The organism is Streptomyces roseofulvus (genome assembly GCF_039534915.1).
Lineage (GTDB): Bacteria > Actinomycetota > Actinomycetes > Streptomycetales > Streptomycetaceae > Streptomyces > Streptomyces roseofulvus.
This window is the reverse complement of record NZ_BAAAWE010000001.1, coordinates 6,205,074-6,259,993: the sequence shown is the minus strand read 5'-3', so window position 1 is coordinate 6,259,993 and position 54,920 is coordinate 6,205,074. Positions and strand designations below refer to the sequence as shown.

General features: G+C 74.6%; 53 protein-coding genes (1 of these 53 only partly in view). 32 read left to right on the top strand and 21 right to left on the bottom strand.

Going from position 1 to position 54,920, the window contains the following annotated elements; translation table 11 throughout:
• From cysD to ABFY03_RS28770, 6 genes are all read left to right on the top strand, one after another.
• Positions 1–282: the final stretch of a sulfate adenylyltransferase subunit CysD gene (gene cysD / locus ABFY03_RS28795; RefSeq protein WP_319010751.1), read on the top strand. Its footprint begins 654 nt before the window's first position; 282 of the gene's 936 nt are visible here — the last part of the coding sequence; its start codon lies beyond the left edge, outside the window; the stop codon is at positions 280–282.
• Positions 283–284: 2 nt separating this feature from the next.
• A complete protein-coding gene (locus tag ABFY03_RS28790; protein ID WP_319010752.1) occupies positions 285–1,643 on the top strand; it encodes a sulfate adenylyltransferase subunit 1 in 1,359 nt (452 codons plus the stop codon).
• Between the two features lie 193 nt (positions 1,644–1,836).
• Positions 1,837–2,946 (top strand): aliphatic sulfonate ABC transporter substrate-binding protein, encoded by a 1,110-nt coding sequence (locus ABFY03_RS28785; RefSeq protein WP_319010753.1) that lies wholly within the window; start codon positions 1,837–1,839, stop codon positions 2,944–2,946.
• A 34-nt stretch (positions 2,947–2,980) separates the two neighbouring features.
• A complete protein-coding gene (locus tag ABFY03_RS28780; RefSeq protein WP_319010754.1) occupies positions 2,981–3,778 on the top strand; it encodes an ABC transporter ATP-binding protein in 798 nt (265 codons plus the stop codon).
• Positions 3,765–4,649 carry an ABC transporter permease gene (locus ABFY03_RS28775; protein WP_319010755.1) on the top strand — a complete coding sequence of 295 codons (885 nt, stop codon included), beginning with the start codon at positions 3,765–3,767 and terminating at the stop codon, positions 4,647–4,649. The genes ABFY03_RS28780 and ABFY03_RS28775 overlap by 14 nt, the downstream gene beginning before the upstream one ends.
• 10 nt (positions 4,650–4,659) lie before the next feature.
• The gene (locus ABFY03_RS28770; protein ID WP_319010756.1) at positions 4,660–5,406 is read left to right on the top strand and encodes a sirohydrochlorin chelatase; all 747 of its coding nucleotides are present in this window, start codon (positions 4,660–4,662) and stop codon (positions 5,404–5,406) included.
• On the opposite strand, the gene ABFY03_RS28765 is transcribed toward ABFY03_RS28770, so the two are convergent.
• The gene (locus ABFY03_RS28765; protein ID WP_319010757.1) at positions 5,403–5,951 is read right to left on the bottom strand and encodes a DUF1697 domain-containing protein; all 549 of its coding nucleotides are present in this window, start codon (positions 5,949–5,951) and stop codon (positions 5,403–5,405) included. The two genes, ABFY03_RS28770 and ABFY03_RS28765, sit on opposite strands and share 4 nt — an antisense overlap.
• Positions 5,952–6,147: 196 nt before the next feature.
• On the opposite strand from ABFY03_RS28765, the gene ABFY03_RS28760 reads away from it, so the two are divergent.
• Both ABFY03_RS28760 and ABFY03_RS28755 read left to right on the top strand, forming a co-directional pair.
• Positions 6,148–7,005: an aminoglycoside phosphotransferase family protein gene (locus ABFY03_RS28760; RefSeq protein WP_319010758.1), complete on the top strand. Its 858-nt coding sequence runs from the start codon at positions 6,148–6,150 to the stop codon at positions 7,003–7,005.
• A gap of 53 nt (positions 7,006–7,058) precedes the next feature.
• Positions 7,059–7,889 (top strand): alpha/beta fold hydrolase, encoded by an 831-nt coding sequence (locus tag ABFY03_RS28755; protein ID WP_319010759.1) that lies wholly within the window; start codon positions 7,059–7,061, stop codon positions 7,887–7,889.
• A 28-nt stretch (positions 7,890–7,917) separates the two neighbouring features.
• Here ABFY03_RS28755 and ABFY03_RS28750 read toward each other — a convergent pair whose 3' ends face one another.
• On the bottom strand, positions 7,918–8,643 hold the full coding sequence (locus ABFY03_RS28750; protein ID WP_319010760.1) for a 3'-5' exonuclease: 726 nt from the start codon (positions 8,641–8,643) through the stop codon (positions 7,918–7,920).
• 87 nt (positions 8,644–8,730) lie between these two features.
• Positions 8,731–10,011 carry an SAV2148 family HEPN domain-containing protein gene (locus ABFY03_RS28745; protein WP_319010761.1) on the bottom strand — a complete coding sequence of 427 codons (1,281 nt, stop codon included), beginning with the start codon at positions 10,009–10,011 and terminating at the stop codon, positions 8,731–8,733.
• 461 nt (positions 10,012–10,472) lie between these two features.
• Between ABFY03_RS28745 and glgX the strand changes: the two genes are divergently transcribed.
• Positions 10,473–12,593, top strand: a complete 2,121-nt coding sequence (gene glgX / locus ABFY03_RS28740) for a glycogen debranching protein GlgX (protein WP_319010762.1) — start codon at positions 10,473–10,475, stop codon at positions 12,591–12,593.
• On the opposite strand, the gene ABFY03_RS28735 is transcribed toward glgX, so the two are convergent.
• Positions 12,547–13,791, bottom strand: a complete 1,245-nt coding sequence (locus tag ABFY03_RS28735; RefSeq protein WP_346171164.1) for an MFS transporter — start codon at positions 13,789–13,791, stop codon at positions 12,547–12,549. The two genes, glgX and ABFY03_RS28735, sit on opposite strands and share 47 nt — an antisense overlap.
• A gap of 117 nt (positions 13,792–13,908) precedes the next feature.
• Between ABFY03_RS28735 and treY the strand changes: the two genes are divergently transcribed.
• Both treY and ABFY03_RS28725 read left to right on the top strand, forming a co-directional pair.
• Positions 13,909–16,260: a malto-oligosyltrehalose synthase gene (treY, locus tag ABFY03_RS28730; RefSeq protein ID WP_346171163.1), complete on the top strand. Its 2,352-nt coding sequence runs from the start codon at positions 13,909–13,911 to the stop codon at positions 16,258–16,260.
• Between the two features lie 84 nt (positions 16,261–16,344).
• A complete protein-coding gene (locus tag ABFY03_RS28725) occupies positions 16,345–16,521 on the top strand; it encodes a hypothetical protein (protein ID WP_346171162.1) in 177 nt (58 codons plus the stop codon).
• Positions 16,522–16,583: 62 nt separating this feature from the next.
• On the opposite strand, the gene ABFY03_RS28720 is transcribed toward ABFY03_RS28725, so the two are convergent.
• The 3 genes from ABFY03_RS28720 to ABFY03_RS28710 all read right to left on the bottom strand — a co-directional run bounded on the left by ABFY03_RS28720 (position 16,584) and on the right by ABFY03_RS28710 (position 19,031).
• On the bottom strand, positions 16,584–17,063 hold the full coding sequence (locus tag ABFY03_RS28720) for a hypothetical protein (RefSeq protein ID WP_346171161.1): 480 nt from the start codon (positions 17,061–17,063) through the stop codon (positions 16,584–16,586).
• A gap of 91 nt (positions 17,064–17,154) precedes the next feature.
• Positions 17,155–18,210: a cytochrome P450 gene (locus ABFY03_RS28715; RefSeq protein WP_386723619.1), complete on the bottom strand. Its 1,056-nt coding sequence runs from the start codon at positions 18,208–18,210 to the stop codon at positions 17,155–17,157.
• Positions 18,211–18,482: 272 nt separating this feature from the next.
• Complete coding sequence (locus ABFY03_RS28710; protein ID WP_319010767.1) at positions 18,483–19,031, bottom strand: FHA domain-containing protein; 549 nt, start codon at positions 19,029–19,031, stop codon at positions 18,483–18,485.
• A 150-nt stretch (positions 19,032–19,181) separates the two neighbouring features.
• On the opposite strand from ABFY03_RS28710, the gene ABFY03_RS28705 reads away from it, so the two are divergent.
• Positions 19,182–20,150 carry a GNAT family N-acetyltransferase gene (locus tag ABFY03_RS28705; protein ID WP_346171160.1) on the top strand — a complete coding sequence of 323 codons (969 nt, stop codon included), beginning with the start codon at positions 19,182–19,184 and terminating at the stop codon, positions 20,148–20,150.
• A gap of 68 nt (positions 20,151–20,218) precedes the next feature.
• Positions 20,219–21,970 (top strand): malto-oligosyltrehalose trehalohydrolase, encoded by a 1,752-nt coding sequence (gene treZ / locus ABFY03_RS28700; protein ID WP_319010769.1) that lies wholly within the window; start codon positions 20,219–20,221, stop codon positions 21,968–21,970.
• 7 nt (positions 21,971–21,977) lie between these two features.
• Here the strand turns inward: treZ and ABFY03_RS28695 are convergent, their stop codons facing one another.
• The 5 genes from ABFY03_RS28695 to ABFY03_RS28675 form a co-directional block, all read right to left on the bottom strand.
• Complete coding sequence (locus ABFY03_RS28695) at positions 21,978–23,126, bottom strand: M24 family metallopeptidase (RefSeq protein ID WP_346171159.1); 1,149 nt, start codon at positions 23,124–23,126, stop codon at positions 21,978–21,980.
• Between the two features lie 83 nt (positions 23,127–23,209).
• Positions 23,210–24,169 carry a DUF1444 domain-containing protein gene (locus ABFY03_RS28690; protein ID WP_319010771.1) on the bottom strand — a complete coding sequence of 320 codons (960 nt, stop codon included), beginning with the start codon at positions 24,167–24,169 and terminating at the stop codon, positions 23,210–23,212.
• A gap of 79 nt (positions 24,170–24,248) precedes the next feature.
• Entirely contained in the window at positions 24,249–24,782 is a 534-nt protein-coding gene (locus tag ABFY03_RS28685) for a tetratricopeptide repeat protein (protein ID WP_319010772.1), read from the bottom strand.
• Positions 24,783–24,802: 20 nt separating this feature from the next.
• The gene (locus ABFY03_RS28680; protein WP_346171158.1) at positions 24,803–25,885 is read right to left on the bottom strand and encodes a hypothetical protein; all 1,083 of its coding nucleotides are present in this window, start codon (positions 25,883–25,885) and stop codon (positions 24,803–24,805) included.
• Between the two features lie 92 nt (positions 25,886–25,977).
• Positions 25,978–26,613 carry a nucleoside/nucleotide kinase family protein gene (locus ABFY03_RS28675; protein WP_386723618.1) on the bottom strand — a complete coding sequence of 212 codons (636 nt, stop codon included), beginning with the start codon at positions 26,611–26,613 and terminating at the stop codon, positions 25,978–25,980.
• Positions 26,614–26,791: 178 nt separating this feature from the next.
• On the opposite strand from ABFY03_RS28675, the gene ABFY03_RS28670 reads away from it, so the two are divergent.
• Positions 26,792–27,214: a VOC family protein gene (locus tag ABFY03_RS28670; RefSeq protein ID WP_319010775.1), complete on the top strand. Its 423-nt coding sequence runs from the start codon at positions 26,792–26,794 to the stop codon at positions 27,212–27,214.
• A 14-nt stretch (positions 27,215–27,228) separates the two neighbouring features.
• On the opposite strand, the gene ABFY03_RS28665 is transcribed toward ABFY03_RS28670, so the two are convergent.
• Positions 27,229–27,867, bottom strand: coding sequence for a DUF6232 family protein (locus ABFY03_RS28665; protein WP_346171156.1), 639 nt, complete (start codon positions 27,865–27,867; stop codon positions 27,229–27,231).
• A gap of 403 nt (positions 27,868–28,270) precedes the next feature.
• Here ABFY03_RS28665 and fusA point away from each other — a divergent pair, with 403 nt between their 5' ends.
• A complete protein-coding gene (gene fusA, locus ABFY03_RS28660) occupies positions 28,271–30,271 on the top strand; it encodes an elongation factor G (protein WP_346171155.1) in 2,001 nt (666 codons plus the stop codon).
• Between the two features lie 56 nt (positions 30,272–30,327).
• Positions 30,328–30,594, top strand: coding sequence for a hypothetical protein (locus tag ABFY03_RS28655; RefSeq protein ID WP_346171154.1), 267 nt, complete (start codon positions 30,328–30,330; stop codon positions 30,592–30,594).
• Here the strand turns inward: ABFY03_RS28655 and ABFY03_RS28650 are convergent.
• Complete coding sequence (locus ABFY03_RS28650) at positions 30,581–31,024, bottom strand: ATP-binding protein (RefSeq protein ID WP_346171153.1); 444 nt, start codon at positions 31,022–31,024, stop codon at positions 30,581–30,583. The genes ABFY03_RS28655 and ABFY03_RS28650 overlap by 14 nt on opposite strands.
• Positions 31,025–31,171: 147 nt before the next feature.
• On the opposite strand from ABFY03_RS28650, the gene ABFY03_RS28645 reads away from it, so the two are divergent.
• From ABFY03_RS28645 to ABFY03_RS28635, 3 genes are all read left to right on the top strand, one after another.
• Positions 31,172–32,005 carry a helix-turn-helix domain-containing protein gene (locus ABFY03_RS28645; RefSeq protein WP_346171152.1) on the top strand — a complete coding sequence of 278 codons (834 nt, stop codon included), beginning with the start codon at positions 31,172–31,174 and terminating at the stop codon, positions 32,003–32,005.
• Complete coding sequence (locus ABFY03_RS28640) at positions 32,002–32,241, top strand: DUF397 domain-containing protein (protein ID WP_346171151.1); 240 nt, start codon at positions 32,002–32,004, stop codon at positions 32,239–32,241. The genes ABFY03_RS28645 and ABFY03_RS28640 overlap by 4 nt, the downstream gene beginning before the upstream one ends.
• Before the next feature lie 84 nt (positions 32,242–32,325).
• Positions 32,326–33,102 (top strand): SDR family NAD(P)-dependent oxidoreductase, encoded by a 777-nt coding sequence (locus ABFY03_RS28635; protein ID WP_346171150.1) that lies wholly within the window; start codon positions 32,326–32,328, stop codon positions 33,100–33,102.
• Positions 33,103–33,164: 62 nt separating this feature from the next.
• On the opposite strand, the gene ABFY03_RS28630 is transcribed toward ABFY03_RS28635, so the two are convergent.
• On the bottom strand, positions 33,165–34,385 hold the full coding sequence (locus ABFY03_RS28630) for an endonuclease/exonuclease/phosphatase family protein (protein ID WP_346171149.1): 1,221 nt from the start codon (positions 34,383–34,385) through the stop codon (positions 33,165–33,167).
• Between the two features lie 253 nt (positions 34,386–34,638).
• Here ABFY03_RS28630 and ABFY03_RS28625 point away from each other — a divergent pair, with 253 nt between their 5' ends.
• Entirely contained in the window at positions 34,639–35,736 is a 1,098-nt protein-coding gene (locus ABFY03_RS28625; protein WP_346171148.1) for a serine hydrolase domain-containing protein, read from the top strand.
• A gap of 21 nt (positions 35,737–35,757) precedes the next feature.
• Here ABFY03_RS28625 and ABFY03_RS28620 read toward each other — a convergent pair whose 3' ends face one another.
• On the bottom strand, positions 35,758–36,393 hold the full coding sequence (locus ABFY03_RS28620) for a GNAT family N-acetyltransferase (protein WP_346171147.1): 636 nt from the start codon (positions 36,391–36,393) through the stop codon (positions 35,758–35,760).
• 179 nt (positions 36,394–36,572) lie between these two features.
• Here ABFY03_RS28620 and ABFY03_RS28615 point away from each other — a divergent pair, with 179 nt between their 5' ends.
• Entirely contained in the window at positions 36,573–37,613 is a 1,041-nt protein-coding gene (locus ABFY03_RS28615) for an SGNH/GDSL hydrolase family protein (RefSeq protein ID WP_319010786.1), read from the top strand.
• 62 nt (positions 37,614–37,675) lie between these two features.
• On the opposite strand, the gene ABFY03_RS28610 is transcribed toward ABFY03_RS28615, so the two are convergent.
• The gene (locus ABFY03_RS28610; RefSeq protein ID WP_319010787.1) at positions 37,676–38,329 is read right to left on the bottom strand and encodes a mycothiol-dependent nitroreductase Rv2466c family protein; all 654 of its coding nucleotides are present in this window, start codon (positions 38,327–38,329) and stop codon (positions 37,676–37,678) included.
• A gap of 130 nt (positions 38,330–38,459) precedes the next feature.
• On the opposite strand from ABFY03_RS28610, the gene ABFY03_RS28605 reads away from it, so the two are divergent.
• From ABFY03_RS28605 to ABFY03_RS28565, 9 genes are all read left to right on the top strand, one after another.
• Positions 38,460–39,017: a GNAT family N-acetyltransferase gene (locus ABFY03_RS28605; RefSeq protein WP_346171146.1), complete on the top strand. Its 558-nt coding sequence runs from the start codon at positions 38,460–38,462 to the stop codon at positions 39,015–39,017.
• A gap of 88 nt (positions 39,018–39,105) precedes the next feature.
• The gene (locus ABFY03_RS28600) at positions 39,106–41,304 is read left to right on the top strand and encodes a hypothetical protein (protein WP_346171145.1); all 2,199 of its coding nucleotides are present in this window, start codon (positions 39,106–39,108) and stop codon (positions 41,302–41,304) included.
• A gap of 1 nt (position 41,305) precedes the next feature.
• Positions 41,306–42,556 (top strand): TRAFAC clade GTPase domain-containing protein, encoded by a 1,251-nt coding sequence (locus tag ABFY03_RS28595; protein ID WP_319010790.1) that lies wholly within the window; start codon positions 41,306–41,308, stop codon positions 42,554–42,556.
• The gene (locus tag ABFY03_RS28590) at positions 42,553–45,039 is read left to right on the top strand and encodes a GTPase-associated protein 1-related protein (protein WP_346171144.1); all 2,487 of its coding nucleotides are present in this window, start codon (positions 42,553–42,555) and stop codon (positions 45,037–45,039) included. The genes ABFY03_RS28595 and ABFY03_RS28590 overlap by 4 nt, the downstream gene beginning before the upstream one ends.
• Before the next feature lie 7 nt (positions 45,040–45,046).
• On the top strand, positions 45,047–46,651 hold the full coding sequence (locus ABFY03_RS28585) for a TRAFAC clade GTPase domain-containing protein (protein WP_346171143.1): 1,605 nt from the start codon (positions 45,047–45,049) through the stop codon (positions 46,649–46,651).
• The gene (locus ABFY03_RS28580) at positions 46,648–46,842 is read left to right on the top strand and encodes a hypothetical protein (protein ID WP_319010793.1); all 195 of its coding nucleotides are present in this window, start codon (positions 46,648–46,650) and stop codon (positions 46,840–46,842) included. The genes ABFY03_RS28585 and ABFY03_RS28580 overlap by 4 nt, the downstream gene beginning before the upstream one ends.
• Before the next feature lie 123 nt (positions 46,843–46,965).
• Positions 46,966–47,640 carry a vWA domain-containing protein gene (locus ABFY03_RS28575; protein ID WP_031005315.1) on the top strand — a complete coding sequence of 225 codons (675 nt, stop codon included), beginning with the start codon at positions 46,966–46,968 and terminating at the stop codon, positions 47,638–47,640.
• Positions 47,634–48,608: a protein phosphatase 2C domain-containing protein gene (locus tag ABFY03_RS28570; protein ID WP_346171142.1), complete on the top strand. Its 975-nt coding sequence runs from the start codon at positions 47,634–47,636 to the stop codon at positions 48,606–48,608. Before ABFY03_RS28575 ends, ABFY03_RS28570 begins: the two co-directional genes overlap by 7 nt.
• On the top strand, positions 48,605–49,942 hold the full coding sequence (locus ABFY03_RS28565) for a protein kinase domain-containing protein (protein WP_319010795.1): 1,338 nt from the start codon (positions 48,605–48,607) through the stop codon (positions 49,940–49,942). Before ABFY03_RS28570 ends, ABFY03_RS28565 begins: the two co-directional genes overlap by 4 nt.
• A gap of 46 nt (positions 49,943–49,988) precedes the next feature.
• Here ABFY03_RS28565 and msrB read toward each other — a convergent pair whose 3' ends face one another.
• The 4 genes from msrB to ABFY03_RS28545 form a co-directional block, all read right to left on the bottom strand.
• On the bottom strand, positions 49,989–50,399 hold the full coding sequence (gene msrB, locus ABFY03_RS28560) for a peptide-methionine (R)-S-oxide reductase MsrB (protein ID WP_319010796.1): 411 nt from the start codon (positions 50,397–50,399) through the stop codon (positions 49,989–49,991).
• 15 nt (positions 50,400–50,414) lie between these two features.
• The gene (gene murC, locus ABFY03_RS28555) at positions 50,415–51,812 is read right to left on the bottom strand and encodes a UDP-N-acetylmuramate--L-alanine ligase (protein WP_346171141.1); all 1,398 of its coding nucleotides are present in this window, start codon (positions 51,810–51,812) and stop codon (positions 50,415–50,417) included.
• Positions 51,813–51,917: 105 nt separating this feature from the next.
• Positions 51,918–52,388 carry an indole-3-glycerol phosphate synthase gene (locus ABFY03_RS28550; RefSeq protein WP_319010798.1) on the bottom strand — a complete coding sequence of 157 codons (471 nt, stop codon included), beginning with the start codon at positions 52,386–52,388 and terminating at the stop codon, positions 51,918–51,920.
• Positions 52,389–52,494: 106 nt separating this feature from the next.
• Complete coding sequence (locus ABFY03_RS28545) at positions 52,495–53,280, bottom strand: pyrimidine reductase family protein (RefSeq protein ID WP_319010799.1); 786 nt, start codon at positions 53,278–53,280, stop codon at positions 52,495–52,497.
• 36 nt (positions 53,281–53,316) lie between these two features.
• On the opposite strand from ABFY03_RS28545, the gene zapE reads away from it, so the two are divergent.
• A complete protein-coding gene (zapE, locus tag ABFY03_RS28540) occupies positions 53,317–54,402 on the top strand; it encodes a cell division protein ZapE (protein WP_319010800.1) in 1,086 nt (361 codons plus the stop codon).
• Positions 54,403–54,435: 33 nt separating this feature from the next.
• Complete coding sequence (locus tag ABFY03_RS28535; protein WP_319010801.1) at positions 54,436–54,861, top strand: OsmC family protein; 426 nt, start codon at positions 54,436–54,438, stop codon at positions 54,859–54,861.
• Positions 54,862–54,920: the final 59 nt, after the last annotated feature.

Sequence of the window (54,920 nt, the reverse complement as noted above, 5' to 3'; positions counted from 1 at the left end):
TTCGCCCACGAGCGCGAGGTGTTCGCCCGCAACGGCATGTGGCTGACCGCCGGCGAGTGGGGCGGCCCGAAGGAGTCGGAGACGGTCGAGAAGCGCCTGATCCGCTACCGCACCGTCGGTGACATGTCCTGCACGGGCGCCGTCGACTCCGACGCCACCACGCTGGACGCCGTCATCGCCGAGATCGCCGCCTCCCGCCTCACCGAGCGGGGCGCGACCCGCGCCGACGACAAGATGTCCGAGGCCGCGATGGAAGACCGCAAGCGCGAAGGGTACTTCTAACCATGAGCACGTCCACCGAGCAGTTCGCCGACGTCTCGGCCACCACCCTGCTGCGCTTCGCCACCGCCGGCTCCGTCGACGACGGCAAGTCCACCCTGGTCGGCCGGCTGCTGCACGACTCCAAGTCGGTCCTCACCGACCAGCTGGAGGCCGTCGAGGCCGCGTCGATCCAGCGCGGCCAGGACGCCCCCGACCTGGCGCTGCTGACCGACGGTCTGCGGGCCGAGCGCGAGCAGGGCATCACCATCGACGTGGCGTACCGCTACTTCGCCACCGCCCGCCGCCGGTTCATCCTCGCCGACACCCCCGGGCACGTGCAGTACACCCGGAACATGGTCACCGGCGCCTCGACGGCCGAGCTGGCCGTGGTCCTGGTCGACGCCCGCAACGGCGTCGTCGAGCAGACCCGCCGGCACGCCGCCGTCGCCGCGCTGCTCCGCGTCCCGCACGTGGTGCTGGCCGTGAACAAGATGGACCTCGTCGACTACGCCGAGCCCGTCTTCGCGGCGATCGCCGAGGAGTTCACGACGTACGCCTCCGAGCTCGGCGTCCCGGAGATCACCGCGATCCCGATCTCGGCGCTCGCCGGCGACAACGTGGTGGAGCCGTCCGCGAACATGGACTGGTACGGCGGCCCGACCGTCCTGGAGCACCTGGAGACCGTCCCGGTCAGCCACGACCTGACGGCCTGCCACGCCCGCTTCCCCGTCCAGTACGTGATCCGCCCGCAGACCGCCGAGCACCCCGACTACCGCGGCTACGCGGGCCAGATCGCGGCCGGCGCGTTCCGGGTCGGCGAGGAGATCACCGTCCTGCCGTCGGGCAGGACGTCGACGATCACCGCGATCGACGCGCTGGGCACCGGTCTTGGATCAAACACGGCCGTGGACATCGCCTGGGCGCCGCAGTCGGTGACGATCCGGCTCGCCGACGACATCGACATCTCGCGCGGCGACCTGCTCGCCCCGAGCGGCGACGCCCCGGCCACCAGCCAGGACGTCGAGGCGACCGTCTGCCACGTCGCCGACCAGCCGCTCACCGTCGGCCAGCGGGTGCTGCTCAAGCACACCACCCGCACGGTCAAGGCGATCGTCAAGGAGATCCCGTCCCGGCTCACCCTGGACGACCTCTCCCAGCACCCGAACCCGGGGCAGCTCGTCGCCAACGACATCGGCCGGGTCCGGGTCCGCACCGCGGAGCCGCTGGCGCTCGACGCGTACGCGGACTCCCGCCGCACCGGCTCGTTCCTGCTGATCGACCCCGCCGACGGCACCACCCTCGCGGCCGGCATGGCGGGCGAGTCCTTCGCCACCGCCAAGGCCGTCGTGGCCGGCGACGACGAGGACGGGTGGGACTTCTGACATGACCCGGGACTTCTTCGGGACCTTCGCGAAGGAAGGCGGCCGGGTCGGCTCCGGCGCCCTCGGCGCGGGCAGCGGAGGTGTCGCGCGATGTGCGTGCTGACCGCCTCCGCGCACGGCCCGCGCCGTGCGACGCCGCTCCACCCGCACCGCCGCAAACGCAGACTTCACTGAATCGAGGGGAAGACCTCCCGTGCCTGCCACCACCCGTACCACCCCGCTCCGCGGCCTCGCCGCCGTCGCCACGCTGCCGCTGCTGATCGGCGCGCTCGCCTCGTGCGGCTACGGCTCGCAGGCCAAGACCGACGTGAAGAAGGTGGCGGCGACGGGCGAGAAGCTGTCCGCCGACTCGGTACGGCTCGGGTACTTCCCCAATCTGACGCACGCCACGGCCCTGGTCGGCGACCAGGAGGGCATCTTCCAGAAGGAACTCGGCGGCACCGAGCTGAAGGTCTCGACCTTCAACGCCGGCCCGTCCGAGATCGAGGCGCTCAACGCCGGCTCGATCGACATCGGCTTCATCGGCCCCTCGCCGGCCATCAACGGCTACACCAAGTCCAAGGGCCAGAACCTGCGCATCGTCGGCGGCTCCGCCTCCGGCGGCGTCAAGCTCGTGGTGAACCCGGCGAAGATCAAGACGCTGGACGACGTCAAGGGCAAGCGGATCGCGACCCCGCAGCACGGCAACACCCAGGACGTGGCCTTCCTCAACTGGATCTCCGAGAAGGGCTGGAAGGTCGACGCGGAGAGCGGCAAGGGCGACGTCTCGGTCCTGCGCACCGACAACAAGGTGACCCCCGACGCCTACAAGTCCGGTGCCATCGACGGCGCCTGGGTGCCGGAGCCGACCGCCTCGAAGCTCGTCAGCGAGGGCGCGAAGGTGCTCCTCGACGAGTCGACGCTCTGGCCCGGCGACAAGTTCGTCATCACCAACATCATCGTGTCCCAGAAGTTCCTGAAGGAGCACCCGGACGTGGTGGAGGCGGTCCTGCGCGGCTCGGTGAAGACCAACGCCTGGATCAACGCCCACCCGGACAAGGCCAAGGAGTCCGCCAACTCCCGGCTCAAGGAGCTGTCCGGCAAGCCGCTCGGCGCCCGGGTGATCGACGGCGCCTGGCCGTCCATCACCTTCACCGACGACCCGCTGGCCGCCACCCTGCAGGCGCAGGCCGACCACGCGGTGAAGGCCGGTCTCCTCGAGGAGCCCGACCTGAAGGGCATCTACGACCTGCGACCGCTCAACAAGGTCCTGAAGGCCGAGGGCCGGCCCGAGGTCCCCGACGCCGGTCTCGGCGTGAAGTAACCAGCCCGCAGCTCATACCCAGGAGGTGACGACCATGGCCACGACCACGACGCCCGCCAAGGCCGAGGACCGCGCGACCCGGACCGGGCACGCCGCGCGCCTCGAGCACGTCTCCAAGTCCTTCGGCGGTCCCGCCGGCGGCCAGCTCGTCCTCGACGACATCTCCCTCGATGTCGCGCCCGGCGAGTTCGTCACCCTGCTGGGCGCCTCGGGCTGCGGCAAGTCCACCCTGCTCAACCTGGTCGCCGGGCTCGACCGGCCGTCCGCGGGGTCCATCGAGACCCCCGGCGGCCGGCCGGCCCTGATGTTCCAGGAGCACGCCCTCTTCCCGTGGCTCACCGCCGGAAAGAACATCGAGCTGGCGCTGAAGCTGCGCGGGGTGCCGAAGGCCGAGCGCCGCCCCGAGGCGGAGCGCCTGCTCGAACTGGTCCGGCTCGGCGGCTCGTACGGCAAGCGGGTGCACGAGCTGTCCGGCGGCATGCGGCAGCGGGTGGCGCTGGCCCGCGCCCTCGCGCAGGCCGGCGACCTGCTCCTGATGGACGAGCCGTTCGCCGCGCTCGACGCCATCACCCGGGACGTGCTGCACGACGAGCTCACCCGGATCTGGCGGGAGACGAACCTCTCCGTCCTCTTCGTCACGCACAACGTGCGCGAGGCCGTGCGGCTGGCCGAGCGCGTCGTCCTGCTCTCCTCCCGGCCCGGCCGGATCGCCCGGGAGTGGACCATCGACATCCCGCAGCCGCGCCGCATCGAGGACGCCGCCGTGGCGGAACTGTCCGTCGAGATCACCGAAGAACTGCGTGGGGAGATCCGCCGACATGGCCAGCACTGAGACCACCGTCCGCAAGGGCGACGACCTCGCGGGCCTGGAGGCCGGACTCGACGCGCTGGACAGCGTGCAGGTCCGCCGCACCCCGCTGCGCGAGGTCCTGCTGAAGAAGGTGCTGCCGCCGGTCCTGGCGATCGTGCTGGTCCTCGGCGTCTGGCAGCTGCTCGTCACCCTGGAGGTCGCCGACGCCGGCAAGCTGCCGTCGCCCGGCGCGGTCTGGGCGAGCCTGGAGACGATGTGGCTGGAGGGCACCCTCCTGGAGGTGCTGTGGACCAGCGTCTCCCGGGCCCTCCTCGGCTTCCTCCTCGCCCTGGCGATCGGCACCCCGCTGGGGCTGCTCGTCGCCCGGGTGCAGGTGATCCGGACGGCGATCGGCCCGATCCTCTCCGGCCTCCAGTCGCTCCCGTCGGTCGCCTGGGTGGCGCCCGCGGTGCTCTGGCTGGGCCTCAACGACTCGATGATGTTCGCGGTGATCCTGCTCGGCGCCGTCCCGTCGATCGCCAACGGCCTGGTGGCGGGCGTGGACCAGGTGCCGCCGCTCTTCCTGCGGGCCGGGCGGACGCTCGGCGCGACGGGTCTGAAGGGCGCCTGGCACATCGTGATGCCGGCCGCGCTGCCGGGCTACCTCGCCGGCCTGAAGCAGGGCTGGGCGTTCTCCTGGCGGTCGCTGATGGCCGCCGAGATCATCGCCTCCTCCCCCGACCTGGGCCTCGGCCTCGGCCAGCTGCTGGAGAACGGCCGCAACAACTTCGACATGCCGGGGATCTTCCTCGCGATCTTCCTGATCCTGCTCGTCGGCATCGCGATCGACCTGCTCCTCTTCAGCCCGCTGGAGCGCGCGGTGCTCCGCCGCCGCGGCCTCCTGGTGAAGTGAGCGACCGCCCATGACCTCCCCCACCCTCCTCGTCGTCGCCCACGGCAGCCGCGATCCGCGGCACGCGGCGACCGTCCAGGCGCTGGTGCGCCGGGCCGGTGCGCTGCGGCCCGGGCTGCGGGTGGAGACCGCGTTCCTGGACTTCAACCTGCCGTCGCCGGCGGGCGTCCTGGACCGGCTCGCCGCCGAGGGGGTACGGGACGTGGTGGCGCTGCCGCTGCTGCTGACCCGGGCCTTCCACGCCAAGGCCGACGTCCCGGCCGTCCTGCGGCGGGCCCCGGCCGGGCTGCGGATCCGGCAGGCGGAGGTCCTCGGCCCGTCCCCGCTGCTCCTCGCGGCGGTGGAACGGCGCCTGTACGAGGCCGGGCTCACGCCCGGCGACCAGAGCACCACCGGGGTCGTCCTGGCCTCGGCGGGCTCCACCGACCCGGAGGCGATCGCGGCGATCGCAGAAACGGCGCGGGAGCTGCGGCGCACCGGTTGGTGCTCCGTGCGACCCGCGTTCGCCTCCGCATCCCTCCCGCGCACCGAGGAGGCCGTACGGGCGCTGCGCGCCGAACCGGGCGTCCGCCGGGTGGCGGTGGCCCCGTACGTGATCGCGCCGGGCCGGCTGCCGGACCGCATCGCGGCCGGTGCCGCCGGGGCCGACGTGCTGGCCGGGGTCCTCGGACCCGCCCCCGAACTGGCCCGGCTCCTCGTGGAGCGGTACGCGGAGGCGGTCGGCGCCCCGGAGCGGGTGGCGGCCGCGGTCGGCTAGGCGGTCATCTCGACCAGCTTGCGGACGGTGTTCCAGTTGCGGGCGGTCGCCACCAGTCCCTTGGTGAGGGACGGCCTCATCACGGCCTCGGCGAGCTTGGAGCGGCCGAGGCCGTCGGGCGTGTAGAGGTACATCACGCGGTCGCCGAGGGCGAACGCCTCGGGCGCGAAGGACTCCGCGTCGACCGCCGCGAAGCGGTCCGGGGCGACCGGCGCGGAGTAGTACACGGCGTGCAGCTGCTTCCCCTCCAGTTCGCCGGCGGGGAAGGGGCAGGCGTCGGCGACGGCCGCGAGGTAGGCGCCGTCGCGGACCAGACAGTCGCAGCGGAAGCCGAGGCGCCGCTCGATCTCCTTCTCGACGGCGGCCGCGAGCGCGTCCCCGGAGGCGTCCGCGTCGGTGGTGAAGGCGGCGTTCCCGCTCTGGAGGTAGGTCCGCACGCCGGTGTGCCCGAGCCCTTCCAGCAGGGCGCGCAGTTCGGCCATCGGGAGCTTGCGGTGGCCGCTCACGTTGATGCCGCGGAGGAGGAGCGCGTACGTCGTCGTCATGCGGTCAGCGTAGAAGGCCACCGCGCCTCGTGGGGGGTGGCGCGGTGGCTGGTCCGAACCCTCCCCGATGAACGGCTGCCGGGGGAAGGCCCGTCACTCATCTGTGACTTATTGAACAAGGTTTCGTAATGACGGGCCGTGCTGCCAGGGATGGGACACTGCTCGCGGACACGTACCACCGGGTAGGGAGAGAGTGATGGACGAGGCGAGGGCCCGGGAGATCCTGGCCGCGGCGGGGCTGCCGGCCGGCGGGGCGCGACTCCTCGCGCTGGGCGAGAACGCGGTCTTCGCCGTGGACGGTCTGGTCGTCAAGGTGGGCCGGTCCGCCGAACTGTTCGAGCGGGCGGAGCGGGAGGTCGCGCTGGCCGGCTGGCTCGCCGAGGCCGGGGTGCCGGCGGTGCGGGCGGCGGAGCGGAAGCCGCGGCTGGTGGAGGGCCATCCGCTGACCTTCTGGCACCCGCTGCCGGAGGCGGTGCGGCCGGCCGAGCCGCGGGACCTGGCCCCTCTCCTCACCGCCGTGCACGCGCTGCCCGAGCCGACGGGCTTCGCCCTGCCCCGGCGCGAGCTGCTGGGCGGCGTGGAGCGCTGGCTGCGGCTGGCCGGGGACGCGATCGACCCGGCGGACGCGGCCTTCCTGCGGGAGCGCCGGGACTCCTTCGCGCCCGAGGCCGCCGCGCTCACCCCGCACCTGACGCCCGGCCCGATCCACGGCGACGCGCTGCCCCGCAACGTCCAGGTGGGCCCGGACGGGCCGGTCCTGATGGACCTGGAGACCTTCTCCTCGGACCTGCGCGAGCACGATTTGGTGGTGCTGGCGCTCTCCCGGGACCGGTACGGCCTGGACCCGGCGGCCTACGACGCCTTCACCGAGGCGTACGGCTGGGACGTGCGGGAGTGGGAGGGGTGCGCGGTGCTGCGCGGGGCGCGGGAGACCGCGAGCTGCGCCTGGGTGGCCCAGCACGCGCCGCACAACCCGAAGGCGCTGGCCGAGTTCGAGCGGCGGGTGGCCTCGCTGCGGGACGGCGATCCCGAGGTCCGCTGGTATCCCTTCTGACCGGCCTGACATCATGATCCCTTCGAACGGACCGAGGGGAACGGGGTGTTGGGATGCGGGTCGAGCTGACCGAGGTGGCTCTGGAGGTCGAGACGGGCGGCGAGGGGCCGGTGGTCCTGCTGCTGCACGGCTTCCCCGACAGTCACGCGCTGTGGCGCCACCAGGTCCCGGCGCTCCACGCGGCCGGCTTCCGCACGGTCGCGCCGACCCTGCGCGGCTTCGGCGGGTCGGACCGTCCGGAGGGCGGCCACGAGGCGTACCACCCGGCGAAGCACGTCGGGGACGTGCTGGAGCTGATGGCCCGGCTGGACGTGGACCGCTTCCATCTGGTGGGCCACGACTGGGGGTCGGGGGTCGCCCAGGGGATCGCGTCGGTGGTGCCGCACCGGGTGGACAGCCTGAGCCTGCTCTCGGTGGGGCATCTCGGGGCGATCCGGGGCGCGGGCTGGGAGCAGCGGCAGCGCTCCTGGTACATGTTGCTGTTTCAGCTGGCCGGGCTCGCGGAGGACTGGCTCTCCCGGGACGACTACGCGCAGCTGCGGGAGATGCTGGCCGAGCACCCGGACGCGGAGTCGGTGATCGCGCCGCTGCGGGCCCCGGGCGCGCTGACGGCGGCGCTGAACATCTACCGGGCGGGCGTGCCCGCGGAGTCCCTGTTCGGTCCGGAGGGGCCGGTGGCGCCGCTGCCGCGGCAGGTGCCGGTGATGGGCCTCTGGTCGACCGGGGACCGGTTCCTCACCGAGCGCTCGATGGAGCGGACGGGCGAGTTCGCCGACGGCCCGTGGCGGTACGAGCGGGTCGAGGAGGCGGGCCACTGGCTCCAGCTGGACCAGCCGGAGAGGGTGAACGAGCTGCTGCTCTCCTTCCTCAAGGAGCATGCCTGAGCATGCCCGGCGGCAGACCGGGAGAACGTCAGGGAGTGACGGCCACCGGTTCGCCGCGCAGCGGCCACACCGGGTCGACGACCGCGTCCGGGTCGCCCTTGCGGCGAAGGAAGTCCTGGAAGTTCTCGGCCCAGGCGCGGTACCAGCCGATCTGCCGCTCGTGCAGCTCGGCCGGGTCGAGGGCGGCCACCTGCGGATGCCGGGCGGCTATCGCGAGGGCGACCCGGACGGCGGCGAGCGCGTCGGCGGACGCCTGGTGGGCGCTGGTGAGCTCGACGCCGTACTCGCCGCAGACCGCCTCCAGGGTCCGCTTGCCTCGCCGGTAGCGGTCGACGGCCCGGTCGATGGTGTACGGGTCGAGGACGGGCCCGATGCCGGTGCCGCCCATCCGCTCGGCGAGCGAGGGCAGCCCGTGCCGCCGCAGCTCGGCGGAGAGCAGGGTGAGGTCGAAGGAGGCGTTGTAGGCGACGACGGGGACGCCCTGGGCCCAGTAGCCGGTCAGGGTCTCGGCGACCTCGTCGGCGACCTCGCGGACCGGGCGGCCCTCGGCGGCGGCCCGCTCGCTGCTGATGCCGTGGATGGCGGACGCCTGTTCGGGGATGCGGACACCGGGATCGGCGAGCCAGTCCCGCTGCCGGACCACCGCTCCGCGGTGGACGCCGACGATCGACGCGGTGACGATGCGGGATTCGAGCGGGTCCGTCCCCGTCGTCTCCAGGTCGAAGCCGACCAGTGGTTCCCCATGCCAGGCCATCGGGTCCTCCTTACGTGATCTCCCCCGTGGTGCTCACACCCTCGCACGCGCCTCTGACAACGCGGCCGGAGGGGCGGGGCCGGGGTCTCAGGAAACGGGCCGGGAGTCGAGCCAGACGGACTCGAACTCCTCCCGGTAGGTCTCGAAGAGTCCGTGGTCCGCGTCACGTCCGGGGCCGTCGGGCCGGACGACGGTCCGGCCGCCGCCGCGCAGCACGAGGACGGGCGCCTCCATGCCGCGGGCCCTGCGGAGGTAGGACTGGACGACGCCGACCCCGTCGGGGCCGTCGCCGTCGACGAGGTAGGCGGTGAAGCGGGGGGTCTCGTCGAAGACGTGGATCTGGAAGGCGTCGGGGTCGCGGAGCTTGGAGCGGACCCGGCGCATGTGCAGGATGTTCATCTCGACGGACCGGCTCAGCTCGCCCTTCCTGATGCCGAGCTCCCGCTCGCGGCGCTTGACGGCGCTGCTGGCGGGGTTGAGGAAGAGGAGCCGTATCCGGCACCCGGACTCGGCGAGGCGGACCATGCGGCGGCCGGAGAAGTTCTGCACGAGCAGATTGAGGCCTATGCCGGTGGCGTCGAGGCGTCGGGCGCCGCCGAAGAGGTCCTCGGCGGGCAGCTGGCGCTGGAGCCGGACGCGGTCGGGGTGGACGGAGACGACGTCGGCGTACCGGTCGCCGACGAGGTCCTCGACGGCGTCGACGGGCAGCCGGTCGGCGGAGGGGGCGCCGGCGCCGCTGCCGAGGATCTCCAGGATGCGGGCGGAGGCCCGTTCGGCCTGGGCGAGGACGGTCGGCGAGAGGGCCCGGTTGCGGGAGACGACGTTCCGGGTCACCTCCAGTTCGTCGAGGGCGAGTTCGACCTCGCGCCGGTCGTCGAAGTAGGGCTCGAAGCAGGGCCAGTGCTGCACCATCAGCTCGCGGAGCTGGGGCAGGGTGAGGAAGGAGAGGACGTTGTCGTCGGCGGGGTCGAGGAGGTAGCCCTTGCGGCGGGAGACCTCGCGGACGGCGACGGCCCGGCGGACCCATTCCTGGCCGGCCGGGCCGGCGGCGGCGACGACCCACTCGTCGCCGTGGACGGGTTCGTAGACCGGCCGGAGGACGGCGGCGACGACGGCCCGCATCCGCTGTTCGACGAGATTGAGCCAGATGTAGGCACGGCCGGCGCGCTGGGCGCGGGTGCGGACCTCGCTCCACGCCTCGGCGCCCCAGTCGAGTTCGGCGCCGATCTCCACCGGGCGGGCCACGGGGACCGCGCCGGTGACGGTGCCCGAGGGGAGGACCACCGTGGGCGGCGCCTCCCCAGGGTCGGCCGGTCCCCCCTCGTGACCCGCGTCACCTGGGGGCAGCTCAAGACCTCCCGAGCTCACCCGCGCACCGCCTTCTGCTCTGGACGCCCGTCCCGATTCTTCCGACAAGATCAAGGAAGGGTACTCCGGGAGCGGGAGGCGGTGCAGCAGGATCGTCCGGCCGCTTGCCCAACTCGGCGTCGGCGGCCGCCCGTTCCCGGAGGCGAGATCGGGCGGAGTGAGGGGATTCATAGCGGTTCCGCCCCCGGGCGCGAGCCGGAACCCGTGCCGCCGGCCGGGACGGGGCCGGCGGCCCCGTCCGGGGCGACGCGGCGGAACCCGATGTTGACCCGCGCGGCCGCTCCGGCCGCCGCCACCCCGGCGGCGGAGCGTTATTTCGTACACATTTCCCCCTCTATCCCCCGCTTGGTCTGCGGTCACCCGGTAGGACCGGGCGAAATCCCGGGAGGTGGCGTCTCTTTCCGGCAGGATCGGGCCGAAGAGCATGCATGAACCCGGACAGAAGAGGAATATTCGTATCCATGCAGGTCTGGCCGGGACAGGCGTACCCCCTGGGCGCCACCTATGACGGAGCGGGCACCAACTTCGCGGTCTTCTCGGAGGCGGCGCACCGCGTCGAGCTGTGTCTCATCGACGACGACGGCACGGAGACGTCCGTCGAACTGCGCGAGACGGACGCCTTCGTCCGCCACGCGTACCTGCCGGGCGTGATGCCCGGCCAGCGGTACGGCTTCCGGGTGCACGGGCCGTACGCGCCGGAGCGCGGGCTGCGCTGCAACCCGGCGAAGCTCCTCCTCGACCCGTACGCGCGGGCGATGTCCGGCTCGGTCGACTGGGGCGAGGCGGTGTACGGGTACCCCTTCGGGCGGCCCGACGCGCGCAACGACCTGGACTCGGCCGGGCGGACGATGACCTCGGTGGTGGTGAACCCCTACTTCGACTGGGGCGACGACCGGCGGCCGCGCACCGAGTACCACCACACGGTGATCTACGAGGCCCATGTGAAGGGCCTGACCAAGCTCCACCCGGACCTCCCGGAGGAGCTGCGCGGCACCTACGCGGGGCTCGCGCACCCGTCGGTGATCGGGCACCTGAAGGAACTCGGCGTGACCGCGCTGGAACTGATGCCGGTGCACCAGTTCGTGCACGACCACCGGCTGGTGGACGCGGGGCTGTCGAACTACTGGGGCTACAACACGATCGGCTTCTTCGCGCCGCACAACGCCTACGCCTCCTGGGGCGACCGCGGGCAGCAGGTCCTGGAGTTCAAGTCGGCAGTGCGGGCGCTTCACCAGGCGGGCATCGAGGTCATCCTCGACGTCGTCTACAACCACACGGCCGAGGGCAACCACCTGGGCCCGACGCTCTCCTTCCGGGGCCTCGACAACCCTTCGTACTACCGGCTCGCCGACGACCCCCGGTACTACATGGACACCACCGGCACCGGGAACTCGCTGCTCATGCGGTCCCCGCACGTGCTCCAGCTGATCATGGACAGCCTGCGGTACTGGGTGACCGAGATGCACGTGGACGGCTTCCGCTTCGACCTGGCGGCCACCCTGGCCCGCCAGTTCCACGAGGTGGACCGGCTGTCGTCCTTCTTCGACCTGGTGCAGCAGGACCCGGTGGTGAGCCAGGTGAAGCTGATCGCCGAGCCGTGGGACGTCGGCGAGGGCGGCTACCAGGTGGGCAACTTCCCGCCGCTGTGGACCGAGTGGAACGGCAAGTACCGGGACTGCGTGCGGGACCTGTGGCGGGGCGAGCCGCGCACGCTGGCCGAGTTCGCCTCACGGCTCACCGGCTCCTCCGACCTGTACCAGGACGACGGGCGGCGCCCGCTGGCCTCGGTCAACTTCGTGACCTGCCACGACGGCTTCACCCTGCGGGACCTGGTCTCGTACAACGAGAAGCGCAACGAGGCCAACGGGGAGGGCAACCGGGACGGCGAGAGCCACAACCGGTCCTGGAACTGCGGGCAGGAGGGCGAGACCGACGACGTCGGGATCATCGAGCTGCGGGCCCGGCAGATGCGCAACTTCCTGGCGACGCTGATGCTGTCGCAGGGCGTGCCGATGCTCAGCCACGGCGACGAGTTCGGGCGCACCCAGGGCGGCAACAACAACGCCTACTGCCAGGACAGCGAGATCTCCTGGGTGCGGTGGCCGAAGGAGAACAGCGAGGCGGAGGCGACGCTGCTGCGGTTCACCCGGGCGATGGTGCGGCTCCGCCGCGAGCACCCGGTCTTCCGGCGGCGGCGCTTCTTCCACGGCCGTCCGGTGGAGGGCACCCACGACGAGCTGACCGACATCGCCTGGTTCACGCCGGAGGGCGAGGAGATGACGGCCCGCGACTGGCAGGCGGCGCACGCCCGGGCACTGACCGTCTTCCTCAACGGCAACGCGATCTCGGAGCCGGGGCCGCAGGGCGAGCGGATCGCCGACGACTCCTTCCTGCTGATGTTCAACGCCTCGTCGCAGGAGCTGGAGTTCGCGGTGCCGGACAGCCACGGGCGGTGCTGGCGGACCGTGGTGGACACCTCCGATCCGGAGGGGATGCCGCCGCTGGCGGGGCCGGAGATCGCGGCGGGCGAGCGGGTCACCCTCGCGCCGCTGAGTCTGACGGTGCTGAGCCGCCCGGCCTGAGCGCGCCGCTCGGCGCCCCCGTCCGGACGGTCCAGGAGAGCGCCGCGCAGGCGACGGCCGCCCCCACCGCCACCGCGAAGGCGGCGGGGGCGCCGTGCTGTTCGGCGAGCCGGCCGGAGAGCGCCAGGGCGAGCGCCTGCCCGCCGACGATCCCGCTGGTCAGGAAGGCCATGGACTCGGCGAGCCGGCCGGCCGGGACGGACCGCTCGGTCAGCGCGAAGACCGTGATGAGGTGCGGGGCGTAGGCGGCGCCGAGCACGGTCACCACGGCGTACAGGCCCGGCAGGGAGTCGACGGCGAGCAGCGGGAGGGAGAGCAGGACGAGCCCGGCGGTCGCGGTCCGCCAGCGGAGGGTGAGGCCGATCCGGGCGGGCAGCGCGGCGAGCGAGAGGCCGACGGCGGCGCTCATCACCCCCATCGCCGCGTAGACGAGCCCGGCCTGGGCGGGCGCGTCGAGCGCGGCGGTGAGCGCGGTGATCCCGGCCTGGGAGGCGCCGAACATGGCGCCCTGGAGGACCATCGTCACCCGGAGGGCGTACGTGGAGCCGGGCAGCCGCGTCCGTTCGGCGGCGCCCGTGCGGGTGGTGCTCGCGGCCGGTTCCGGGGCGGTGGCGCGGGCCGAGGGGTGGAGGGCGAAGCCGGTGCCGCAGAGGGCGAGCAGCAGGGCCGCGCCGAGCAGGGCGGTGCCCGGGTGGGCGAGGGCGGCGGCGAGGCCGACGAGCGCCGGGCCGAGGACGAACGACACCTCGTCGAGCGTGCCCTCGAAGGAGAGGACCGCGCCCACGGTCCGGTCGTCCGCGCCGGCCCGGCGGGCGAGGGCCACCGAGCGGGTCCGGGCCAGCGGCCCGATCTGGGGAACGGTCGCCCCGGCGAGCAGCGCCAGCGGCACGAGGAGGCCGGTGGGGGCCCGGGCGACGGCGGCGAGGACCAGGGCGGCGACCGCGACCGCGTTGGCGAGGGACGCGGCCAGGACGGGGCCGCGCTGGCCGCGCCGGTCCGCGAGCCGGCCGAGCAGCGGCCCCGCGACGGTCTGCCCGGCGGCCAGCGCGCCGCCGGCGAGGCCCGCCGTGGCGAGCGAGCCGCTGGTCTCCGCGACCAGCAGCACGCTGCCGAGCTGGCACATGGCGGTCGGCAGCCGGCCCAGGAAGGAGAGGACCGGGAGGCCGGGCCCGAGCAGGGAGAGGGTGTCGCGGTACATCCGGTGGGGGCACCTCCTGGCCGTCGGGGGGGGCATCGGCCGAAACTAGCGCGATGCACCCGAACGGGTGCATCGGGTGATGACACGGAAGCTTCCGTACGGGGTACGTACGTTCGCATGACGTCCCACCGCCACGCGCCCGCCGTCGTGCCCACCGCCACCTACCGGCTCCAGCTCCAGCCCGCGTTCCCGTTCGCCGCCGCCGAGCGGGCCGTGCCGCACCTGGCCGGTCTCGGCGTCTCGCATCTGCACCTCTCCCCCGTCCTGGAGGCGGTGCCCGGCTCCGCCCACGGCTACGACGTCACCGACCACCGCGCGGTCCGGGCGGAGCTGGGCGGCGAGGCGGGGCTGCGCTCGCTCGCCGCCACCGCCCGCGCCCACGGCCTGGGCCTGGTGGTGGACCTGGTGCCCAACCACATGGCCGCTTCCCCGCGCCACAACCACGCCCTGCGGGAGGTCCTGCGGGACGGCCCGGAGTCGCCGTACGCCCGCTGGTTCGACCTCGACCGGTCGGCCGGCGACGGCGACCGGCTGCTGCTCCCGGTGCTGCCCGCGCGCCTGTCGGAGGTACGGGACCGGCTGCGGGTCGAGGACGGCGTGCTCCGCCTGGACGGGCAGGAGTTCCCGCTCCGCGCGGGCACCGAGGAGCTCCCGCTGGACGAGCTGCTCGCCGCCCAGTGGTACCGGCTCGGCTGGTGGCGGCTGGCCCGCACCGAGCTGGGCTACCGGCGCTTCTTCACCGTCTCGGACCTGATCGGGGTGCGGGTGGAGGACCCGGAGGTGTTCACGGCGACCCACGCGAAGATCCTGGAGCTGGTCGCCGACGGGGTGATCGAGGGGCTGCGGATCGACCATCCGGACGGACTCGCCGATCCGCAGGGCTATCTGGAGCGGCTGGCGGAGGCGACCGGCGGCCGGTGCTGGACGGTGGTCGAGAAGATCCTCACCGGACCCGAGACGCTGCCGGACGCCTGGCCGGTCGCCGGGACCACCGGCTACGACGCGCTGCGGCTGGTCGACGGCGTCCTCACCGACCCGGAGGGGGCCGCCGAACTCACCGCACTCTACCGGGAGTTCGCCGGCCGCTCGGCGGACCGGGGCGGCGAGTGGGAGGCGACCGCCCGACGCGCCGCGTACGAGGTGGTGCGGCACGACCTGGCGGCCGAGACGGCCGTCCTGACCCGGGCGGCGGCCCGGCTGTGCGCCGCCGATCCGGCGCTCCAGGACCACGCGCCCTGGGCCCTGCGCACTGCGATCGAGGAACTCCTCGTCCGCGTGCCGGTCTACCGGCCCTACCGGACCGGCGCCGAGCGGGTCCTCACCCCCGAGGCGGCCAGGGGCGCGCGGGCCGCGTTCGCGGTGCCGGAGGAGGCCGCCGCCGTGGACGCCGTCCGGGGACTGCTCCTCGGGACGCACGGCGACTCCCCCGGACACCGCGCGTTCCGGGCCCGGTTCGCCCAGACGTCCTCGGCGCTGCGCGCCAAGTCCACCGAGGACACCGCCTTCTACCGGTACGCCCCGCTGCTCTCGGCCAACGAGGTCGGCGGCGATCCGGGCCGGCCCGCCGTCGGCGTCGCGGAGTTCCACGCCGCCTGCGCCCGGCTGGCCCGCGACTGGCCGGCCGGCGGCACGGTGCTCACCACCCACGACACCAAGCGCAGCGCGGACGTGCGGGCGGCGATCGCGGTGCTCGCCCAGTGTCCGGACGTGTGGGCCGGGCTGCTGGCCGAGGTCGCCGGGGTCCCGGCGCCGGACCCGCACCTCGCCTGGACGGCCTGGCAGACCGCCTTCGGCTTCGGCACGCCGGATCCGGAGCGGATCGGTCCCGCGGTGCTCAAGGCGGTGCGGGAGGAGGGGCTGCGGACCTCCTGGACCGAGCAGGACCCGGCGTACGAGCGGGCGGTGGCCGACTTCGTCGCCGCCGGGCCCGGTCGCGTCCCGCTGCGGACGGCGTCCGAGGCGGCGTTCGCGCTGGAGCCGCACATCCGGGCGCACGCGGACGGCGCGGCGCTGGTCCAGCTGACCATGCCGGGCGTGCCGGAGCTGTACCAGGGCACCGAGCGCGAGTACCGGGCGCTGGTCGACCCGGACAACCGGGCCCCGTTCGCGCCGGGTCCGGACGACGGGCGGACGGCGCTGGTCCGGGCCGCGCTCCGGCTGCGCCGGGAGCGTCCGGCGGCCTTCGGCCCCGGCGGGACCTATCTGCCGCTGACGGCCGAGGGCCCGGCCGCCGCCCACTGTCTGGCCTTCGCGCGCTCGGGCGAGGTGGTCACCGCGGTGACCCGGCTCTCGCTGCGGCTGGCGGAGGCGGGCGGCTGGCGGGACACGGAGCTGGTGCTGCCGGCGGGCCGGTGGGCCGATGTCCTCGACGGGGTGCGGGAGTTCACCGGCGGACCGGAGAGCGAGCTGAAGCTGGCGGAGCTGTTCGCGGACCGCCCGGTCGCGCTCCTCGCGCGGATCCCGTCCTGACCGCACACTGACGGGTACGCGCACGAGGAAGAGGGGGAAGCCGATGGCGAGGGGAATCCTGTTCGCGGTCCTGGGGATCTCGTCGTGGTGCTGACGGTGGTGCTGCTGCGCCGCGGCAGGTCCACGACGGAGCACGCGGAGGGCCTCCGCGTCGAGGAGCAGGCCCGCCTCCAGGCGAGCCGGGACCGGGTCTCGTACAACTCGTGGGCGGCGCACGACGCGCCGCCGACCCAGACCGACGCCTACCGGCGGCGCGGCTGACGACGGCGGGTGGGCGGGGACCCCGTCGGTCCCCGCCCACCCGTTCTTCCGCCGCCGGCGCGTCAGAGGCGGCTGGCGCGCGTGACCTCGCACTTGGTGTACTCGGAGCCGTCGCCGGTGCCCGGGTACGGGGTGCTGAGCTCGGCGGTCGCGGAGGCGCCCGCCGCGACGGCGATGCCGCCCTTGAACGCGGTCGCGGAGGTCGCGCCGGTGCCGGTGAACTTCATCGTGACGGAGTAGTCGTAGTCGAGCGCGCCGTCGTTCTTCACCGTGATCCGGGCGGTGAGGTTCTTCGTCGCCGGGTCGTAGGCGCACTTGTCGATGGTGACGTCGCGGGCCGCCTTGTCCGCGCTGCTGCCGCCGCCGGGGACGGAGCCGCCGGAGCTGCTGCCGGACCCGTCGTTGTCGTGGCTGCCGCCGCTGGAGCTGGAGCTCGAACCGCTGCTGCCGCCGCAGCTGGCGCCGTTCGAACCGCGGGCACCGGTGAGGGCGAAGACGGCGATGCCGAAGACGGCGATCGCGCGGGCATGACGAAGCTTCACTTGATCGTTCCCCGTTGGAAGTCGTACGTGCGAAAGAAGGCTCGCTTGACGAGCGCACGTCACCCTAGCAGCGGGGCGGCACCGCACAGAATCAGCCGTTCGGCAGGACCGCCAGGGTGCGCGGGGCGCGGGTGATGAGCCCGGCCGGCGCGGGACGGAAGCCGTCGGCCAGCCGCAGCCGGGGCATCGCCTGGAAGAGCACGCGGACCGCGTACTCCGCTTCCAGGCCGGCCAGGATCACCGCCGGGCAGAATCCGGGGCCGTAGGTGAGCTGGTGCGGGTCGTCGCGGAGCGGGTCGAAGCGGTCCGGGTCGCGGAACCGCTCGGGGTCCCGTCCGGCCGCGCCGATGAGCAGCGCGACCGAGGAGCCTCCGGGCAGCACCCCGCCGCTGACCGGCACGTCCTCGCGGGTGCGCCGGACGGCGATCTGCACCGGAGGGTCGCGGCGCAGCGACTCGGCCCACGCCCGGGCCACCAGGCCCGGCGGGGCGTCGCGCAGGGCGGCGACCTGGTCGGGGTCGACGAGGACGTTGGCGAGGAAGGAGGCCAGCGCCTTCTCCCGTACCGCGATCTGCCCGCCGCACTCCCCGGCGAGCGCCGTCGCGGCCCGGCCCCGTACCAGCCGCATCATGTCCCGGTAGGGGACGCCGACGGCGGCGGCGACCGTGCCGGCCGGCAGCCAGTGGCAGAAGTCGGCCACCAGGTCGGCCCGTTCGCGGCCGGCGATCCGGCGGGCCAGCACGAACGCGGTGCGTTCCGCCACCGACCGCAGCTCGCCGAGGTCCACGTCGGTGTGGGCCCGGGCGCAGGCCGGGTCGCCGGGCCGGTGCCCGTGGGTGAAGCGGGGGTCGGTGAGGGCGGTGGCCACGTCGGCGTACCGGCTGAGGACCCAGGCGCGCAGCAGCGGGTCGTACGTGAGCGGGAACTCCTCGCGCAGCCTGCGGTGCACGGGGTGCGGGTCGAGGGCGGCGCCGGGGTCCAGCGGGCTGGGGGCGACGGTCAGCCCGCCGGGCGGCGCGGTCGGGTCGGCCACCGGCCGCACCCGTGCGGGCCCGGCGGCCCGCCGGGCGGGCGCCATGACGGGCACCCGCTCCCAGGGCCCCTCGCCCGTCCGGCCCTCGGTGTCGCGGCTCGGCTCGTCGCGCATCGCGCGCCCCCTGTCGTTCGGCCCCGGCCGGCTCGTACGGGACCGGCTCGGTCAGCCCGATCGGTGCGTACGGCTCGTCCGGCGGTGACGGACCGCGGCCGGAGTCGTGGCGCGCGTCCCCCCAGCCCACCATCCGCGCCCCCGCGCCGCCCGTCACGTTCCGCCGGACGGGTGAGGGGGCACCGCGCTGACCTGGCCTGTCGACAGAGAGCACAGCAACCGGCGGAGAGCTCGCCGGCCGGCGCGAAGCTCGTCGGTCGGCGGAGGGCACGTCAGTCGACGGAGAGCCGGAAGCTCATCTCGCCGAAGCCGACGACGTCGCCGGCCCGCACCACGACGGCGCCGACGACCCGGCGGCCGTTGACGGTGGTGCCGTTGGTGGAGCCGAGGTCGCGCAGCACCCAGAGGCCGCCCTGGAGGGAGAGCTCGGCGTGCAGCCGGGACGCCGTCTCGTGACTGAGCCGCAGCCCGTTCACCGGGTCGCGGCCGATCCGCAGCGGGTACGGCCCCGGCTGCGGCAGCAGCAGCTTGGGCAGCCGCTCGGCGTGCCAGGCTCGGCGGAGGCGGGCGGTGAAGCCCGAGACGGCCTCGACGGCGCCGATCACCCGCCGGCTCCAGCCGCTCTCGCCGCGCAGGTCGGCGGTGAGCACGGCCAGTTCGTCGGGGCGGCGGGCCTGGAGGGCTCGCTCCATCCGGAAGAGGAAGGTGTCGTGCGAGAGACGGCCCTGTGCGGCGCCCTCCCGGAGCAGCACCAGCGCGCGGTCCCGCTCGGCGTCGGTCAGCCGCGGGGAGTGCGCCGGAGGCTCGTAAGGGGTCGTCACACCGTGATTGTCCGCGTGCCCGGGCCGGGCTGTCCAGAAGCGGCCCGTCCCGGGGCCGTATCGGCTCCGGCACAAAACCCGCGCCACCGTCCCAAGATCGCTGTTACGGTCTGCGGGCTCACCCGCACCGACCCCTGGGGGAACCACCGCATGACCGACGGCCTCGTCGTCCGCCCGCTCGACGGGACCGGGGAACTGGACCTGTTCCTCGGCCTCACCTACACGCTCGACCACGAGGTCGCCGACGACCTCCGCACCGGCCGCCGCCGCCCCGAGTGGCTCTGGGTGGCCCTCCGCGACGGCCGGCTGCTCGGCCGGATCGCCTGGTGGACCAACAAGGAGGGCGGCGAACCGCTCGCCCTCGACTTCTTCGACCTCGACCCGGAGCTGCCGGCCGGGGAGGCGGCGGAGGTGGGCCGGCGGCTGCTGCGCACCGCCATGGCCGCCGTCGTACCGGCCGGCACCGTGCCGCCGGAGTTCAACCGCTATCTGCCCGCCGACTGGCGGGAGGTCCCGGAGACCCGCGACCGGGTGGAGCTGCTGTTCTCCCTCCTCGCCGAGACCGGGGCCCGGCCGCTGGTCGAGCGGCTGCGCCTGGAGTGGCTGCCCGGGACACCGGTGGCCGAGCGCACCGGCCGGCTCGCGTTCCGCCCGGTGCGGGACCGGGAGGACCTGCTGGCACTGATGACGCCGGTGATGGAGGGCACGCTCGACGCGCACGGGCAGGCCGACCTGGGCGAGGGGCTGACCCTCCGGGAGGCCGCCGAGCGCCACTACGACGAGGAGTTCCCGCACTACGCCTCGCCGCGCGCGTGGTGGCAGGTGGCGGAGCTGCCGGGCACGGGCGAGCCGGTCGGCTTCGTGATCCCCGCCCGCAACAACTACAACCCGATCATCGCCTACATCGGGGTGCTGCCCGCCCACCGGGGCCACGGGTACATCGACGAGATCCTCGCCGAGGGCACCCGGATCCTCGCCGACGCGGGCGTGCCGCGGGTGCGGGCCGCGACCGACCTGGGGAACGTGCCGATGGCGGCGGCGTTCGCCCGCGCCGGATACGTGAACTTCCAGCGCCAGATCGACTACGTGTGGGACGCGCCGGGCGCGTCGTCCTCCTGACTGCCAGGATGGGAGCGACGTAGCCGACCGCACCGACGACCGTACCGACGTCTGCGAGGAGATCCGCCGTGCTCTTCGAGGTCTGGGCGCCGCACGCCCGCGACCGGGTGACCCTGGAGATCGAGGGCAGCGGGCACCCGCTGGACCCGGACCCGCTGCGGGAGGGCTGGTGGACCGGCACCGTGCCGGCCGCCGACGGCGACCGGTACGGCTTCCGCGTCGACGGCGGGCCCGTCCGCCCCGATCCGCGCGGCCGCCGGCTGCCGGACGGGCCGGACGGGCTGAGCGCCGTCGTCGACCACGCGGGCTACGCCTGGCGTCACGAGCCGCCCCGGCTGCGGCTGCGCGGCGCCGTCCTGTACGAGCTGCACGTCGGCACCTTCACCCCGGAGGGCACCCTCGACGCCGCCGCGGCCCGGCTCGGGGAGCTCGCCGGGCTCGGCATCACCCATGTGGAGCTGATGCCGCTCTGCCCGTTCCCCGGGGTGCGCGGCTGGGGGTACGACGGGGTGGCGCCGTGGGCGGTGCACGAGCCGTACGGCGGGCCGGAGGCGCTGAAGCGGTTCACCGACGCCGCGCACGGCCTGGGCATGGGCGTGGTCCTCGACGTGGTGCACAACCACCTGGGCCCGTCCGGAAACTACCTCCCGGTCTACGGGCCGTACTTCACCGAGACCCACCACACGCCGTGGGGCGCGGCGGTGAACCTGGACGCGCCGGGCTCGGACGAGGTGCGGGCGTACTTCCTCGGCAGCGCGCTCGCCTGGCTGCGGGACTACCGGATCGACGGGCTGCGGCTCGACGCGGTGCACGCGCTCGCCGACGACCGTGCCCTGACGTTCCTGGAGGAACTGTCGGCGGCGGTCGACGAGTTGGCGAAGGAGCAGGGCCGCCAGCACTTCCTGATCGCCGAGTCCGACCTGGCCGACCCGCGCACCACCACCCCGCGCGCCCTCGGCGGCCTCGGTCTGCACGCCCAGTGGAACGACGACTTCCACCACGCCCTGCACTGCGCGCTGACCGGCGAGTCCCAGGGCTACTACGCGGACTTCGCGCGCGCCCCGATGGCCGCGCTGGCCAAGACCCTCACCCGGGTCTTCTTCCACGACGGCACGTACTCCTCCTTCCGCGGCCGGCACCACGGCCGCCCGGTCGACCGGGAGCGCACCCCCGCCCACCGCTTCCTGGGCTATGCGCAGACCCACGACCAGATCGGCAACCGGGCGCTGGGGGACCGCCTTTCGGCCTCCCTCTCCCCCGGGCTGCTGGCCTGCGCGGCGACGCTGGTGCTCACCGGCCCGTCGGTGCCGATGCTGTTCATGGGCGAGGAGTGGGGCGCCCGCACCCCTTGGCAGTACTTCACCGACCACACCGACCCGGAGCTGGCGGAGGCCGTACGCCGGGGCAGGCGGCGGGAGTTCGCGGCGCACGGCTGGGACGAGGCCGAGGTGCCGGACCCGCAGGACCCGGCGACCCGGGACCGCTCGGTCCTGGACCGGACGGAGCGCGAGCGGGACCCGCACCGGCGGATCCTGGCCTGGCACCGCGAGCTGATCGCGCTGCGCCGTACACTGCCCGACCTGACCGACCCGGACCTGGGCGGCGTGAAGGTGGCCTTCGACGAGGAGGCCCGCTGGCTGGTCTTCCGGCGGGGTGACGTGCGGGTGGCGGTCAACCTGGGCAAGGAGCCGGCCTCGATCCCGCTGGGCTCCAACGGCCGGGACCGGGTCCTCGCCGCCTGGGAGCCGACCGAGGCGCCCGCCCGGGACGGGCTGCTGCGCCTCGGCGGCGAGTCGGCGGTGGTCCTCGCCGACGGGTAGGCGGCGGCTACTCGACGAGGGCCATCTCGTGCGGGGTGGCGTTGAAGCGGCGGCCGGTGCCGTCCTCGGTCAGGGTGACGATGTCCTCGATGCGGACGCCGAAGCGGCCCGGCAGGTAGACGCCGGGCTCGATGGAGAAGCACATGCCGGGGACGACGGGCCGCTCCTCGCCCTCGATCATGTAGGGCGGTTCGTGGGTGGTGACGCCGATGCCGTGGCCGGTGCGGTGGATGAAGTACTCGCCGTACCCGGCGTCGGTGATGACCTTGCGGGCGGCGCGGTCCACGTCCTGGCAGGCGATGCCGGACTTCACGGCCTCGAAGCCGGCCTGCTGGGCCTCGCGGACGAGGTCGTGGACCCGGCGCTCCTCGTCGGTGGGTTCGCCGACGTGGACGGTGCGGGTGGTGTCGGAGCCGTAGCCGTGCTTGAGCCCTCCGAAGTCGAGGACGACCATGTCGCCGCGCTCGATGACCCGGTCGCCGGCCTCGTGGTGCGGGTTGGCGCCGTTGGGTCCGGAGCCGACGACGGTGAAGTCGACCTGGGAGTGGCCGAACTCCAGGAGCAGCCGGGCGAGGTCGGCGGCGACCTCGGTCTCGCGGCGGCCCGCGAACCGCACCTTGAGGATCTCCTCGTAGGCCCGGTCGGCGGCGGCCCCGGCGGCGGCGATCCTGGCCAGCTCGTGCGTGTCCTTCACGGCCCGCAGCATCGGCAGGGCCTCGGTGAGGGAGACGTACGTGGTGGCGGGGAGGGCCCGCTGGAGGCCGATGAGGTGCATGGCCCAGGCGTTGTCGCTGACGCCGAAGCGTCCGTCGACGTCGAGGAGCGGGGCGGTGACGCGGTACGGGTCCGTGCCGTCGGTCCAGTCGCGGAGGGTCAGCGCGGGCGCGCCGACGGCCTTCTCCGCGTCGGGGGCCTCCAGGGTGGGGACGACAAGCACGGGGTCCCGGCCGGGGGCGATGACGAGGACGGTGAGCCGTTCGGTGATCGCGGTCGGCTGGTAGCCGGTGAGGTAGACCAGGTCGGGGCCGGGGGCGACGAGCACTCCGGCGAGTCCGGCTCCGGCGGCGGAGGCGGCCGCCCGGTCCATCCGGGCCCGGTAGTCGTCGGCGGTGAAGGGGGTGGGGGTGTCGTCGGAGGGTGCGGCCGGGGTCGGCATGGGGGTCTCCTTCGCGGCGGCGGGCGGGCGTCCTCCAGCATCCTCTCCGGCGGCCCCGGCCGCCGCGACCGCGCGGGGCGCCGTCAGCGGGGCCCGGGCCCCTGGGCGATCAGCCGTTCGAGCAGGTCCTGGAAGTCGTCGCCGACGACGATCCGCAGCTCCCCGCGCTCCTCGTCGTGCTCGCTGAGCTGGGTGAGGGTGCCGTCCCGCCACCAGAAGACGTAGGGACTGATGGCGCCCGGCGTGTCCTCGTACTCGGAGGCGGCGAAGGAGGCCATCGCGCCGAGCGCCGGGATGATCGAGGTGTCCCGGATCGGGTGGAAGGCGATCTGGTGCCGGAAGGGCACCGCGACGAGGGCGCCGTGCTCGCCGAGCGGCAGTCCGGTGACCTGCTCGGCCAGGGCGTCGAGGTCGAGGACCCGGCTGGCGGTGTAGAAGGAGTCGCCGACGACGACCTCGAAGGACATGCCGTCGGCGTCGCGGACGGTCTCGTGCTCCTCGACGGGCAGCCCGCGCAGGTTCTTCAGGGCTCGGGCGCGCAGCTGGGCGGGGTCGCCGATCCGGTCGAGGGCGTCGTCGGTGAGCATCATGACGCTCTCCGGCAGGTCGAGCGCCAGCACCTCGTACAGGCCGGGGGCGAGCGTCCGGGCGTAGCCGAAGGCGCCGGGGTCGATGCCCTCGCCGTTGACGACCCGGGGGTAGAGCTGGGCGCGGATCTGCTCGGGCGGCAGCGTGTCGAGGGCGGACGGGCCGTCCAGGGTCCGCACCACGAGGGTGACGTGCCGGCGGATCAGCTCGGGCCAGACGCGGGGGCCGCGCCGGTCCCGGTGGCAGACGGCGGCGAGGTTGCCGAGGCCGAAGCGGCGCTGCCTGTCGTCCTGGACGGAGGCAGCGTAGACGGTGACCTCCAGGCCGAGTTCGGCGAACGCCTCGCGGACGGTGGCCCGGAAGAGCGCGGCCTCGCGCTCGGAGAAGAAGGCGAACTCCGGATCCCTCGGCGCGTCCTCGCCGTCCCGCCTGGGTCTCCTGCGCAGCCACCCCACGTCAGCCCGCCTTCCGTCGCCGTTGCGTTCAGCCTAGCGAGTGGTCCCCCGCCTCCACCGGCCGCCCGCGGAAGTCGGCTCAGGAGCCGTCGGGGGCGGTGAGCAGGGCGCGCGCGTAGTGGGCGAGGGAGCGGTTGTAGCGGGGCAGCAGCGGGGCGAGGGCGCCGAGGGCGAGGGAGGCGGCCTCCCGGTCGCGGCCGGTGTCGGCGAGCGCGAGGGCGAGGAAGGCGTCCACGGCCGGGGCGAGCGCCCGCTCGTCGGCGTCGAGCCGCTCGGCGGGCAGGTCCCGCTCGACGGTGAGCAGTTCCACGCTCCGGTCGGGGCGCCCGAGGTTCCGCAGGCTGCTCGCCAGCTGGATGACGGCCCGGCGGCGGCGCAGCCCGGTGAGGCCGAGGCCGAGCGCCCGCTCGTAGTAGCCGACGGCCTCCACGGGCAGCCCGGTGGAGTCGTGGGCGGCCCCCCGCTCGAAGAGGGCGACGGCGTCGTCGTCCCGCTCGGCGGCGAGGTCCGCGATCCGGGCCCGGAAGTCCTCGGGCGCGTACGTGTCGATCTTCTCCCAGAGGGCGGCGACCCGCTCCTCCCACCCGGTGGCCCCGGCGCGCTCGTCGTTCATGGCGTCACCCTACTCGGGGGTCAGTCGCCGCCCCCGCCGCCACCGCCGTCGCCGCCGCCTCCGCCGTCGCTCCCGCCGTCACCGCCGCCGGAGTCGCCCGCGTCTCCGCCGTCCGAGCCCCAGCCGTCGCCGCCGCCGGGTTCGTTGTCGGCGCTGCCGGTACCGAGGTTGCTGAACCAGGGGCGCAGCCAGTCGGTGTCGACGGCGGCGGGCTCGTAGCCCTCCCTCGGGCGCCACTGGGCGGGGAAGCGGGCGAGGCCGGTGGTGTCACCGAGGCCGAACGCGGCGGAGAAGGCGTGCGCCATGACCGCGTCCAGCGGGTCGGAGGTCTCCAGGCCGACCGGGGCGAGCGGCAGCAGGAGCTCGTCGGGCCGGGCGGCGGGGCGGCGGCGCGCGGGCCGGGCGAGGAGGGCGACCCGCCGGTCGTCGCGGAGCAGCCACGAGCCGGTGGTGCTCTCCCGCCGCAGCTCCCAGCGCTGCCCGGGAAGTTGCGCGAGCACGAAGCTCTTGGACTTGCGGAGCTTCCGCCGCTCCAGGTGCAGCTCGGCCGGGGTGTCACCGACGGTGAGCGTGAGGCCGCGGGACGGGTGGACCTCGTCGGGGTGGAAGCCGAAGGGCGCCCGGATCCGTACGACGGGGGCGTGCGGGCCCCACACGTCGACCCGGACCAGGCGCCGGTCGACGGCGACGGTGACGTCCCCGGCGGGGCCGGGCGCGGTCCGCCGGGCCAGCCACAGCGGCACGCCCTCGGCGGCGGCCCGCCGCCCCAGCTCGGCGACCCGCTCGGGGCCGCCGCTCAGCCGGACGGCGAGCTCTCCCAGCTCGCGTGCGAACGCGGCGGCGCGGCGCACCTTGAGCGGGGTGCTGGTGCCGGAGACCCGGGTCAGCGGGACGACGCCGGCTCCTTCCTCCAGCCGTTCCAGCGGGCGCTCGGACCCGCCGCCGCCGAGCCACCGCCCGCGCCGGTAGGCCTCCGCCATCGCGGCCAGGTTCAGCTCGCCGAGCGGCGTGGTCCGGCCGCCCCTGCGGATCCCGGCCTCGGTCAGTTCGACCGTCCTGGCCAGCGGGTTCCGCGACCGCTCGCCGTACAGAATCTCCGTCATCCGTTCCCCCTGTCGTCAGGTACATGGTGACGGACGGCTGGACGGGCGGTCGGGTTCCCCCTCTCCGCCGGAGTGCGGTCGGTCTTCCCCGGTCAGTCCATCGGGACGACGAGGTCGGCGCGGTGGCGGCCGGCCGCGATCAGCCGGGCGTTGGCCTCGTCGGAGCGGGCCACCCATGCCTCGGCCTCGGGTGCGGCCCTGCCGAAGCGGACGTGCCGGGCGACGAGCCGGGGGACGCGGACGGCGTCGGGCAGGTCGAGGTACCAGACCTCGTCGAGGAGCGGCCGGACCGCCGCCCAGGAACCGTCCCCGTGGAGGAGGTAGTTGCCCTCGGTGACGACGAGCGGGATCCCCGGCGGCACGGCGATCGACCCGGCGACGGGCTCCTCCAGGGCGCGGTCGAAGGCGGGCGCGTAGACGACGGTGCCGGCCTCGGGGGTCCGGAGCCGGGCGAGGAGGGCCGCGTAGCCGGCGGCGTCGAAGGTGTCGGGCGCGCCCTTCCGCCCGGCGCGGCCGAGCCGGGCCAGCTCGGCCCCGGCGAGGTGAAAGCCGTCCATGGGCACGAGCACGGCGCGCCCGTCGAGCCGCTCGACGAGCCGTTCGGCGAGCGTGGACTTCCCGGCCCCGGGCGGTCCGGCCAGCCCCAGGACCCGTCGCCCCTCGCCCCGGGCGAGCCGCCGCGCCCGCGCGACGAGCCGGTCGAACCCCTCTGCGTCCATGGGCGGCATTGTCGCACCGGGGGCCCGCCCGGCACCCCTCGCACGGACCCCCGTCCCGCCCTGTCCGGACCCGCCTCCGTCCCTCCCCCGACCCTCGTGCCGACCCTCGCAGCGTCGAGGGTCGCGGCGGCGGCGACGCGGGTCGCCACGGGTGGGTTCCGTCCGGTTCGCGCATTACGTTGGGGCGATGCCGTCCATCGCACTCGTCACGCTCGTCGTCCGTGATTACGACGAGGCCATCGCCTTCTACACCGACGCCCTCGGCTTCGACCTCGTCGAGGACACCGACCGGGGCAACGGCACCCGCTGGGTCGTCGTCCGCCCGCGCGGTGCCGGCGGCTTCGGCGGGATCGGGAACGCGGGTCTGCTGCTGGCCCGCGCCAGGAACGACGACGAGGAGGCCGCCGTCGGCAACCAGTCGGGCGGCCGGGTCGCCTTCTTCCTGCACACCGACGACTTCGCCCGCGACCACGAGCGGATGACGGCCGCCGGGGTGAAGTTCCTGGAGGAGCCCCGGCACGAGCCGTACGGCTCGGTCGCCGTCTTCGAGGACCTGTACGGCAACCGCTGGGACCTCCTCCAGCCGGCCGGGGCGCCTACCGGTACGTGAGGCCGGAGCCTCGGCTACCGGTACGTGAGGCCGGAGCCTCCCCGGCCGCCCTTCACGCGGACGACGGGGGCGTGCCGGTCCCCGTTGCCCTGGGGGCCCACCCGCTGCACCACGGCCTCGAACCGCGCCGACGGATCGTCGATCGCCCGCACGACGGCGGCGGCGATCTGCCGCAGGTCGTCGAAGACGGGCAGGGTCACGACGGCCGTGGACCCCGCGGCCGTCTGGACGACCAGCACCGGCCGGGCCGGTGCGAAGACGTCCTTGAGCGCGAGGAAGACCAGGGCGGCCAGGACGACGAGCACGGGGAGTCCGCCCCCGCCGGGCACGGCGTCGCCCTGGACGGCGCTCACCCCGAGGACGACCAGGCCGACGACGAGCAGCCAGCGCAGCACGGCGTCGGGCTTGACCCGGGTCACCTCCACCGAGGTGAGGTGCCGCAGCGGGAGCGCCGCCGTGCCGATCCACAGCACCCCCTCGCCCACCGAGAGGTCGACCGAACGGGGGCGCAGCTTCGCCGGCCGGGGCTGTTCGAGCAGCGGCCGCCGGGTCGGCGGGTCCGCCGGCGGAGCGGGCGTGCCGTCCGGTCCGGGCGGCGGCCCGGGCGGTGCGGGCGGTGCGGGCGGTGTGCCGGGCTCGTTCGTCGCGTCCATGAGAGAGTCCCCCGTCTCCTCGCGTGTGCGCCTCGTACGCGTGTGCCAGTGGTGCGCCCATTAAGCACGCGCCGGCGCCTTCTGGACAGACGAGATACGGCCACGCGCGCCGGTGCGGGAAAACCGCTGTCGCGCCCCTCCCCCGGCTCCCTACACTCCCGTCACGGCGCACCGGACCGGCGCGCCGCAGCGAGCCGTTCGACCGACCCGGGGGGAGCCGACCATGCGTCACCAGTACGCCGTCGCCGTCCTCCCCCGTGCCCGCCGGTACGACGTGATCCTCGCCTCTTCCGCCTGCCGGTGACGGCTGCGCGCCCGTCATCGCAGGCCCGCTGACGCCTTCCCGCGTCCGGGAATCGCGCTGCCCTGTTCTCTTCTCCGCAGCAGCGAAAGGCACATCACCGTGCGCTCCCTCCCGAACACCCAGGTCCGCAACCTCGGCATCCTCGCCCACGTCGACGCGGGCAAGACGACCGTGACCGAGCGGATCCTCTTCCTGACCGGCGCCGTCCACAAGCGGGGCGAGGTCCACGAGGGCACCACCGTCACCGACTTCGACCCGCAGGAGCGGGAGCGCGGCATCACCATCTCCTCCGCCGCCGTCACCTGCTCCTGGGCCGGTCACCGGCTCACGCTCATCGACACACCCGGCCACGTCGACTTCTCCGACGAGGTCGAGCGCGCGCTCCGCGTCCTCGACGGCGCCGTGGCCGTCTTCGACGCGGTCGCGGGCGTCGAGCCGCAGAGCGAGTCGGTGTGGCGGCAGGCCGACCGGTACGGCGTCCCCCGGATCGCGTTCGTCAACAAGATGGACCGGGCCGGCGCCGACCTGGACGCGGCCGTCGACTCGATCCGGGACCGCCTCGGCACCGTCCCGCTCCCCGTCCAGCTGCCCCTCGGCCGGGAGGACGGCTTCCGGGGCGTCGTGGACCTCGTCCGGATGCGGGCGTACGCGTGGGAGGACGGCGTCCGGGCCGAGACGGAGGTCCCGGCGGGCGTGCGCGACGAGGCGGTACGCCGCCGGCGCCTGCTGGAGGAGGCGGTGGCGGAGCTGCACCCCGACGCCCTGGACGAGTTCTGCGTGACGGGCTCGCTGGCGGCGGGGACGCTGGTCCGGGCCCTGCGGGAGCTGACCCTGGCGGGCACCGCCGTGGTGGTGCTGTGCGGTGCGGCGTACCGCGACCGCGGGGTGGAACCGCTCCTGGACGCGGTCGTCGCCTATCTGCCCGCCCCCGCCGACCGGCCTCCGGTCGGCGGGGGCGGGCGGGCGGCCGATCGGGACGCGCCGCTCGTCGCGCTCGCGTTCAAGGTGAGCGCGGCGCCGACCGGCCGGATGACGTACGTCCGCGTCTACGCGGGCACCCTCCGACAGGGTTCCACCGTGCTCGACACGGCCACCGGCCGGACCGAGCGGATCTCCCGCGTCCTGCTCGTGCAGGCCGACCGGACGGTGGACGTGCCCGTCGGCCTCGCCGGGGACATCGTCGCCGTGGTCGGCCCGAAGACCGTCCGCGCCGGGGCCACGCTGTGCGCCCCGGAGGCGCCGGTCGTCCTCGAACCGCCGGTGCCCGCCGCCCCGGTGGTCTCGGTGGCCGTGGAGGCGCGCCGGTCCACCGACACCGGCCGGCTGGCGACGGCCCTCGCCCGGCTCGCCGAGGAGGACCCGTCGCTGGTGGTGCGGGCCGACCCGGAGACGGGCCAGACCGTGCTGTCGGGCCTCGGCGAACTGCACCTGGAGGTCGCGGTGGAGAAGCTGCGGCGCGAGCGCGGCCTGGAGGTCACGGCCGGCCGCCCGCAGGTCGCGTACCGCGAGACGGTGACGGAGGGAGTGACGGGAGTGCTCTACCGGCACGTCAAACAGGACGGCGGCGCGGGCCAGTTCGCCCATGTCGTCATCGACGTCCAGCCGCTGGACGGGGAGGAGGAGTTCGTGTTCACGTCCACGGTGACGGGCGGGCGGGTCCCGCAGGAGTACGTCCGCGCGGTCGAGGCCGGCTGCCGGGACGCGCTCGTCGACGGCCCGCTCGGCGGCCACCCGGTGACGGGCGTCCGCGTCACGCTGACCGACGGGGCGACCCACCCGAAGGACTCGTCCGAGCCGGCGTTCCGCGCCGCCGGCCGCTTCGCGCTCCGCGAGGCCCTCCGGTCGAGCGTCCTGACGCTGCTCGAACCGGTGGCGGACGTGACGGTCACCGTGCCCGCCGACTCCGTCGGCACGGTCCTCGGCGACCTCGCGTCCCGCCGGGGCCGGGTCACGGACTCCGAGGTCCGCGGCGGTACGTCGGTGGTGACGGCGACGGTCCCGCTGGCCGAGCTCTTCGGCTACGCGACCCGCCTCCGCGGCCGCACCCAGGGCCGCGGCACCTTCACCACCCGCCCGGCCGGCTACGCCCCGGCCCCGTGACCCCACTGCCGTGGGCCCGCTCCTTGAACGGTCAACGAGCGGGCCCACGGCGCGAGTTGCGCTCGCTCCAGCCGAGGGCCAACGACGCCGGCGACAAGTGCCTCGCCGACGACTACCAGGCGGGCACGGTGACCCTGGGGAACCGGGAGGATCCCGGCACCCGATGGCTGGGCTCGGTCCTGGGCGACTCACTCGTCTTCACCTGCCTGGGCGTCTCCCACGGGCCGAGGATGCTCGACGGCCGGCCGGGGCCCGACTCCGTGCAACTCAGGCCGCACACCGACTTCCTGGGAACGAGGTGGGAGACCGTCACACCCTTCTGAGGTCCAGCTCGGCCCGTACCGTCTTCCCGACCGGTACGCGGTCGAGCACCTCCCACCGCGAGGCCAGCGCCCCGACGAGCAGCAGCCCCCGCCCGCCCTCGTCCAGCGGCCCCGCCGCCATCCCGCGCTCCGGCCGCCGCTCGCCCCGGGTGTCGGAGACGTCGATCCGCAGCAGCAGCCCGGGCGAGTACAGCAGCGCCAGCTCGCAGTCCCGCCCCGGGACGCGCCCGTGAAGCACCGCGTTGGCCGCCAGCTCGGCCACGATCACCGCGGCGGAGTCGGACAGCTCGGCGCCGTACGGAACGCCCCACTGGTGGAGTTGGTGCAAGGCCAGACGGCGGGCGAGGCGGGCGCCGCGCGGGGTGGAGCTGAAGCGTTGCGCGAACATACGTACGGTGACGGGTCGTTTGCGCACCAGAGGAGTCGTCATGCGGCCAATTTCGCTGCGATCATGGCGAGTTCCCAGCTACTCGACTCGTACTGAGCGGTTGTACGGGTCGGCTCGCTGGACTGTACCGGTGACGTTCCGTGAACCTGGACGGGTTCAACGCGAGCACGCGGTGCGGGAGGTGGCGGGGTGGCGGACGACGTTCCCAAGGGAAGCGAACCGGAGACTTCGGAGAGCCTGAAGGCTTTCGGGGAAGTGGTCAAGGCCTTCCGCAGACGAGCGGGGCTGACGCAGGAACAGTTCGCGCCGAAGGTGGGCTACTCGGTCCCCATGGTCGCGTCGATCGAGCAGGGCCGACGCGTGCCGTCGAAGAAGTTCGTGGACAAGGCGGAGGAGGTGCTGGACGCGTTCGGGGTGATCCGGGCGGCGGCGAAGCATCTGACGCGCAAGGCGGGGCTGGCGAAGTGGTTCGAGGAGTGGGCGGAGCTGGAGCCGCTCGCGGTGACGCTGTACACCTTCGAGAGCCGGATGGTCCCGGGCCTGTTCCAAACGCCGGCGTACGCCCGGACACTCTTCGAGAAGCAGATCCCGGCGATGAGCGACGACAAGATCGAGTCGAACCTGGTCACACGTGTCGAGCGGGCGAGCATCCTCACCGACCGCCCGGAAACGATCTACAGCTTCACCATCGAGGAACACGCCGTGCGTCGCCAGGTGGCCAGCGCGGAGGTCATGCGGGAGCAGATCGACCACATCCTCGCGCTCGGCGAACGCCGCAACATCGACATCCAGATCATGCCGCAGTCTCGCGGCTACCACGCTGGCCTCGGCGGTCCCCTGCGCCTCCTGGAGACCGAGGAGAACGCGTGGTACGCGTACTGCGAAGGCCAGGAGACCGGCCAGCTGTTCTCCGACCTCAAAGTGGTCAGCATCCTCCAGCAGCGGTATGCCAGGATGCGAGCACAGGCCCTGTCTGCAGAGGCATCCGTGGGCTTGTTGCGGGAGATCCGAGGAGCACTATGAGCACCACTGACCTGGTCTGGTTCAAGAGCAGCTACAGCAGCGGCAGCGGCGACGACTGCGTAGAAGTCGCCCTCTCCTGGCACAAGTCCAGCTACAGCAGCAGCGGCGACGGTGACTGCGTCGAGGTCGCGGCTTGCCCCTCCACCGTCCACGTCCGCGACTCCAAGGTCCCGGACGGCCCCCAGTTCACCGTGGCGCCGGCCGCCTGGACGGAGTTCGTCGCCCAGCTCGCCTGACGCGCGGCTGTGTCAGGATGCGTGTACCTGCCCCCTACCGCGCACGGGCGGGCCGGTACACGCACGTCCTGAGGAGCGACACGCATGGGAACCGACTACCTCTCCGGCCTCTTCTCCCTGGAGGGCCGCACCGCCCTGGTCACGGGCGGCAGCTCCGGCATCGGCCGGGCGATCGCGGGGGCGCTGGCGCGCGCGGGGGCGAGCGTGGTCGTCCTGGCGCGCAAGGAGGCGGATCTCGTCGCGACCGTCGAGGAGCTGACGGCCGACGGCTGCCGGGCCGGCTGGGTGAGCGCGGACCTGAGCACCCGGGAGGGGATCAGGGCGGGCGCGGAGGCGGCGGCCGGGGTGTTCGGGGAGCCGGACATCGTGGTCAACTCGGCCGGGATCAACCTCCGTCCGCCCCTCGGCGAGCTCGGCGAGGAGGTCTGGGACACCACGATGACGGTGAACCTGGAGGCGCCGTTCCTGCTGGGGCAGCGGTTCGGGCCGGGGATGGCCGAGCGCGGCTTCGGGCGGTTCATCCACGTGACCTCGCAGCAGGCGCACCGGGCGTTCGTGCAGAGCGGGGCGTACGGGGTGTCCAAGGGCGCGCTGGAGTCGCTGGCGCGCTCGCAGGCGGAGGCGTGGTCCGCGTACGGCGTCACCGCCAACACGCTGGTCCCCGGCTTCGTGATGACCGCGCTGAACCGGCGGCTGTCCTCGGACCCGGAGAAGGTCGCGGCGCTGGCGGCCCGCACGATGGTGGGCCGCAACGGCCTGGCCGAGGACTTCGCGGGCGCCGCCGTCTTCCTCGCGAGCAGCGCCTCCGCGTACGTCACGGGCCACTCGCTCTTCGTCGACGGCGGCTTCTCGGTGCACTGACGCCGCTCGACGGACGGCCCGCGCCGCAGGGCATGCGGCGCGGGCCGTCCGTCACCGGAGGGTCAGGGTGCGACGGTGACCGTCGACCACCCGCGGTAGAAGGCGTGGTCCGACAGCTTCAGGTACTTGCCGTTGGCGTCCTTGGCGGCGTCGGCCTTGTTGTACGTGATCTTCGTGCGCGCGGCATCGCTGAAGTACAGGGGGTACACACCGCCGCTGAGCGTGCCGGTCGTGGTGGCCTCGGAGAAGAAGAGGTGGTCGATCTTGCTGTTGCGCTGGTCGTCCTGGAGCGGGGACAGGTCGAGGGTGGTGGACTCGCCGCTGCGGCAGGTCGTGGCGGGGGCGACGCAGTCCGGCTCCGGCAAGGTCCAGAGGCCGGGGTCGGGGCCGGTGCCGTCGGGGTCCCTGTCGTCGGTGGTGTCGGCTTCGTAGAAGCGGCCGATGCCCCCGCCCGGCGCGGCCTCGGGGCGGTAGAAGCTGTCCAGGGCCGGACCCTTGTGCGGCTGCGCCACGGAGTTGAAGTCCCCGCCCACCACGACGACCTTGCCGGCGTCGATGTCCTCGTCGAGTTCGGAGGCGAGACGCGCCGCCTGCGCGGAGCGGGCCCGGTCGTTGACGCCCTCGGGGTCGTCCCAGGCGCGCAGGTGCACGCTGCAGCCCTTGACCTTCCCGGGGACGCCGGTGAGGGCCACGTCATGGCAGAGGGCGTTGAACGTCCGCGGCAGGGGGATGGGATTGCCGCTGGAGTCGATCTGGTGGCTCTCGCCGCCGAGGGGGATCTCGTCCTTGGCGCCCAGCAGCGCCCCACGGGCACCGAGGACCTGGCCGACCCAGCAGCGCCTGTCGTCGTTGTTCGGGTCGCTGTCCTCGTTCACCGCACAGTTGGACTGACCACAGCTCGGGTAGTTGGTGAGCAGGGGCGTGAAGCTGAACTCATAGGTGCCCGCGTACTTGCTCCGGAACCACTCGAACTGCGAGTAGCACACCTCCTGGAGCATGATCAGGTGCACCGGCGCGAACCTGGTGATCTCGTTCTCGACGTGCTGCAGCAGGTCGGTGCCGCCCTTGTTGCAGTAGCCGCCGCACATGTTGAAGGTGACCGACCGGAGCTGGACCTGGGTTCCGGGCCCGGCGTCGGCCGCCGCGTCCGTCGTCGTGCGCTCCGTCTGCGTCACCGCCGGGCGGTCCGCCCGCAGCAGGTCCGCCCCGCTCTGGGCCAGACCGGCCATCAGGACGACCGAGAGGGCGACCGCGAAGGCCGCCAGAATCCCGCGTATTCTCATCGCTTTCCTTGTGTCGAACTCGGCAAAGACGATGATCTTAAGCAGCGCGTGGACATGTCATGTTCGGCGGGCCCGGGCCCGGGCCAGGTGCACGGATCACGCCGACCCCGCCCGGACCCGGAGGGGGACCAGGGGTGAGCTCCGGGTGGCCTCAGGGTGATCACCGATGCTCAACGGGCACTGCGGGGGCGAAGGTTGATCCAGCGCAGGTCATGCGCCGATCCGAGCGTCCGCCCGTCCCCAGGAGCAACCGATGACCACTGGTCCCCGTGCCGCCCGCCGCCTCACCGTCGCCTGCGTGGCGCTGGCCGCACTCGCCACCGGCGTGGCCGCCGCCCCCGTGGCCACGGCCGCGCCCGGCGCGGTCGTCTCCCATGACGTCCCCGCCGCCCGCGACACGACCGCGGTGCGGGAACTGCTGGCCACTCTGCCCGACGAGGTGACGGACGCGGCCCTGGTGCGGGTCGGCGGCCGGGGCATGCCCACCCCGTACACCGGAACGGCCGGACCGGTGGCGGCGGATGCGCGCTTCCCGGTGGGCAGCGTGACCAAGATCTTCACCGATGCCCTGGTGCTCCAGCTGGTCGCCGAGCACCGGATCGGCATCGACGAGCCCGTCCGCCGCTACCTGCCCACGTCGATCCCGTCCGCGTACGCGGACGTGACGGTGCGCCAGCTGCTGGATCACACCAGCGACCTGCCCCGTCCGGCCCGGGTCCCCCTCGGGCCGGAGGGGGTGGTGGCCGCCTCCTTCGCGGCGGACGCCGAGGCCCGCCCCGGCCGCACCCCGGCCCCCGGCACCGTCCAGCAGTACAACGGGCTGAACAGCTTCGTCGCCGGGCTGCTGGTGGAGCGGGTCACCGGCCGCTCCTTCGCCGGTGAGCTCGACCGGCGGATCCTGCGCCCGCTGGCCCTGCGCGACACCGGGCTCTCGACGGACCCCTCGACAGCGTGGGCCTGGTCGGAGGGCGGGCTGACGTCCACCGCGGCCGACCTGGACGCGTTCATGCGTGCCCTGCTGGACGGGCGGCTCCTCCCGCCGGCCCAGCAGCGGCACCTCTTCGAGGTGCCGACGGTGCCCAGCGCCCCCGAGAACACCAGCTGCCCCACGGCCGCGGCCTGCTTCAGCGCGGGCGGTCTGATGGGGATCGAGCTGAACGGCACCAGGATCTGGGGCAAGACCGGCTCCAGCGGCGGCTGGACCAGCGGCGTCTTCGCGAGCACCGAACGGCACCGCCGGACGGTCTACACCCTGCGGCCCGACGCCCTGGCCACCCCCGCGCAGCAGCGCGGCCGCGTCGAGGCGGTGGTCGAGGCGGCCCTCACGTCGACGGAGCGGCGGGGCCGTTGACGGGAGCCGCGCGGAAGCCGCTCAGGCGCGGGGCCGGTGGACGTAGCCGTTCAGGGGTGCGAGCACCTTCCAGCCGAGCGTCTCGTAGAGGGCGCGGCCCTGGACGGTCGCGCCCAGGACGCCCTGGGAGACGCCCTTCGCGAGCGCCGCGCCGGTGAGGGCGCCCATCACCACCGTCCCCAGGCCCCGTCGGCGGTGGTCCGGTTCGGTGACGATCTGGTCGTAGACGCAGGCGCTGTCGGTCAGGCCGGCGAGGCCGGACGCGGCGAGCCGACCGTCGGCGCTCCGGACCCGTACCGAGACGAGCCCGCCGTCGGTCTCGACGGTGGCGGTGTACCCCTCCGGCGTCCGCGCGGCCGACGGGCGCAGGTCGACGGCCATCAGGAAGCAGGGGTCGACGGGCTCCCAGGGCGGCGGGAACCACGGGGCCATGTCGTCCTGGGAGAGGAACGCCTTGACGACCGTGGTGGGTTCGGTGATCGAGTCGATCAGGCCGCGCGCGGTGTCGGCGTCCGTGCCGGCGCCGAGGAGCACGTGGCGCACCCTCTGGGTCGGCTGCCCGACCTCAAGGCGCAGCCCCCAGGGCACCTCCACCGGCCGGGCGATCCGCCGGCACACGGCCCAGCCCTCCACCCACTGCCGTCCTGTCTCCGTCATGGGCCGCACTCTACGGCGAGACCGGCGGCGACATCGATGATGTGATCTTTTAGCTCGATCGGGGGTGATAGGTCCGATTCGCGGAACCGGTGGTTCCGCAGCCTGGATGATCTTGGGCGTTGCCTTCGCCCGGGGCCACGTGACCGACCCGGGCGTCTTTTGCCGATCCTGGAGGATCCATGCGACACCCTGTCTCCCGCCTGCGCTTCCGCGCCCTGACCGTGGGGCTCGCGCTGGCCGCGTCCGCCCTCCTGCCCGCCGGTTCCGCCGGTGCGGCCGAGCAGTACGAGTGGGCCGCGCTGGGCGACTCGTACACCGCGGGCGGCTTCGTCGGCGACCCGCTGCCCGCGCTGGGCGACCCGTCCCGCGACGGCTGCGACCGCACCTCCGGCGCCTACCCCGGCCTGGTCCAGCAGGAGCTGGAGGAGTTCCCGCCGGGCAAGCTGGTCCACCTGACCAACGTCAGCTGCGGCAACGCCACCATCAAGGACATCGCCGAGACCCGGCAGACGCCGATCAGCCCGGTCCAGCCGCCCGCCGAAGGCTGGAGCGCGGTCGACACGCAGATCAAGCGAGCGGGTCTGAACGAGAACACCGACGTGGTCACCATCGGCGTCGGCGGCAACAGCCTGCCCTTCGGCGGCATGCTCCTCAAGTGTCTCGAGGAGGGGGCCGAGATCGGCGGCTCCTGCCGTGAGCACTACACCAACCCCCCGGAGGGGGAGGAGAGCGTCGAGGACAAGCTCGCCCGGGTCCAGGACGAGTACGTCCAGATGCTGGCCCTCGTGCACCAGGCCGCGCCCAACGCCAAGGTGATCACCGTCGGCTACCCGGCCGTCCTGCCGGAGGACGGCAGCGCCTGCAACCGCGCCGCGCTCACCGAGCTCAGTCTGATCAAGCACGCCGACGTCGACTGGCTCCGTGACGACGTGCTGATCCGGCTGAACAGCACGATCCAGCGGGTCACGGAGTTCTTCGGCGACCGCTACGTCGACGTCTACTCCTCCAGCGTGGGCCACGACGCCTGTCAGCCCGCCGGCGAGAAGTGGGTCGAGGGCATCTGCGGCGACGCCGCGGACTACTGGCCCGCCTCGGTCGGCAAGCTGCACTGCGGCCTCGTCGGCAAGCGCGTCACCCTGGTCCACCCGAACGCGGACGGCTACCAGAACACGGCGAACCACGTCGAGCGCGCCCTCCGCATCGCCCTCCTCGACCGCTGACCGAAGTCCCCACGGGAGCCCCGGGACCCGCGCGCCACGCGCGGCCCGGGGCTTTCCCCTTCCTACCCGAAGGACAGGCGTCCCGTGCGCTCCCGCTTCAGCTCGAAGAAGTGCGGGTTCCCGGCCAGGACGCGGACCGCGTCGAAGAGTTCGGCGGCCTGCTCGCCGCGCGGGATCGCGTCGAGCACCGGGCCGAAGAACGGGGTGCCGTCGAGGTGGAGGGTGGGCGTGCCGACGTAGCCGCCCGAGGCCGGGTCGGTGCCGGCGTCGTGGGTGCGCCCGAGGGCGGCGTCGTACGCGTCGGTGTGCGCGGCGGCGGCCAGCTCGGCGGGGAGGCCGAGTTCGGCCAGCACCTCGGCGGTCACCCGGTCGAAGTCCTTGTCGCCGCCCTGGTGGATGCGGGTGCCGTAGGCGGTGTAGAGGTCGCGCAGGATCCCGTCGCCGCACCGCTCGGCGGCGGCCACGGCGACCCGGACCGGGCCGAGCGAGCGGTCGACCAGGTCCCGGTACCAGTCGGGGAGGTCGTTGCCCTCGTTGTGCAGGTACAGGCTCATGACGTGGAACCGGACGTCGAGGTCCCGCAGCCGCTCCACCTCCAGGATCCAGCGGGAGGTGATCCACGCGAACGGGCAGGCGGGGTCGAACCAGAAGTCCACCCGGGTCCGGGTGGCGGCGGGGGCGGGGGCGAGGGGGCGCGGGGCCGCGTCGATCGTCATGGGTCCATCCTGCCGCGCGAGCGGCCCAGATGCATGGGCAACTTCCGCCGGGTCTTCGTGGGCCACTTCGCGCGGGTGCGCCCGCCCGCGCGCCCGCGCGCCCGTGCGCCCGCGTGTGCTTCGACGCCCCATGAAGATCGACGCGTCCCTCACCACCGTCCGCCGCCGGACCGACGCCGATCTCGACGCCTGCGTCGACCTGCTCCGGGAGGTCCACGAGCACGACGGCTACCCGGTGAGCCGGCCCGAGCGGCCGGCGGCGTGGATCACCCCGCCGACCACCGTCGGCGCCTGGGTGGCGGAGCGCGGCGGGCGGCCCGTCGGGCACGTGGGGCCGGCCGGGCCACGGGAGCACGACGCGGCGCCCGGGGTGTGGAGCGCGGCCACGGGCAGGGACGTCGGCCAGGCCGTCATGGTGAACCGGCTGTACGTGCCCCCCTCCGCCCGCGGCCACGGCCTCGGCGCGCCGCTGCTCGCGGAGGCGGTAGCCGAGGCCGGGGTTCTCGGCCGCCGGGCGGTGCTGGACGTGGCCGCCCACGACACCGCCGCCACCGCCCTCTACGAGCGGCTGGGGTGGCACCGGACGGCGACCGTCGCGCAGGAGTGGGGGCCGCACGGGACGGTCGCCGTCCACTGCTGCGCGGCACCCGGGGCGCACCCTCCGCATCCGGTCCGGCACCCTCGGTGATCTGCGTGAAAGGACCTGCGTCCGCCTCTTTCTTCTGCTGAGATGTACCCCTTGCGAAGCGGGGAGCGCGAGCGCGAAGGGTCGGGGGATGCGGCGGGGGTTCGGTGAACGGCTGGGCCTGCCCGGCGCCCTGGGTCCGTTACCGCTCGCCCCGCTGGCGACCGAGTACCACGCACTGACGGAGGCTCAGGCGGCGGCCGGATTACGGTACGCCGGCGAGGCGCTGACGGATCCTCAGGAGGCCGCCGACGGCAGCGCCTTCGTCTCCGTGCTCGACGGGGTCGCGCTGTGCGGCCCGCGCCGGCGGCGGCTGCTCGACGGCCCCGCCCTGGACGCCCTGGCCGACGCCCGCCCCGCGCACGCCCCGGTGCTGCGGCTGCTCGCCGCGATCCGGCGGCGCGACCCGGCCCTGCTCCGGCGGGTCCTCCTCTACCAACTCCTCCCGCTCCTCCGGCAGCGCGCCACCGGCCTCGGGCTCGACCCCGCCGAAGTCCGCGTGCTGGCGAAGGCGTTACCGACCGTGCCGGTCCTGGACGACCGGCAGCGGAGGGCCGCCGAATCGCTCGCCCGGCTCTGGTCGGCACGACGGCTGCGCGGCTGCGACCGGGCGGTCGCGGCCGTGGGACCGGAAGCGCTGGCCGCCGATCCGTGGCTCGCCGCCTTCGAGGCGCGGCTGCGCCGGAGGCTCGGCCGCTGCGACCGGATGCTCGCCGAGGCGGCGGCCGGCACCGACCCCACCGGGGCCGAGGCCCGCTATCTGCGGGTCCTGGCCGTCACCGCCGACGACGACGAGGCCGTCCGGGGGCTGATCCGGCTCGGCACCGCCCCCGACGGCGGCGACTCCGGCCTGACCGCCCGGCCCGCCGCCGGGGGCGCGGTGACGCTCTCCTGGCCCGACCGTCCGGGCGTCCGCTGGCGCGTCCTCCGCACCGGGTCCGGCCTGGACCGCCCGGACCCGGTGCGCGGCGCCGGCGCGGGCGGGTCCGCCGTCGACGCCGACCCGCCGGTGGGGCTCCGAGTGCGGTACGCCGCCTTCCCCGTACGGGACGGGCAGCCCACGGGGGCACCGCTCGTGTCGCGGGCGCTGCTCGTGGCGCCCGCCGTCGAGGACGTCGCCGTCGAGGACGGGCCCGCGCGGCTCACCGTCCGGTGGCGGCTCCCCCGGACGGCCTCCGGCGTCGTCGTGACCCTGACCGGGCCGCGGGCCGCGGCAGGCCACCACACCCTCGACCGCGCGGAGGAACACGTCTTCACCGGTCTCGAACCCGGCAGCTACGAGGTGCGGTTGACGGCTCGTCATCCCTCGCCCGCCGGGGGCACCGTGGACGCGCCGGAAGTGGCGGGGAGCGGCACCGTGCACGCGTGGCCCCGGCCGCTCACCGGGCTCACCGCCGAGCCCGGGCCGGAGGGCGGGGTGCGGTTCGCCGGGCACGGCGGCGAGGGCGCCGAGGTGCGGCTCGTGGTGTGGCCGGAGGGGGCCGCGCCCGCGCCCGGGAGCGAGCTGCGCGCCGCCGACCTGCCCGCACCGCTGCCCTGGGCACGGTACGGGGACCCCGGCTTCACCACGCCGGACGGCGCCTTCGCCGGGCTCGTCGGCGCGGCGACCGTGCTCGGCGAGCGGGCGCTCGCCGGTCCCGCGGTGCGGCTCGACGTGCCGGGCCCGGTCGGCGCGCCCCGGGCCGTGCGCGAACCCGGCGGGCGGGTGCGGCTGTTCTTCGACTGGCCGTCCGGGGCCGGGACCGTGCGCGCCGCCTGGGACGGCGGCGACCTGACCGCCAGCCGCAGCCGGTACGTCCGCGAAGGGCTCCGGCTCCCCCTCGGCCCCGGCCCGGCCCGCGTCACGCTCCAGCCGCTCGCCCCCGACGAGCGGCCCGGCGCCGCCGCCGTCCCCGTCCGCCGGGCGCCCGTCACGGTGGAGGTGCCCGCGGAGGCCGTGGTGCGTTACCGGCTGCTGACCCGGCGGCGCGGGCTCGGCCGCCGGGCGGTGCCGTACGCCGTCGAGATCAGCGCACACGGGCACGACCCGGCCGCGCCGCTGCCCGCCTTCGTCCTCGTCCACCGGGGCGGCGACCGGGCCTCCGCCCGGCCCCGGCACGCCGAGGACGGCACCGAACTGCTCAGGGTCGACGGCACCGAGCTCGCCGCCGCCCCGCTCCACACCCTGCCGCTCCCGCCGGACCCCGACCTCTCCCGCCCGCCCTACGCGCTCCGCGCCTTCCTGCTGGGCGACGGCGCCGGAGCCGTACGACTCGACGAACCCGCCCTCACGACCCTGGTGGTGCGCTGACATGACGACGGTCATCTGCCCCTACTGCTTTCATCGCGCGCAGGCCGCACGGCTCCCGTACCGCTGTCTGATGGCGCGGACCGGGCTGCGCGGCGGCTCGCCCTGCGATCCCGAACGGGACGACCGCTGGGCGAGCTTCACGGGCGCCTCCCACGCCCCGGCCGCCTATCTGAAGGGCCCGGTCTTCGTCGCGCCGCGCACCCTCGGCGGGCTGCGCGGGCCCGGGCCGCGCGCCGAGTGCCCGCACTGCGGGGTGCCCACGCCGGTCCGGGTCTGCGCCAACTGCCACAGCGACCTGCCCAGCGACTACTGCGAGCAGGACAGCCGGATCATCGCCCTGGTCGGCGCGAAGGCGTCCGGCAAGAGCACCTACGTGTCCGTCCTCGTCAACGAGCTGCGCCACCGCGTGGGGCAGGCGTACGGGGCCGCGCTCGCCGCCATGGGCGACGAGAGCCAGCGGCGCGACCGCGAGATGGCCGAGGACCTCTACGACCGGCTGCGGCTGCCCGACGCCACCATCCCGTCCGCCGTCGGCTTCAACGACCCGCTGCTGTACCGGCTGAGCCTGCCCCGCAAGGGCTTCGGGCGCGACGGCAGCCGGCACACGGCGCTGGTCTTCTTCGACGCGGCCGGCGAGGACCTCAAGTCGGCCGAGGCGATGAACCGCTACACCCAGTACCTGAGCGCCGCCCACGGCATCGTGCTGCTCGTCGACCCGCTCCAGCTCGGCGCCGTCCGCGACACCCTCGGCGACGCCGACGGGCCGATGCCCGCCAAGGACACCCCCGCCCTCCAGATCGCCGCCGAGATCGCCACCCAGCTCCGCTCGCACGGACACGGCGGCTCCCGGGGCCGGGTCGGGATCCCGCTCGCCGTCGCCGTCACCAAGACCGACACCGTGCGGGGACTGCTCGACCCGCACTCGCCGCTGCTCGGCAACGCCCCGCACTCCGGCGGCCGGTTCGACGAGGCCGACCGGCTCGCCGTCCACGAGGAGACCCGCTCGCTCCTGGAGGGCTGGGACTCGGGAGCGCTCTGGCGGCAGCTGGAGCGGGACTTCTCCGACGTCTCCCTCTTCGGGATCTCCGCGCTCGGCGCCCCGCCGCCCGCCGGCGCGCCCGCCGACGTGCCCGCCGCCGGACCCCAGCCGGTCCGGGTCGAGGACCCGCTGCTGTGGCTGCTCGCCCGGCGCGGCCTGCTGCCCGTCGCCCGGCCGCCGCGCGAGAACGGCAAGGGGGTGCCGGCCGCGTGAGCCTCCTCCAGATGCACTACACCTCGGCGCCGCCCGGGCCGGACGGCTCCGGCTTCCGCTTCACCGCCGTCAGCCCCGGCGTGCCGCACTCGGTGCTCCGCGAGGCCGAACAGCTCGTCGGCTACGAGCCGCCCCGGGACGCCCCCGCCCGCCCGTCCGAGGCCGAACTCGCCGCGTTCCCCGAGATGTTCGGCTTCGCCCGGCTCTCCGACGGCAGCGGCCTGCTCAGCCGCACCGTCTACACCGGCGCCGACTACAGCGGCCGGTGGGGCAACTTCCACGCCCACGCCGTCCTCGTGCCCGCCGGCGAACCGCTCCCCGGCGACCTGCCGCCGATCGCGCTGTGGGGCGCGGCCGAGTGGACCGACCGCTCGCCCGAGGCCGGGACTCCCGCGCCGCTGGTCCGGCTCACGCCCCGGCTCCCCGCCGGGCTCGGCGGCGAACTGGCCCGGTTCGCCGCCGAGCTGGGCCCCCGGCTCGCCGCCGTCCTCGCCGACCTGCGCCGGGTCACCGAGGACCCGGCCGCCCCGCAGGTGGTGCTCGCCGAGAGCGACGCCCGGAGGGTCGCCCACTGGCTGCTGCTCGCCTCCGGGGCGCTGCCCCGGGACGCCGCCCGCGGCCTCACCTTCACCACGTACACCCGGCGGCCCCAGCACGCCCGCCAGCAGGTCGTCGGCGTCCGCCCCGAGGACGCCCGGGCCGTGACCGGGCAGCCGCACCGGTACGCCGTCCACGACCGCTCCGACACCCGCGCCGACGCGCCCGCCACCGACGACCTGTGGGCGCTCACCGCCGCCGCCGTGTGGGCGGCCGGCGCCGACGCGCTCTTCCGGCGGGCCCAGGACCTCCCCGGCGCCGAGCCGTTCGCCGTCGGGCCGCTCGCCACGCTCGCGCTCGCCGAGGGCGTGCCGGTCCCCGCCGCCGCGTACGCCCCGGCCGCCGCCTGGGCGACGGGCCACCACCACGCCCTCGGCGAGGAGGAGCTGGAGACCTTCCTGCGGGCCGTCTGCGCCGAGGGCCGCCCCGGCGCCCTCGCCCCGGACGCCCTCGCCGCCCTGCTCACCGCGCTCCGCGACACCGTCCCGCTCGCCGTGACCGCCCCGATCACCGCCCGGCTCGTCGAGGCCGCCGTCCGGGACCCGTCCCTCGCACCGCCGCCGCTGCCGCCGGGCGCGCTGCCGGAGCCGTACCGCGGCCGGCTCACCGACGGGCTCGGGGAGGCCGTCCGGGCCGGACTCGGCACGCCCGGCACCCCGCTGCCCCGCACCGCCGGGCTGCTGCGGATCGCGGCGACCCTCGGCATCGACCACGACGACCTGCTGCCGGGGCTCGCCGACCGGCTGTGCCGGCGCATCGTCGACGGGGCCGGCGCCGCCACGGGCGCCGGGGCGGGGGCCGTACCGGAACTCCTCGACGTCCTCGACGAGTCCGCGCCGCTGCGGATCCACCTCCTCGACCTGCTGGAGGCCCGCGCCGCCGACCATCCGGCCGCCGTGGCCGCCGCGCTGCGCACCGTCCCGCTGCCGCGTGACGGGCTCGGGCACCGGCCCCACCTGCGGATGTGCGCGGCCGCCGGGACGCCGGCGCCCCCGGCCGGGAACCGGACGCCCGCCCTGCACGCGCTGCTGCGCGCCTCCGGCGGCTCCCACCTGGTCACCCCGCTGCTGCTGCGCACCGCGGTGAGCCTGCTCTGGCAGGACCGCGCGCCGACGGCCGAGGAGGCGTCCCAGCTCCTCGGCGAGAGCGGGGCCGAGGTCCACCGGTCCGCCGGCACCTGGGACGACCTGGTGAGCGCCGCCGTCGACGCGCCCGCCGACGACAGGGCCGCGCCCACCCTCGCCAAGCAGCTCCTCAAGTACGGGCGGGACGCGGTGGGCCGGGCGGCGTACCACGACCTGGCGCTGCTCGCCCACGTCCACACCCTGGAGCACGCCGACACCGACCCGAGCGCCCCGCACGGCAACCTCGTCGAGCGCGCCCGGTCGCTCTCCTCGCAGGCCCGCCCGGCCGCCCAGGAACGGGCCGCGCAGGCACTCGCCCGGCTGCTCCTGCGGGCCGACCGGCCGCCCCGGGAGCTCCAGGCCCTCGCGTACAGCAACGACCCGACCCTGATCGACGCCTACGCCGAGGCCGCCCGCTCCCCCGTCCTCACCGACTTCCTCACCGTCCCGTCCCGGCTCGCCGACTGCTACCTCGCCTGGAACATGCACCAGGGCGCAGGGCCGGTCTGGAACCTCACCCGCCGCACGCTCCTGGAGGAGGTCCTGCGGCCCGCGGCGCGGAAGATGCCGGACGACCAGCTGCGGCTCGCCGCCGAGCACGTCGGGCGGTACGGCGCGGCCCACCGGGACCTCTTCGAGGAGTGGGCCCGGCCGGCCGGCGGCGTGAAGCAGCTCCTCCGCCGGTTCGGCGGACGGCGGCAGGACCGGACGCGGGAGCCCCGGTGGGGCGACGTCGAGCCGCCCCGGGACGGGGGGAGGTGACCGCGCGATGGACGGTGGGGACCTGACCTGGCTGATCGTCGTCGTGGTCGCCGCGGTGTGGGCCGTGACGGCCCTCGCGGTCTGCGTGTTCCGGGCGTTCTGGACGCTGCTCGCCGCCACCTCGCGGGCGGCCGTCGCCGCGCTCGGCCCGCTCGGCGCGGGCCGCGCGGACCCGCGCGTGGTCCCTATCGGCGCCGAACCCGCCCACCCCTCGTACTGGGCACGGCAGTTGTGGGTCGACACGGCCGGTGCCGTCGGCGCCGGCCTGAGGACCCCGTGGCAGCTGTGGCACCGGCACTGGATGAAGCGGGTGGTCGCCCGGCTGTTCCAGCGGCGGCGGCCGACCGGCGGGCGGCGCGGGGTCAACGCCTTCACCCGGACGTGGCTCTGGCTGGCGGCCCCCGGCACGGCGCTCGGCGCGACCGTCGCCGTGCTGCTCGTCGCGGTGCTGCACGCCGCCGCGCTGCTCCTCTTCGGGGTGTTCGTCGCCGTCCTGTGGGCCGGCTGGGCCGTCGCCGTCGGCGTGCTGCGCGGGGCGGAGCGGGCCCGGCTGCTGCTCTTCCGGATCCGGCCGGTCTGCCCGCACCCCGGCTGCCACCGGCCGGTGCCGCTGGCCGCCCACCGCTGTCCGCACTGCGCCACCGCGACCCACCGGGAGCTGCGGCCCGGGCGGTACGGCGTCTTCCGGCACACCTGCCGGTGCGGGAAGCGGCTGCCCGCCTCCCCGCTCACCGGCCGCGACCGGATCGCCGCCGAATGCCCCTCCTGCGACCGGCCGCTGCCGCCCGCGGCGGCGACCACCCGGGTGGTCCACGTGCCGCTGATCGGCGCGTCCTCCTCCGGCAAGACCATGCTGATGGCCGCCGTGGTCGCCGGACTGCGGTCCTGGGCGACGAGCGGCAGGCTCACCCTCGACTACGCCTCCGACGCCGACCGGCACGACAGCGCCCTCCTGGACCGGCGGCTGCGGGACGACGACTGGGCGCTGAAGACCCAGGGCGACCAGCGGGCCTGGATGATCCTCGTCGGCAAGGGCCGGCGCCGCCGGCTGCTCTATCTGTACGACCCGATGGGCGAGGCGCTCCAGGGCGCCGACCGGCTGCGCGAGCAGCAGTACCTCGCGCACGCCGACGGCGTCCTCTTCGTCGTCGACGTCCTCGCCGACCGGGCCGTGCGGCAGCGCATCGCCGCCGCCGACGGCACGGTCGCCGCCGAGGCCCGGCCCGCCGCCCAGGGGCCCGTCGAGACCTTCGACGGGCTCAGCGGCGAACTCACCGCACTCGTCGGACGGAGGGGGAAGCTGCCCGTGGCCGTCGTCGTCACCAAACGGGACGTGCTGGACCGGATCGCGTCGCTGCCGCCCGCGGGCGCCGAGGTCGACACCTGGCTGACCGCGCTCGGCCTCGGCGGTCTCGTCCGCAACTTCACCCACCAGTTCAGGACCGCCCGCTACTGGTCCGTCAGCGCCTTCACCGCCACCGGCACCGGCGCCCTCGACCCCGAGGGCCGGCGGGCCGCCGAGCCCGTGCTCTGGCTGCTCGCCCGGTCCGGGCTGCGGGTCGGGGCGCTGGTCGACGCGCGGGACGGCGGAGCGGGGGTGCGCGGCCGATGACCGTGGTCACCCCCCGGGTCGCCCGCTCCCGGAAGGCCGTCCTCGTGCTGCTGCGCACGGCCACCGGCCTCGTCCTCGCGGCGGCGGCGCTCGGCGCGGTCTACGGACTGCCCGGGCTCGTCGACGCGGTCGTCCGGCTGGCCGGGGACGTCCCCGCCCTCTGGGAGGAGCTGACGGCCGACCGCCCCTGACCTTCCCCGTCTCCCTTTCCCTCCCCCCTCCCCCCGTTCCCGTTCCCGTTCCCGTTCCCGTTCCCGTTCCTGTTCCTGTTCCTGTTCCTGGAGGACATCGTGACCGACCTCCCCGGCGGCGCCATGGCGAACCGCCCGGTGCACTTCATCTGGCTGCTCGACACCTCGTACTCGATGCTCGGCGAGAAGATCGGACAGCTCAACTACGCGATCCGGGAGGCGATCCCGGAGATGCAGTCGGTGGCCCGCGACAACCCGGCCGCCCAGCTGCTGCTCCGCACCATCACCTTCTCCACCACCGCCCGCTGGCACCACAAGGACCCGGTGGAGGTGGACTCCTTCACCTGGCAGGACGTGGCCCCCGACGGCACCACCAACCTGGGCGAGGCGCTCCACCTGGTCGCCGGGGAGCTGCGGACACCGCCCATGCCGGAGCGGGCGCTCAAGCCGGTGATCGCGCTGGTCTCCGACGGCGCCCCGACCGACGACTGGCGGGCCGGGCTGCGCGCCATCGAGGCCACCCCGTGGGGCCGGAAGGCCGTCCGGGTGGCCATCGCGATCGGCGCGGACGCCGACCGGGGCGTGCTCCAGGAGTTCCTGGCCAACCCGGAGCTGCGCCCGCTGGACGCCAACAGCCCCAAGCAGCTCGCCGCCGCCATCCGCTGGGCGTCGACGGCCGCGGTGAAGGCCGCCTCGCAGCCCGTCGCCGGGGGCCACGTGGGCGACGGCCCCACCAAGCCCGCCGCCCCCTACGCGCCGCCGGTCCTCGCCGACGACGACGAAGACGACGTGTGGTGATCCCCCTGGCGGACTGGGAAACACTCTGCGCGAGCGTCCAGGGGTTCGGCAAGAAGCGCAACCAGGACTGGAGCGTGGCGGAGGGCACCGGGTCGGCGGCCGACCCGCTGGTCCTCACGGTGGCGGACGGGCACGGCTCGCCCTCGTACCCCCGCAGCGACGTGGGGGCGCGGTTCGCCGCCGACCGGTTCGTGGTCCGGGGGCGGGAGTTCGCCGCCTGCCTCGGCGCGGACCGGCCCGGCGGCCGGCTGCGCCGGCTGCACGACTACGCCCGGTACGAACTGCCCGAGCGGCTGGTGCGGGACTGGCAGAACGAGGTGTGGGGGCACTGGCGCCGGCAGCCCGGCCCCGAGGGCGCCGACGCGCCCCGGGAGGACGTGCTGCGGCTGTACGGCTCCACGCTCGTGGGGGCCGTCCTGGTCCCCGGCCTCTTCGTCGCCTGGCAGTTGGGCGACGGCGAGCTGACGGTGGTGGACGAGGACGGGCGGGTGCGGCTGCCGCTCGCCCCGGAGCGGGCCGAACTCGGCGACGAGACGGCCTCCCTGTGCCTGCCGGAGGCCTGGCGGCTGGTCCGGGTGCACTGGGAGCCGCTGCCCGATCCGGAGCGGGGGCCCCGGCTGCTCGCGCTCTCGACGGACGGCCTGTCGAAGAGCTTCGCCTCGGACGCGGGGTTCACCGCGTTCACGGAGGGGCTGTACGAGCGGCTGGCCGGCCGGGGCCTGCCGGGGATCGCCGAGGACGTGCCGCGCTGGCTGGCGGAGGCGTCCCGGCACTCCGGCGACGACACCACCCTGGCGCTCGCCCACCGCGCGGAGCGGGGCGACGGCCCGGGGCCGGCCTGGGCGTCGGCGCCGGAGGCGGCGCGGCCCTGGGGCCCGGAGCCGGAGCCGGAGCCGGAGCCCGGGGCGGAGTCCCCGGCGGAGCCGGACGGCACGACGAACGACGACGAGGAGACGGAACGACGATGAGTGGCATGCTCGACAGCGGGGACACCCTGACGACCGACACCGGGGAGACGCTGGTCGTCGACCGTCTGCTCGGCCAGGGCGGCCAGGGCGAGGTCTACCGGGTGACCCTTCCCGACGGCTCCGCCAAGGCGCTCAAGTGGTACTACCCCGACAGCGCGACCCCGCAGCAGCGGCAGGTGGTCGAGGACCTGGTGGCCCGGGACTTCCAGGACGACCGCTTCCTGTGGCCGACCGCGTTCGTCGGCGCGGCCCCGGACCGCTTCGGCTATCTGATGGACGTGCGGCCGGACCGCTTCCGCGGGCTGCCCGAACTGTTCCGGAGGACGGTCACCACCAGCTTCCGCGAGCTGCTGACCGCGTGCCTGTACACGGTGGAGGCGTACCAGGCGCTGCACTCGCGCGGGATCGCCTACCGGGACATCTCGTGGGGCAACATCTTCTTCGACCCGGCCACCGGCGAGGTCCTGGTCTGCGACAACGACAACGCGGTGGTGGAGGGCGACCGGAGCGGCATCTCCGGCACGATGGGCTTCATGGCGCCCGAGCTGGTGCGCGGCGACCCGGGGGCGATGCCGGGCACGCAGAGCGACCTGCACTCGCTGTCGGTCCTGCTCTTCATGTTCCTGACGAACCACCACCCCTTCAAGGGGGCACGGGAGTTGGCGATCCGCTGCCTGGACGAGCACGCGGAGCGGAAGCTGTACGGGCGGGACCCGCTGTTCCTCTTCGACCCGGACGACCCGGACAACCGCCCGGACCCGGTGGAGCACACGACCGTGCTGGCGCTGTGGCCCCTCGTCCCGCCCTCGCTCCAGCGGCTGTTCACGCAGAACTTCACGGTGGGGCTGCGGGAGCCGTCGGCGCGGGTCCGCGAGTCGCAGTGGCGGGACGCGCTGCGGGCGGCCCGGGACGCGGTCGTGGAGTGCCCGAACTGCGGCCGGCAGAACATGACCGAGCCGGGCACGGCGACGCCCGGCACCTGCTGGAAGGACGGGTCGCCGCTGGTGCTGCCGCCCCGGCTGGTGGTGACCACCCCGCCGCCCCGGACGGAGCGGCACGTGCTGCTCGGGCGGGCGGCGCGGATCCACCGCCACCACCTGGCGGCCGAGCCGACCCGGCACGACTACACGGACGGCAGCCTCGTCGCCGAGCTGGTCGAGCACCCGCAGAAGCCGGGCCGGTACGGCCTCGCCAACCGCTCGGCGGACGCCTGGACCGGCACCCGCTCCGACGGCACCAGCCAGCGGATCGTGCCGGGCCAGACGGTGCCGCTGCGCTCCGGCCTGGAGCTCGAACTGGCCGACGGCGCACGGGCCGTGGTCCGCGCCCGCTGACCGGACTCCCGCGCGCGTGCGGTCGCTCAGCGAGCGCACGCGCGTGTCAGGAGTCTTCCGCGGGCTTCAGGCGGAGCGAGATGGAGTTGATGCAGTACCGCTGGTCCGTGGGGGTCGGGTAGCCCTCGCCCTCGAAGACGTGGCCCAGGTGGGAGCCGCAGCGGGCGCAGCGGACCTCCGTGCGGATCATGCCGTGGGAGGTGTCCGCGAGCAGCTCGACGGCCTCGCTGTCCTTCGGGTCGAAGAAGGACGGCCAGCCGCAGTGCGACTCGAACTTCTCCTTCGACGTGAAGAGCTCGGCCCCGCAGGCGCGACAGGAGTAGACGCCCTCGGTCCTGGTGTCCGTGTACTCGCCGCGGAAGGCGGGCTCGGTGCCGGCCAGCCGGAGCACCTGGTACTCCGACGGGGTCAGCTGCGCCTGCCACTCCTCGTCGGTCTTCTCGACCTCGTACGCCATCGTGCGTCCACTCCCTCAGTTCGCCAGGCGGGCCAGGATCTGCGGACCGAGGTCCGTGACGTCGCCCGCGCCCATGGTGAGAACGAAGTCGCCGGGGCGGACCATTCCCGCGATCGTCCCGGGGACGGCGGTCTTGTCGTGGACGGCGGTGACGTCGGCGCCGGCCGCGCGGGCCGCGTCGAGGATCAGCTCGCTGGTGACGCCGGGGATCGGGTCCTCGCGGGCCGGGTAGATGTCGAGGACCACGGAGGCGTCGGCGAGGGCGAGGGCGTCGCCCATCTCCTTGCCCAGCTCCTGGGTGCGGGAGAAGAGGTGCGGCTGGAAGACGACGAGGAGCCGGGAGCCGCCGGCGGCGCCGCGCATGGCCTCCAGGTCGGCGGTCATCTCGGTGGGGTGGTGCGCGTACGAGTCGATGACCTGGACGCCGGCGGCCTCGCCCTTGAGCTGGAGGCGGCGGCCGACGCCGGTGTAGGCGGTGAGGGCCTGGGCGAGGGCGGCCGGGTCGAGGCCCGCGCGGGCGCCGGCGGCGAGGGCCGCGGCGGCGTTGTGGGCGTAGTGGCGGCCGGGGACGGAGACGGTGAAGGTGTGCTCGGTGCCGTCGAGGGCGACGGTGACCTCGCTCTTCATCCCGTTCGGGACGATCCGGAGGATGCGGGCGTCGGAGTCCTCGCCCTCGCCGACGGTGACGACCGCGAGGTCCTGGCGGCCCTCGGCGGCGACGCGGCGGGCCAGCTCGCGGGCGCCGGCGTGCTCGCCGACGACGAGGGTGCCCCCGGGTCGGATCTTGGCGGCGAACTTCTCGAAGGACTCGTAGATCTCGTCCATGGAGGCGTAGTTCGCGTGGTGGTCGAGCTCGACGTTGAGGACGATCGCGACCTGGGGGTCGTACTTCTGGAAGCTGCGGTCGCTCTCGTCGGCCTCGGCGACGAAGACCGGGCCGGCTCCGTGCCGGGCGTTGGTGCCGGGGCCCGCGAGGTCGCCGCCGATCGCGTACGAGGGGTCGGCGCCGAGCTCGGTGAGGGCGACGGCCAGCATCGAGGTGGTGGTGGTCTTGCCGTGGGTGCCGGCGACGGCGATCGCGGCCAGCCCGTCCATGAGGGAGGCGAGCGCGTCGGAGCGGTGCACGACCGGGATGCCGAGCTCGGCGGCGCGGGCCAGCTCGGGGTTGTCGGCGCGGATGGCGCTGGAGACGACGACGGCGGAGGCGTCGTCGGCGAGGTGGTCGGCGGCGTGGCCGATGTGCACGGTGACGCCGTGGGCGCGGAGCGCCTCGGCGGTCGGGGAGTCCTTGGCGTCGCTGCCGGCGACCTTGGCGCCGCGCTGGGCGAGGATCTTCGCGATGCCCGACATTCCGGCACCGCCGATGCCGATGAAGTGCGGCCGTTCCATGGCGGCAGGGATGGCGGGTGCCATGTGGTTCTCTCCCCGGGTGTGCGTACGACGTGACGGTCCCAGCCTAGTGGCTGGGACCGGGCGGCCCGGGAACGCGGCGCGCGTCCCCGGACCGCCCGGCCGCGGCTACTCGCTGTGCGCGAAGAGCTTCAGGACGGGGACGCCGACCTTGTGGCGGGCGCGGGAGGCCCAGTCGCGGTGGAAGAACTCCTCCACGTAGTGCGGGGCGGTGAGGACGATCACCTCGTCCGCCTCCGCCTCGTCGACGACGGCCTTCATCTTGTCCAGGGGGTGGTCCTCGACCACCTGTCCGACCGCTTCGCAGCCGGCCCCTCTCAGGGCCCGGAGCGAGTGCTCCAGGGCCAGCTCGGCCGGCTCGCGGGCCTCCTTCCCCTCCGGTTCGTCGCCCTCCCGGGTCGCCTCCTTGAGCTCGCCCATGGCGACGTCGTCGATGGCGCGCAGCAGGAGATCGGCCTGGTCACCGCGCGGCTGCATCAGCACGATGAAGGACACGGTCTCGTCGCCGTGCAGGGTGGTGACGAATTCCACGTCCACGGACGTCAGGGGCTTCTCGATCATCAGAACGCTTGTGAACACCTCAGGAGCCCTTCTGCGGAAACCATCCTTCCCCGTGACCGCACGGGGACTGCGACTGTGATTGTGCCCAGCCGACGCTAAGCGGAACGGGAAATTCCGCCGATTGTCAGATCCGACGGTAGCGGCTGAAGAGGAAGCCGTCCTGCTCCAGCAGAGAAGCCAGCCCAAAGCGTGTCGGACGCGCGAGCGAGGACCCGTGGGCGATCCGCTGGGCGTCACCCGCCGTCATCGTCGGGGAGACCGTCAGGCACAGCTCGTCGAGCACCCCGGCGGCGGTGAACTGGCCGAGCAGCCGGGGCCCGCCCTCGGTGAGCTGCCGGCGCAGCCCGCGCTCGGCGAGCAGCGCGACCGCCCGGGCCGGGTCCACGGCGGCCCCGTCGCCGGCGAGGAGCACCTCGACGCCGGCCGCCCGGGCGGCGTCGATCCGGTCGGCGGGGGCGCCCGCGCCGGTGAGGATCAGGGTCGGGACCAGCGGGGAGGTGTAGAGGGGGAGGGCGAGGTCGAGGTCGAGCGAGGCGGTCACGACGGCGATCGCGGGCGCGGGGCCCTGGCCGGCGGCGGCGCGCCGGGCGGCGAAGACCTCCCGGGCGCGGGCGGGCCGGTACCCCTCCAGACGGACCGTCTCCGCGCCCACCACCACGACGTCCGCGAGCCCCCGGAGGGTGCCGAAGATCCGCATGTCGGTGTCGGAGGAGAGCGGCTGCGAACGGCCCTCGTGCTGGCCGGCCCCGTCCAGCGAGGAGACCATGTTGGCCCGCAGCCAGCGCTCCTCCCCCTCGGGGTAAGCGTAGGCGTCGGCCAGCTCGTCGAGGGACCACTCGCGGTCGGCCCCGGCGTCGCTGACCTGGGTCTTCGGGGCTGTCATGTCCGTCACAGGGAAGAGCTGTCGCATTCTCGCAGTCTGACACGGCGCTTACAGTGGGGAACTGTGTCGACCCGTGCCCTGAACGAAGCCGCCTCCGCAGCGGCGACCCCGCTCTCGCTGTGCTCGCGCGAGCCCCACGTCCCCGCCGACCGGCTGGTCGCGGAGATGGTCCCGCCGCCGCGCTTCGACTCGGTGCGCTTCGACACGTACCTCCCCGACCCCAACCAGCCCAGCCAGTGCGAGGCCGTCAAGGCGCTCTCCGGCTTCGCCGAGTCCCTCGGCGGGGCGCACGCCACCGGCGCCGGCAAGCGCCGCTGGTTCGCCCGCAAGCCCGCCGCCCCGGCCGCCCCGCGCGGGGTCTACCTCGACGGCGGCTACGGCGTCGGCAAGACCCACCTGCTCGCCTCGCTCTGGCACGCCACGCCCGCCGAGCCCGCGCTGAAGGCGTTCGGCACCTTCGTGGAGCTGACGAACCTGGTCGGCGCGCTCGGCTTCCAGCAGACGGTGCGGACGCTGAGCGGACACCGCCTCCTCTGCATCGACGAGTTCGAGCTGGACGACCCGGGCGACACCGTGCTCGTCTCCAGCCTGCTCGGCAAGCTGGTCGAGTCCGGCGTGGCGCTCGCCGCCACCTCGAACACGCTGCCGGGCAAGCTCGGCGAGGGCCGCTTCGCCGCCGCCGACTTCCTCCGCGAGATCCAGGGCCTCTCCGCGCACTTCCGGCCGCTGCGGATCGACGGCGAGGACTACCGCCACCGGGGCCTGCCCGAGGCCCCCGCGCCCCACTCCGACCAGGTGGTCACGGAGACCGCGTACCGCGTCCCGGGCGCCTCCCTCGACGACTTCCCGCACCTCCTCGAACACCTGGCCAAGGTCCACCCGAGCCGGTACGGCGCCCTCACCGACGACCTCACGGCGGTCTGCCTCACCGACGTCGGCCCGGTCCCGGACCAGTCGACCGCGCTGCGGCTCGTCGTCCTCGCCGACCGCCTCTACGACCGCGAGATACCGGTGCTCGCCTCCGGACTTCCGTTCGACCAGTTGTTCAGCGAGGAGATGCTGAACGGCGGCTACCGCAAGAAGTACTTCCGCGCCATCTCCCGGCTCACCGCCCTGGCGCGGGACGCAAAGGGGCTCCTGGCACAGTAGGTTGGGGCCATACCCGATCGAAAGGGATCCACCATGGCCACCGTCCGTCACGCCCACACCGTCTGGCAGGGCGACCTCCTCAAGGGCTCCGGCGTCGTCACCCTCGACTCCTCCGGTCTCGGCTCGTACGACGTCTCCTGGCCGGCCCGCGCCGAGGAGCCGAACGGCAAGACCAGCCCCGAGGAGCTCATCGCCGCCGCGCACTCCTCCTGCTTCTCGATGGCCTTCTCCAACGGCCTGGCCAAGGCGGGCAACCCGCCCACCCGCCTGGAGACCAAGGCCGACGTCACTTTCCAGCCGGGTGAGGGCATCACCGGCATTCACCTCACCGTGCGCGGCGAGGTCCCCGGTCTGGACGCGGACCAGTTCCAGTCGCTCGCCGAGGACGCCAAGAAGAACTGCCCGGTCAGCCAGGCGCTCACCGGCACGACGATCACGCTGACGGCCGAGCTGGCCTGACCTCCCGTCACCCTGTCGTCACAGGGTCGGGATTAGGCCACCCGAGGGCCCGTGGACCC

What these genes read in the sequence shown, in the direction of transcription:
- ABFY03_RS28620 (WP_346171147.1), bottom strand. Translation starts at nt 36,393, where the DNA reads ATGACGGAGACAGGACGGCAGTGGGTGGAGGGCTGGGCCGTGTGCCGG.
- ABFY03_RS28735 (WP_346171164.1), bottom strand. Translation starts at nt 13,791, where the DNA reads ATGTACCGCGACACCCTCTCCCTGCTCGGGCCCGGCCTCCCGGTCCTC.
- ABFY03_RS28605 (WP_346171146.1), top strand. Translation starts at nt 38,460, where the DNA reads ATGAAGATCGACGCGTCCCTCACCACCGTCCGCCGCCGGACCGACGCC.
- ABFY03_RS28780 (WP_319010754.1), top strand. Translation starts at nt 2,981, where the DNA reads ATGGCCACGACCACGACGCCCGCCAAGGCCGAGGACCGCGCGACCCGG.
- ABFY03_RS28615 (WP_319010786.1), top strand. Translation starts at nt 36,573, where the DNA reads ATGCGACACCCTGTCTCCCGCCTGCGCTTCCGCGCCCTGACCGTGGGG.
- ABFY03_RS28765 (WP_319010757.1), bottom strand. Translation starts at nt 5,951, where the DNA reads ATGACGACGACGTACGCGCTCCTCCTCCGCGGCATCAACGTGAGCGGC.
- ABFY03_RS28680 (WP_346171158.1), bottom strand. Translation starts at nt 25,885, where the DNA reads ATGACGGAGATTCTGTACGGCGAGCGGTCGCGGAACCCGCTGGCCAGG.
- ABFY03_RS28715 (WP_386723619.1), bottom strand. Translation starts at nt 18,210, where the DNA reads ATGCGCGACGAGCCGAGCCGCGACACCGAGGGCCGGACGGGCGAGGGG.
- murC (WP_346171141.1), bottom strand. Translation starts at nt 51,812, where the DNA reads ATGGCACCCGCCATCCCTGCCGCCATGGAACGGCCGCACTTCATCGGC.
- ABFY03_RS28580 (WP_319010793.1), top strand. Translation starts at nt 46,648, where the DNA reads ATGACCGTGGTCACCCCCCGGGTCGCCCGCTCCCGGAAGGCCGTCCTC.
- msrB (WP_319010796.1), bottom strand. Translation starts at nt 50,399, where the DNA reads ATGGCGTACGAGGTCGAGAAGACCGACGAGGAGTGGCAGGCGCAGCTG.
- ABFY03_RS28535 (WP_319010801.1), top strand. Translation starts at nt 54,436, where the DNA reads ATGGCCACCGTCCGTCACGCCCACACCGTCTGGCAGGGCGACCTCCTC.
- ABFY03_RS28695 (WP_346171159.1), bottom strand. Translation starts at nt 23,126, where the DNA reads ATGCCGACCCCGGCCGCACCCTCCGACGACACCCCCACCCCCTTCACC.
- ABFY03_RS28545 (WP_319010799.1), bottom strand. Translation starts at nt 53,280, where the DNA reads ATGCGACAGCTCTTCCCTGTGACGGACATGACAGCCCCGAAGACCCAG.
- ABFY03_RS28595 (WP_319010790.1), top strand. Translation starts at nt 41,306, where the DNA reads ATGACGACGGTCATCTGCCCCTACTGCTTTCATCGCGCGCAGGCCGCA.
- ABFY03_RS28650 (WP_346171153.1), bottom strand. Translation starts at nt 31,024, where the DNA reads ATGACGACTCCTCTGGTGCGCAAACGACCCGTCACCGTACGTATGTTC.
- ABFY03_RS28565 (WP_319010795.1), top strand. Translation starts at nt 48,605, where the DNA reads ATGAGTGGCATGCTCGACAGCGGGGACACCCTGACGACCGACACCGGG.
- ABFY03_RS28685 (WP_319010772.1), bottom strand. Translation starts at nt 24,782, where the DNA reads ATGAACGACGAGCGCGCCGGGGCCACCGGGTGGGAGGAGCGGGTCGCC.
- glgX (WP_319010762.1), top strand. Translation starts at nt 10,473, where the DNA reads ATGCAGGTCTGGCCGGGACAGGCGTACCCCCTGGGCGCCACCTATGAC.
- ABFY03_RS28625 (WP_346171148.1), top strand. Translation starts at nt 34,639, where the DNA reads ATGACCACTGGTCCCCGTGCCGCCCGCCGCCTCACCGTCGCCTGCGTG.
- ABFY03_RS28770 (WP_319010756.1), top strand. Translation starts at nt 4,660, where the DNA reads ATGACCTCCCCCACCCTCCTCGTCGTCGCCCACGGCAGCCGCGATCCG.
- ABFY03_RS28675 (WP_386723618.1), bottom strand. Translation starts at nt 26,613, where the DNA reads ATGCCGCCCATGGACGCAGAGGGGTTCGACCGGCTCGTCGCGCGGGCG.
- ABFY03_RS28610 (WP_319010787.1), bottom strand. Translation starts at nt 38,329, where the DNA reads ATGACGATCGACGCGGCCCCGCGCCCCCTCGCCCCCGCCCCCGCCGCC.
- ABFY03_RS28755 (WP_319010759.1), top strand. Translation starts at nt 7,059, where the DNA reads ATGCGGGTCGAGCTGACCGAGGTGGCTCTGGAGGTCGAGACGGGCGGC.
- ABFY03_RS28775 (WP_319010755.1), top strand. Translation starts at nt 3,765, where the DNA reads ATGGCCAGCACTGAGACCACCGTCCGCAAGGGCGACGACCTCGCGGGC.
- ABFY03_RS28705 (WP_346171160.1), top strand. Translation starts at nt 19,182, where the DNA reads ATGACCGACGGCCTCGTCGTCCGCCCGCTCGACGGGACCGGGGAACTG.
- ABFY03_RS28760 (WP_319010758.1), top strand. Translation starts at nt 6,148, where the DNA reads ATGGACGAGGCGAGGGCCCGGGAGATCCTGGCCGCGGCGGGGCTGCCG.
- ABFY03_RS28665 (WP_346171156.1), bottom strand. Translation starts at nt 27,867, where the DNA reads ATGGACGCGACGAACGAGCCCGGCACACCGCCCGCACCGCCCGCACCG.
- ABFY03_RS28575 (WP_031005315.1), top strand. Translation starts at nt 46,966, where the DNA reads ATGGCGAACCGCCCGGTGCACTTCATCTGGCTGCTCGACACCTCGTAC.
- ABFY03_RS28640 (WP_346171151.1), top strand. Translation starts at nt 32,002, where the DNA reads ATGAGCACCACTGACCTGGTCTGGTTCAAGAGCAGCTACAGCAGCGGC.
- ABFY03_RS28585 (WP_346171143.1), top strand. Translation starts at nt 45,047, where the DNA reads ATGGACGGTGGGGACCTGACCTGGCTGATCGTCGTCGTGGTCGCCGCG.
- ABFY03_RS28600 (WP_346171145.1), top strand. Translation starts at nt 39,106, where the DNA reads ATGCGGCGGGGGTTCGGTGAACGGCTGGGCCTGCCCGGCGCCCTGGGT.
- ABFY03_RS28635 (WP_346171150.1), top strand. Translation starts at nt 32,326, where the DNA reads ATGGGAACCGACTACCTCTCCGGCCTCTTCTCCCTGGAGGGCCGCACC.
- ABFY03_RS28630 (WP_346171149.1), bottom strand. Translation starts at nt 34,385, where the DNA reads ATGAGAATACGCGGGATTCTGGCGGCCTTCGCGGTCGCCCTCTCGGTC.
- ABFY03_RS28670 (WP_319010775.1), top strand. Translation starts at nt 26,792, where the DNA reads ATGCCGTCCATCGCACTCGTCACGCTCGTCGTCCGTGATTACGACGAG.
- ABFY03_RS28790 (WP_319010752.1), top strand. Translation starts at nt 285, where the DNA reads ATGAGCACGTCCACCGAGCAGTTCGCCGACGTCTCGGCCACCACCCTG.
- treY (WP_346171163.1), top strand. Translation starts at nt 13,909, where the DNA reads ATGACGTCCCACCGCCACGCGCCCGCCGTCGTGCCCACCGCCACCTAC.
- ABFY03_RS28750 (WP_319010760.1), bottom strand. Translation starts at nt 8,643, where the DNA reads ATGGCCTGGCATGGGGAACCACTGGTCGGCTTCGACCTGGAGACGACG.